Origin of the sequence: Pseudomonas sp. (assembly GCF_049300855.1) — a bacterium.
Lineage (GTDB): Bacteria > Pseudomonadota > Gammaproteobacteria > Pseudomonadales > Pseudomonadaceae > Aquipseudomonas.
The window spans coordinates 519,045-576,715 of sequence record NZ_JBAQKH010000029.1 but is presented as its reverse complement, the minus strand read 5'-3'; the positions used below and the strand labels follow the sequence as shown (position 1 = coordinate 576,715).

Genomic DNA, 57,671 nt, shown 5'->3' with positions numbered 1-57,671 from the left:
CACCAGCAACAGGTCCGGAAGGTTTTTGACGATGTCGCGCAGGGCGTGAATGTTGGTGTCGGTGGTGTTCGAGCAGAACTGCAAACTCAGGTCGCCGTGGCAGCAATCGGCTTCCAGCGCGTCGTTGGGGAAACCGACCATGCGGATCAACCGTTTGGGTTTGGCGTCCTCCAAACCGAAGCGCTCGTCGAACAGCGACTCGCCCACGGAAACGGTGATGGTCAGGTTATCCGGCGTGACGTTCGGGCCGAGGATCCCGGAATCCGGCGGCGGCAGTTTCGGATCGATCTGCGCGACCGGGCCGCCCTTCATCAGGAACGCAATGCGCTCGTTGAGGGTGCGGAACAGTCGCTCCAGGTCTTCGCGGTCGCTGGCCAAGACATCGAACGAAACCAGCATGCCCGAGGCTGGGCGCGGGGTGACGATACCGGTCTGGTGCACGCCGTGGAAATCGTGGCGGTCTTCAGTCTTGTCGCTGCTCGGCGCTTCGGTGACTTGCGCCGGTGCGGCGGCCATGGCCGGGCAGCTCAGGGCGGAACCCGCGAGGGCGACACCGGCGGCGCCCATGCCCATCAGGACACGGCGACGTTGCAGGTTGAGGTTTTCTGAATCTTTCATCGGGAATTCGTCTTCTGCTTACAGGCCGGAGAGGCCGAGGGCGGGATCGATGCCATCCAGTGCGTCGGCGAGAGCCTGGGCCTTGTCGGCGATCTGCTTGCGTTGTTCGCCGCTGACGGAGTCGTAGCTGGCGTAGCTGTCCTTGATCTTGTAACGGTTGAGTTCGGTGTCGAAATCGGCCAAGGCCTTGTCGATTTTCGGCAGCAGGTCGGCGGCAGACTTGCTCAGCATCGGTCGCAGCAGATCGACGACTTTGCGCGCGGTTTGCGCGTTGGCGGCGAAACCGTTGAGGTCGCTGTGGCTGTAGCGTTCTTCTTCCCCACTGGCAGCGCGAACGTCAGCCAAGGTGTTGAGGTTGCGCACGATAATGCTCACCAGTTGCTCCGGCGGCAGGGTCTGGGCGAGCAATTGCTGTTTGAGCGTGGTGACGTCGCCGAGCAGGCGCTGGGCAACCGGCGCCAGTTCATCGAGTTTGCGTTGCTGGAACAGGCCGTATTCGAGGCGATGGAAACCGACAAAGGCAGGATCCTGCTCACGCTTCTCAAAGTAATCGGCGCGGGCATTGACGTTGTTGTCCAGCTCGGCCAGACGCTGGGCGGCCGGGGCCAGATGCTGATAGGCCGCGCGGGCTGGCAGATACAGCGCTTGCGCCTGAGCCAGATCGCCGCTTTCAATCGCCTGGTTGAGGGCGGTTACCGCTTTGATCAAGGCACTGCTCTGGCTGGCCAGGTACACGCGAAATTCCGACAGCGGCCCGACGAAGGCGACCATCGACGGTTTGGCTTTGGCGGCAGCATCCGAGGCCGCCGTCGGCGTCACGTGCAGGGTGCCGCGCGGGTTGCTCAGCAGGCCGCAGGTGATCGCGTAATCGCCGGGTTGCAGGTTGGCGTTGATCACCTGGCTCAGACCGGGAGCGATGTTTTCGCGTTCTTCGACGACCAGCACGCCGTCGAGGATTTCCCATTCCACGGCGCGCTCGGAGCGGTTGACGATACGGAAACTGGCGCGACCGGCCGGTACGGTCAGTGCATTCGGCTCGCAACTGCCCGGATGAATGTTCACCACCACTTCATCGTGGTTGTGTTGACGCTTGGCCGCAGCCATTTTCGAGGCGTAATAAAACAGACCACCGGCGGCGAACATCACCACCACTGAACCGGCCACGGCCCAACGCAAGGCGCGGGGAGGGGAGGCCTGAGGAGTATTAGGCTTTGACATGAATGCCCTTATTGGCTGGAAACTGAAGACGATTTGGCGGCTTTGGGGGTCGCCGGCGCGGCGGGGTAGAAAAACATCACCAGCGCCACCACTAGATAAATCAGATACGCGCCGAGGGTGCTGACGGTCGGCGTGTCCTGATAACCGAACATGCCGGCCAGCACCGAGCCCAGCGGGCCGTCCATCGGCAGCGTGGCGCTGAAGTCGAAGAGCACGGTTTGCAGGTGATTCCACAACCCGGCTTCATGCAGGGCCTGCACCGAGTTGGCGAGAATCCCCGCCGCCACGACCAGAATGAACAACCCGGTCCATTTGAAAAACGCCGAAAGGTTCAGGCGCATGCTGCCGCTGTAGATCAGGAAACCGACGATGATTGCCAGTATCAGGCCGAGCAGGGCGCCGATCGGCGCGCCGGGGCCTTCGCTCTGCTGGAATACGGCGAGCAGGAAGAACACCGTTTCCAGACCTTCACGGGCGACCGCGAAAAAGACCATGGCGATCAGCGCAATGACCTGATGCTTCGAAGAGGTCAGCGCGTAATCCAGCGAGGCTTGCAGCGAATGCTTGATCGAACGGGCGACCTTGCGCATCCAGAACACCATCGAGCTGAGAATGCCCACGGCGACCAGCCCGACGATGCCTTCGAACAACTCCTGCTGCTTTTGCGGGAATTCGGCACTGACCAGTTCCAGGCCACCGCCGACCAGCAGGGCGAGCGCAGCGGCGAGAAACACGCCGATCCACACGGCAGGCATCCACTGGCCCCGGCCGGTCTGTTGCAGGTAGCTGGCGATGATGCCAACGATCAGCGCGGCTTCAATGCCTTCGCGCAGCATGATCAGAAAGGGAACGAGCATTCGGTGTCCAATAAGTCATTCGAAGAGGTTACAAGTTGTAACATAATGACAACCATTCTCACATGACAATGATTGACATGAACCTGAACAGAAGCTGAACAACCTGGATTTTTGCCCCGACACAGAACCCTGTGGGAGCGAGCTTGCTCGCGAAGGGGGCTGACCGGTCGACGTCTCTGTGACTGAACCAACGCTTTCGCGAGCAAGCTCGCTCCCACAAGGGATCGGAGTCGGGTTTGGGGTAAGATGCCGGTCACTCAAAAACAACAAGGTTTACCGCGTTCCATGTCGGAAAAAGACACCATCGCCGTTCAACTGGTGCGCGAAGCGCTGCTGCAAAGTTGTGCCCCCGGCATGGCCACGGAAGAGGTCTTGAGCAAGGTCGGGATTGATCCGGCGTTGCTGCAAACCGACAACGGCCGAGTGCCTGCCTCGCAATACGCCAAACTCTGGCGCCTGCTGGCCCGGCGCGGCGATGACGAGTTTTTCGGCATGGACCCGCGCAAGCTCAAGTCCGGCAGCCTGGAATTCCTCTGCCGTAGCGCGATGGCGCAACCGACACTGGCAGCGGGTCTGGGTTCGGGTTTGAGTTTTCTGTCACTGATGCTCGAGCGCATGCCGGCGCAACTGGTGCATCAGCAAAGTCTGGCGGAAATCGTTCTGCTGGAAGATGACCCCGAGCCACGCCGCGCCTTCACCTATTTCACCTATTGGATGATCGTCCACGGTGTGGCCTGCTGGCTGGCCGGGCGGCGGATTCCGATTCTGGCCATCGAACTGCGCTGCGCGGCGCCGGACTTCACCGATGACTATCGGGTGATGTTTTCCGAAAACCTGCGTTTCGAGCGGCCGCGTACGCGGATGATTTTCTCTGCCGATTGCCTCGATCTGCCGATCAAGCGTTCTACCGAAGAGTTGAAACGCTTTCTGGCCCACGCACCGGCCAACATTCTGGTCAAGTACCGCGACCCGGAGAGCCTCGCCAGTCGGATCAAGCAGGATCTGCGGCATCTGCCCGCCGAGCAATGGCCGGAGACCGAAGCGTTGGCGCAGCAGTTGTGCATGTCCGCTTCTACCTTGCGCCGGCGTCTGGCCGAGGAAGGGCAGACCTATCAGGGGCTCAAGGACAGTGTGCGCAAGGAGTTGGCGATTACCTGGCTGGCGGAGCCTTCGATCAGTTTTGTCGAGATTGCCGCGCGACTGGGGTTTGCTGACGCGAGTTCGTTCTACAAGGCGTTTCGCAAGTGGTCGGGGTCCAATCCCGGCCATTACCGCACGTTGATCCTGAACGAGGTTGTCTGAGCCGGCCTCTTCGCGAGCAAGCTCGCTCCCACCTTTGGAATGCATTCCCCCTGTGGGAGCGAGCTTGCTCGCGAAGAGGTCAGTCCAGGCAACACAAAACCTAAACCTTGGCCAAACCAGTCAGCCACATTGATGGCTTTGACCATTGCCGCCGCCGCCCCACAGCGCGACTATCCCTCTGTTGTTTACGCTTCCCAGCCTAATAAAAACACAGAGGGATTCTGGCAATGCGCGATTACTTGTCTGCCACCGAACAGTTCAACTATCAGCACACTGTGCAAGCCGCGCTCAGCGGTACGCTTGAGGCGCTCAACGCCTGCGTCGAATGCTGCGACCGCCATGCCTTGCCGGGGCGCATCGCGCTGTTCTGGGAGGGCCGCGACGGCGCGAGTGCGACGTACACCTTCAGCGAGCTACAAGACAACGCTGCGCGTTTCGCCAATTTCCTCCTCGCCCAAGGCGTGCAAAAGGGCGACAAGGTCGCCGGGCTGCTGCCGCGCAACATCGAATTGCTCATCACCGTGCTCGCCACCTGGCGCATCGGCGCGGTGTATCAGCCGCTGTTCACCGCATTCGGCCCCAAAGCCCTCGAACATCGCCTGAACAGCTCCGGCGCCAAAGTTGTAGTCACTGACGCGGTCAATCGGCCGAAACTTGCTGAAGTCGCCGACTGCCCGACACTCGTCACCGTTGGCGGCGCCAAAGGCCAGGGCATCGTCCGTGGCGATTACAGCTTCTGGGCCGAACTGGCCAATTATTCTAACGTTTGCGAACCGGTGCTGCTGACCGGCGAAGACCCGTTTCTGCTGATGTTCACCTCGGGCACCACCGGCCCGTCGAAAGCGCTGTCCGTACCACTCAAAGCCATCGTCGCGTTCCAGAGCTACACCCGCGACGCCGTCGATCTGCGCCCGGAAGATTCGTTCTGGAACGTCGCCGATCCGGGCTGGGCCTACGGCATTTATTTCGGCGTCACCGGCCCGTTGTCGATGGGCCACCCGATCACTTTCTACGATGGCCCGTTCACCCTTGAAAGCACCTGCCGGGTGATCAACAAATACGCCATCACCAACCTCACCGGTTCGCCGACGGCTTACCGTCTGCTGATTGCCGGCGGTGATCAGTTCGCCAAGTCGATCAAAGGCAAGTTGCGCATCGTCAGCAGCGCCGGCGAGCCGTTGAACCCGGAAGTGATCCGCTGGTTCGCCGACAACCTCGACGTGGTCATCCACGACCATTACGGCCAGACCGAACTGGGCATGGTGCTGTGCAACCACCACGGCCTCGAGCATCCGGTGCACGTCGGTGCCGCCGGCTTCACCTCGCCGGGCCACCGCATCGTTGTGCTCGACGAGCAATACAACGAACTCGGCGTCGGCCAACCGGGCATCCTCGCCATCGACCGCCCGCAATCGCCGATGTGCTGGTTCGGCGGTTACGAAGGCGCGCCGACCAAGGCGTTCGTCGGCGATTACTACCTGAGTGGCGACACCGTGGAATGGAACGTGGACGGCAGCATCAGCTTTGTCGGCCGCAGCGATGACGTGATCACCACATCGGGCTATCGCGTCGGCCCGTTCGACGTGGAAAGTGCGCTGATCGAACACCCGGCGGTGGTCGAAGCGGCCGTCGTCGGCAAGCCGGACCCGGAGCGCACCGAACTGGTCAAAGCCTTCGTGGTGCTGAGTGCGCAATACCGTGCGGCGCCGGAACTGGCCGAAGAACTGCGCCAACACGTGCGCAAGCGTCTGGCCGCGCACTCATACCCGCGTGAAATCGAATTTGTCAGCGAATTGCCCAAGACCCCGAGTGGCAAATTGCAGCGCTTTATCTTGCGCAACCAGGAAATCGCCAAGGCTCAAGAGGCCGCGGCGCATAACGTTTCAGCTTGAATCAGGACCTACAGTCATGCAGATCGAGAACAAGGTTTTTATCGTCACTGGCGGCGCCTCCGGCCTCGGTGCCGCCACCGCTGAATTGCTGGTAAATGCCGGCGCCAAAGTGATGCTGGTGGACATGAATGCCGAAGCGGTCGCCGCTCAGGCTCAGCGTCTCGGCGCACAGAGTGTCGTCGCCGACATCAGCAACGAAGCCGCCGCCGAAGCCGCTGTGCAGGCCACCGTCAAAGCCTTTGGCAGCGTCAACGGTCTGGTCAACTGCGCCGGTATCGTCCGTGGCGAGAAAATTCTCGGCAAGAACGGCCCGCATGCACTGAGCAGTTTTGCCCAAGTGATCAACGTCAACCTGATCGGCAGCTTCAACATGCTGCGCCTGGCCGCTGCGGCGATTGCCGAAGCCGAGGCCAACGCAGATGGCGAGCGTGGCGTGATCATCAACACCGCGTCGGTCGCAGCGTTCGACGGCCAGATCGGCCAGGCAGCGTATTCCGCCTCCAAGGGCGCGATCGCCAGCCTGACCCTGCCCGCCGCCCGTGAACTGGCGCGCTTCGGCATCCGCGTGATGACCATCGCCCCGGGCATTTTCGAAACGCCGATGATGGCCGGCATGACCCCGGAAGTCCGCGACTCGCTGGCGGCCGGCGTACCGTTCCCGCCGCGTCTGGGCAAGCCTGCCGAGTACGCTGCGCTGGTTCGGCATATCATCGAAAACAGCATGCTCAACGGCGAGGTGATCCGTCTCGACGGCGCCTTGCGCATGGCCGCCAAGTAAGGAGGATTTGTCATGACTATTTCCAGTGATCCGATTGTTATCGTCAGCGCGGTGCGCACGCCCATGGGCGGTTTTCAGGGCGAACTGAAAAGCCTCACCGCGCCACAACTCGGCGCTGCGGCGATCAAGGCAGCGGTTGAGCGTGCCGGTGTCGCCGGCGATGCGGTCGATGAAGTGCTGTTCGGTTGCGTGCTGCCTGCCGGCCTTGGTCAGGCACCGGCGCGTCAGGCCGCGCTCGGCGCCGGGCTGGATAAATCGACCCGTTGCACCACCGTCAACAAGATGTGCGGCTCGGGCATGGAAACCACCATTCTCGCCCACGACATGCTGATCGCCGGCAGCGCCGATGTGGTGATTGCCGGTGGTATGGAAAGCATGTCCAACTCGCCGTATCTGCTCGATCGTGCCCGCGCCGGTTACCGCATGGGCCACGGCCGCGTGCTCGACTCGATGTTCCTCGACGGTCTCGAAGACGCTTACGACAAGGGCCGCCTGATGGGCACCTTCGCCGAGGATTGCGCCGAGACCAACCACTTCAGCCGTGAGGCGCAGGACGCCTTTGCCATCGCCTCGACCACCCGCGCGCAGCAGGCGATCAAGGACGGCAGCTTCAAGGACGAAATCGTCCCGCTGACCGTGACCGTCGGCAAGGAGCAGGTGCTGATCAGCCACGACGAACAGCCACCGAAAGCCAAACTGGACAAGATTGCCTCGCTGAAACCAGCGTTCCGCGAAGGCGGCACGGTGACGGCGGCGAACTCCAGCTCGATCTCTGACGGCGCAGCCGCATTGGTCCTGATGCGTCAGTCGCAGGCGCAGAAACTCGGCCTGAAACCGTTGGCGGTGATCCATGGCCACGCGGCGTTCGCGGACACTCCGGGTCTGTTCCCGGTGGCGCCGATTGGGGCGATCAAGAAGCTGATCAACAAAACCGGTTGGTCGCTGGCTGATGTCGATCTGTTCGAAGTGAACGAAGCGTTTGCTGTGGTTGGCATGGCGGCGATGACGCACCTGGAAATTCCGCATGACAAATTGAATGTGCATGGCGGTGCCTGCGCCTTGGGCCACCCGATCGGCGCGTCGGGGGCGCGGATTCTGGTGACGTTGCTCTCGGCCCTGCGCCAGAGAAAGCAGAAACGCGGCATCGCGGCGATTTGCATCGGCGGCGGCGAAGCGACGGCCATGGCCGTGGAATGCGTGTATTGAAACAAACGCCAATCCCTGTGGGAGCGAGCTTGCTCGCGAAGGCATCGTGTCAGCCAACATCGAAGTTGAATGACATATCGCTTTCGCGAGCAAGCTCGCTCCCACAGGATTTGTGTCTGAACCTGAAGTAAGGATTCACCATGATTCCCAACGAAGACCAAACCCAGATCCGCGACATGGCCCGGCAATTCGCCGAGGAACGCTTGAAACCGTTCGCCGCCGAGTGGGATCGCGAGCACCGTTTCCCCAGGGAAGCCATCGGCCAGATGGCTGAACTGGGCTTCTTCGGCATGCTCGTGCCGGAGCAGTGGGGCGGTTGCGACACCGGTTACCTGGCGTACGCCATGGCCCTGGAAGAAATCGCCGCCGGCGACGGCGCCTGCTCGACGATCATGAGTGTGCACAACTCGGTCGGTTGCGTGCCGATCCTCAAGTTCGGCAACGACGATCAGCGCGAACGCTTCCTCAAGCCGTTGGCCAGCGGTGCCATGCTCGGCGCCTTTGCACTGACCGAACCACAGGCCGGTTCCGACGCCAGCAGCCTGAAAACCCGCGCGCGACTGGACGGCGATCACTACGTGCTGAACGGCTGCAAACAGTTCATCACTTCCGGGCAGAACGCCGGGGTTGTCATTGTGTTTGCGGTCACCGATCCGAGTGCCGGCAAACGCGGTATCAGCGCGTTTATCGTGCCGACCGACTCGCCGGGTTATAAAGTCGCTCGCGTCGAAGACAAGCTCGGCCAGCACGCTTCCGACACCTGCCAGATTCTCTTTGAAGACGTCAAAGTTCCGGTGGCCAACCGCTTGGGTGAAGAGGGCGAAGGCTACAAGATCGCGTTGGCCAACCTTGAAGGCGGCCGCGTCGGCATCGCCTCGCAATCGGTGGGCATGGCCCGTGCGGCATTTGAAGCGGCACGTGATTACGCCCGTGAACGTGACACCTTCGGCAAGCCGATCATCGAGCATCAGGCCGTGGCCTTTCGTCTGGCCGACATGGCCACGCAGATCGCCGTCGCCCGGCAGATGGTGCATTACGCCGCCGCCCTGCGTGACAGCGGCCAACCGGCGTTGGTCGAGGCCTCCATGGCTAAACTGTTCGCCTCGGAAATGGCCGAAAAGGTCTGCTCGATGGCGTTGCAAACCCTCGGCGGTTACGGTTACCTCAACGACTTCCCGCTGGAACGGATCTACCGCGACGTGCGCGTCTGCCAAATCTACGAAGGTACCAGCGATATTCAGCGCATGGTCATTTCGCGCAATCTTTGACAAGGAATTTTAATTCATGACTTACCAAACCATTCTGCTCGACATCCACGGCCGCGTTGGCCTGATCACCCTCAATCGCCCACAGGCGCTGAACGCCCTGAATGCGCAACTGGTCAGCGAAGTGAACCAGGCCCTCGATGCGCTGGAAGCCGACGCCAACATCGGTTGCATCGTCCTCACCGGTTCGAAAAAGGCCTTTGCCGCCGGTGCCGACATCAAGGAAATGGCCGAGCTGACCTACCCGCAGATCTACATGGACGACCTGTTCAGCGACAGCGATCGCGTGGCCAACCGCCGCAAGCCGATCATTGCGGCGGTCAACGGTTTCGCCCTTGGCGGAGGCTGTGAGCTGGCGCTGATGTGCGACTTCATTCTGGCCGGTGACAACGCCAAATTCGGCCAACCGGAAATCAACCTCGGCGTGCTGCCGGGCATGGGCGGCACCCAGCGCCTGACCCGCGCAGTCGGCAAAGCCAAGGCCATGGAAATGTGCCTGAGCGGACGCATGATCGATGCGGTGGAAGCCGAACGTAGCGGCATCGTCGCGCGGATCGTGCCGAGCGATGAACTGCTCGATGAAGCGCTGAAGGTGGCGGCGGTGATTGCCAGCAAATCGCTGCCGATTGCGATGATGGTCAAGGAAAGCGTAAACCGTGCCTTTGAAGTCAATCTGACGGAGGGCGTGCGATTTGAGCGCCGGGTGTTCCATGCCGCGTTTGCCACGCAGGATCAGAAGGAAGGGATGGCGGCGTTCGTCGCCAAGCGTGAGGCCGAGTTCAGAGGCAAGTAATCCAGCGTCTGCAAGGGCGTCTTCGCGAGCAAGCTCGCTCCCACATGGTCTGTTGGTGTGTCCAAGATTCATGCTCACCGAAAATCCCTGTGGGAGCGAGCTTGCTCGCGAAGCTTTTAAGGCTGGATGAGTAAGGCTAGTCTGTCCGCAATCATGCAAACCATTGCGGAGGTCGACATGCGTATCGGATTTATCGGGCTGGGTTCCATGGGCAAGGGCATGGCGGCCAATTTGCTCAAGGCCGGGCATCAGTTGTGGGTGTGGAACCGCAGCCAAGCGGCGGTTGAACAACTGGTGCAGCAAGGCGCCGTTGCCGCGAGCCATCCTCGCGACGCCTTCGATGTCGATGTGCTGATCAGCATGCTCTCCGACGATGCCGTGACCCGCAGCGTGCTGATCGACAGCGGTGCGCTGGCTGCCAGCAAAGCGGGCCTGATTCACCTGAGCATGGCCACGCTGTCCGTCGATTTCATCAGGGAAATGGCCGCGTTGCATGCCAGCGCCGAAGTCGAATTGATCGCCGCGCCGGTGTTCGGTCGCAATGACCTGGCTGAAGCGGGCAAGCTCAATATCGCCGTTGCCGGCCCTGCGGCAGCCCTCACCAAGGTTCAACCATTGCTTGATGTCATGGGCCAGAAAACCTGGCCGATGGGTGACGACCCGGTGAACGCCGCGATCCTCAAAATCGCCACCAATATGATGCTGATCAGCGCCATCGAAGCCACGGGCGAGGCGATGGCGTTGACCCAGGGTTATGGCGTGGCCAATGGCGACTTCGTCGATTTCATCACCAACACCTTGTTCGCGGCACCGGCCTACAAGGTGTACGGGCCGAAGATTGCCGCGCGCGAAACCGAGGGCGCCGGGTTTACGTTGCGCCTGGGCTTGAAGGACGTTGGCTTGGCGTTGAAGGCTGGCGAGCCGAAACATGTGCCGCTGCCGGTTGCCAGTGTGCTGCGCGATAACTTGCTGGATGCGGTGGCGCTGGGTGAGGGCGAGAGTGATCTGGCGGCGCTGGGGGTGAGGGCGATCAGGCGTTCCGGCCAGAACTGAGCAATAGAATCAAAAGCCCCTCACCCTAACCCTCTCCCGGAGGGAGAGGGGACTGATCGAGGGATATTGATGATTTACGCCGCCCTGAAAGAACTGTACTGAATCCCTGATCGACCTGGTTTATCCAATCCATAATCGCCCCGGTCTTTCAGGTCGATGCATAACGCCAGACACCTCGGTCGGCTCCCTCTCCCGCTGAGAGAGGGGGCTGATTGGGGGATGCTACGCCTGCTTTATTGAATCCATAATCGCCCCGGTCTTTCAGGTCGATGTATAGCGCCAGACACCTCGGTCGGCTCCCTCTCCCTCTGGGCGGTCCGACGTTTCGGGAGGGCTGGGGTGAGGGAAGGGGCCAACACCATTACAACTGATAGTGCTTCAGTTCCCGCGCAATCACCATCCGCTGAATCTCGCTCGAGCCTTCATAGATCTGGGTAATCCGCGCGTCGCGGTAATACTTCTCGACCGGATAATCCTCCAGATACCCATACCCGCCATGAATCTGAATCGCCGACGAGCAGACCTTCTCGGCCATTTCCGAGGCAAACAATTTGGCCTGCGAAGCCTCTGACAAGCACGGTTTCCCCGTCGTACGCAGCCGCGCCGCATGCAGGACCATCAACCGCGCCGCGTTGATTTGCATGTGCATGTCAGCCAGCAGGTTGGCGATGCTCTGGTGCTCGTTGATCGGTTTGCCAAACTGGATACGGTCGCGCGAATACACCAGCGCCGCTTCAAACGCCGCACGGGCGATGCCCAGTGCTTGCGCGGCGATGCCGATGCGTCCGCCTTCAAGGTTGGACAGAGCAATCGCCAGACCTTTGCCGCGCTCACCGAGCAGATTGGCCTCGGGAATGCTGCAGTTGTTCAGCGTCACCGCGCAGGTATCAGAGGCGCGGATGCCCATCTTGTGTTCGGTGCGATCGACGATGAAGCCGGCGGTATCGGTCGGCACCAGAAACGCCGAAATGCCTTTCTTGCCCAGATCCGGATCAGTCACGGCAAAGACGATGGCCAGCTTCGCGCGTTTGCCATTGCTGACAAATTGCTTGGCGCCGTTGATCACCCACTGGCCGTCACGCAGTTCGGCGCGGGTGCGCAGGTTGTGCGCTTCGGAGCCGGCCTGCGGTTCGGTCAGGCAGAAGCAACCGATGCTTTGCCCGCTGGCCAGATCCGCCAGCCACGTCTGTTTTTGCGCCTCGCTGCCGTAGTTGAGCACCGGGCCGCAGCCGACCGAGTTGTGGATGCTCATGAACGCGCCGGTCGCGCCGTCACCGGCGGAAATCTCTTCCACGGCCAAGGCGTAGGCAACGTAATCGACGTAGGTGCCACCCCATTCTTCGGGGACGACCATGCCGAGCAAACCCAATTCGCCCATTTTCGCGACGAGGCCGTCGTCGATCCAGCCAGCCTTTTCCCAAGCCTGCGCATGGGGCGCGATTTCGCCACGGGCAAAGTCCCGGGCCATGTCGCGGATCATTACTTGTTCTTCAGTCAGTTCGAGATCGTGCATGGCTCAGCTCCCGCTCTCATCAAAGCCTTCGAAGAAACTCGCAACAGGGCCTGCGTCCAGCGCAGCCAGGGTCGGCGGGTTCCAGCGCGGTGTCTTGTCTTTGTCGATCAGCAAGGCGCGCACGCCTTCGATCAGGTCGCCACGGGTGAACCACTGGCGGTCCAGGTGCAGCTCCAGCGCGAAACACTGTTCGAGGCTCAAGTGCCGGCCGCGACGGAGCATTTCCAGGGTCACCGCCATGGCCAGCGGTGAACGGGTTTCCAGCAGGTCGGCCGTGGTGGTCGCCCATTCGTGGCTGTCGGCGACCGTCACCGCGCGCAACTGTTCGACCATGCTCGGTACGTCCGGCAGCGCGAAGAAGTGATCGATGGCCGGGCGCAATGCTTGCAGCGGCGCATCGGGCAGGGTTTGCACAGCGTGCTTGGCGAGCAGGTTTTGCAGGGCCTTGAGCGGCGTGTCCTGCCATTCCATCTGATCGAGTCTTTCGTCGAGCAGCGCCAGTTTGCTGCTGTCCAGGTACCAGTCGGCGAGGCCGCAATACAGCGCATCGGCAGCACGGATCTGCACGCCGCTGACCCCCAGATAAATCCCCAGCTCACCGGGAATGCGCGGCAGGAAATAGCTGCCACCGACGTCCGGGAAATAGCCGATGGCCACTTCCGGCATGGCCAGTCGGCTCTTCTCGGTGACCACGCGCAGATCGGCGCCTTGCACCAGGCCCATGCCGCCGCCGAGGACAAAACCGTCCATCAGCGCCAGCACCGGTTTGCGGTAATGATGAATGGTCAGGTCGAGGGCGTATTCCTCGACGAAGAAATCTTCGTGCAGCGTGTCGCCGCTTTTGAAACTGTCGTACAGGGAACGAATGTCGCCACCGGCGCAAAAGGCTTTTTCACCGGCACCGCGCAAAACCACGGCATGAACATTGGCATCAGTCGCCCAAACGTCGAGCTGCCGTTGCAGCAGACGCACCATGTCGAGGGTAATGGCATTGAGGCCAGCGGGGCGGTTGAGGGTCAGGTGACCGATATGGTTGCGAACCTCGGCCAGCACTTCATTTTGCGTGGCGTCCATGGACTGAGTCCGCGGGGATGAAGCCTGAGCAGTCATCAGTAACTCCCTGCTTTTATTGTCTTTATTCGAGAAGCTCGCGCGCGAGCGTTACCGGATCGTAACAGTGCAAATTTGCCGTGTACAACCGGGATATGTGCAGGGGGAGTTTGCGTTTTTACCTTAGTCGAAATACCAAAGATTACTTGGCAAAAACCTCACCAATGCTCCGACGCTTGGCATGCAGCTCGCTGGCGTGGATCAATTGTTCGAGATCCTCGGGAGTGACATCGATGAATGCCTCCATGTCCGCCAATGCCAGTTTCAAGTCTTCGGCGGTGATCGCCTGCGTGTCGACCGGGGCAAGCAGCGGTGCCGGTTCCGCCGGGCGTTTCGGGTAACGGATTCGCGTCAGGTTGTTGTAGGCCAAGGCGCTGAGCAGCATGCACGCGGCGCCGAGCATCACCGGTGCCATGGCTTTCCAGTCCAGGGCGATGGTCGCGGGGTCGGCCAGCACCAACGTCAATGCCAACGCGCCTGCCGGTGGGTGCAGGCAACGCAGCCAGCACATCAGGATCAGCGCCACACCCGCCGCCAGACAGGCGCTGCCAAGGGTGCGGCCGAGCACGTGGGCGACCAGCAGGGCGACGACGCCGGCACACAAATAGCCACCGAGAATCGACCACGGCTGGGCGAGGGCGCCCGAGGACACGGCAAACAGCAGCACGGCCGAGGCGCCCAGCGGGCCGATCAGGTGATAGGCGACTTCATGGCCGAATACTTGCGCACACAACCACACGCTGAACAGCGTACCCAGCGCCATGCCGATGGCGGCGCGGCTCCATTCGGTGGGGCGGGTGTTGATGGCGGCGGGCAACCAGCGTGCGAGCATGTAAATCCAGTCCTTGCAGCAAATTCGAGGCAAAAAAAAGGACTTGTCCGGCATATCCGGAAAGCCCTCGAAGTGTTCCAACATTGGGGGAGGAACGTGCACAGTGTGCCGGGCAAACTCGATGCTGACAAATTCATATTAATGCAGATTTAGTGCATTAATTTTGCATTGAAGCCGCTCGACGGCCACTGACGAAGCACAAATAGCCGCCCACGGCTGCCAGTGCGCTCAAGGCATAGAACATGCTCGGCGCCGGCGTGTGCATCAGCAGAAACCCGCACATCACCGGACTGGCCGCACCGCCAAGCGCGGCCAGGTTCTGCGCGCCGTAATAGCTACCGCGCAATTCTTCCGGGGCGAGGGTGTCGACAAACAAAAAGTCGGCCGGGTAGATGATCATCTCGCCCAAGGTGAAGATGAACATCGCCACGCACCAGCCGACCAGGCTGTCGGCCAGACTGAAGCCGATCAGCCCGACGATGAACAACGCGGTGCCGCCGGCAATCCAGTAGCGCAGGTGTTCGCGGCTGAGCAAGCGGCCGATCTGGTACTGCAAGAGGATCACCGTGATTGCATTGCAGGCGAGCAGGGCGGCCATGGTATCCAGCGTCTGTTGCTGGGTGTGGGTGACCAGCAGGTACTGCGACAGGTACAGGGTGAAACGCCCGTGCACCAGTGTGCTGAGCAGGCAGCCCAGAGTGAACAGGATCATCGTGCGATCGTTTTTCAGGATGATCAGGGTGTTCAGAAAACTCGGCGGCGCAGTGACTGCTGCTATCGGGCTCACTTCCCGGGCGGCGCCGAGCAGCAAAAAAATACTGCCGATGGCAATCGCGCCCGCGACTATAAACGGCGCTGACGGCTGAACGCCGGCAATCACCACGCCGATCATCGGGCCGACGGCATAGCCGATGTTGGTCAATGTGTAGTTGAGGGAAAACGCCTTGACCCGTTGGCCGACTGGCAGGTTTTCACTGAGGATGGCTTTGGAGCAGATCAGGAACAGCGCCGACGCCGTTTCGCTGATGATCAGCACCAGGGTGACCAGATACAGATTCTGCGCGAAGGTCAGCAGGATCAGACCGATACCGCTGGAGAGCATGGTCAGGATCAGCAATTGGCGCTTGTCCAGCCGATCGATGATGTAACCGCCGTAGAGCGACAACAACGTGGCGCTGAACACCGCGATCCCCAGCAGCAGGCCGACGTCTTGCGGGTTGAGACCGAGCTTGTTGCTGAGGAACAGCGTCAGTAGCGGGCTGATCAGCGCGCGGCTGATGACGACGGTCAGCGAGCTGATCATCAACCGGCGGATGAGGCGCGAGTAGGTAGCCACGAAGGGTCAATGTCCTTATTTCAAATGCCTGGCGGGCGTACGTCATCCTCACCGGGCGGCCATCACCGGTCAAGCTGCCACAACACTATCCCACAGGGATTTGTGTTGTTTTCAGGAAAGGGGCAGGCGCATGGCGCAGCCCCGCTCAGGGGGAAATCCCAAGGCGATTTCGGCTTGAACATTCGTCAACTCGACAAACCCCGACCGCTGATAAAACGGCGCATTCCACGGCAGATCGCGGGCAGGGCAACCGCGTCAGCAAGGCTGGCGCGGCGTACGTCGAAGGTCATGTTGAGGCGAATCCTGTCGGTCAAAAGGTCGACAGATTAAGGTTTCAGCCACAGCAATACATAGTCGTTTTTGTCGAAACGCCCACTCAACACCGGTTGCGCGTTTTCCAGCGGCGTGCCCTTGAGGGATGGCAGATCACTGTGGTCCATCATCAGCCACGCCGGACCTTTGAGCGCTTCCAGTTGCTGGATCGAGTCGCTGAACTGCGGTTGCAGATCCTGCGGGAGATTGACCATGAACTTGATCGCCTTCGCGTCCTTGCCCATGCCGTGCAGCACCAGTGGCGCTGGGTTTTGTTGAACCTGGGCGAACACCGCGCGGCTGAACGTTTGCGTGTCGTAGAGACGCCGCTCCACCGGTTCGAACACCGCCGCATACACCGTCCACAGGGCCAACACCGCACACAGCGCGAGCACTTCCGCGCGCCAACGCCGGATCAACAAGCGTGACAGCCCGAGCAGTTGCAGCACGCCCAGCACGATCAAGACAACCGACACGTCACTCAACTGCTCGGGAAAGCGCCGCCGCGCGATCAGCAACACGACCATCAACAACCCCGGTGTGACCAGCCACAAGCCCAGCAGCAACCCGCGCAACCAACGAAACACCCAGCCATGCGCAACCTGAAACGGATACGCCGCAATGATCGCCGCCATCGGCAGCATCGGCAGCAGATACCGGGCCTTCTTCGCCTGCGGAATCGACAGCCCGACCATCACAATCAACCCCGCCGCCGCGCCATACTGCACCAGGCGCAACGCCGGGCCACGCTGCTGCGGTTTGCTCAGCCACGCCGCCGCCAACACCAGCAATGCCAACGGATACGCGAGCGCATAGTTACCGAACGAACTGCTGAAGTAATACAGCGAACCACTGACGCCTTCGCTGCCGTCCATGCGTCCCATGAACTGCATGCGGATCACGTCCTGCATGAATGCCGGACCGCCGCTGACCTGCGCCAGCCACAACAACAGCCCGACGCACGCGGCCAGCAACGCCGATGCCAGCCCACCGAATACCAGTAACCGCGACCACTCACGGTTGAGCAGGTAATAGCTGCACAGCATGCCGGTCGGCACCACCAGACCAATCGGCCCGCGAACACCGAAACCGAGCAACAGCAGACCGAAGATCAACGGCCAACGACGGCCGCCGCCAAAATGATCATGGGCATAGCCCAGATAGAACACTGCAAACGCCACCGCCGCTAGCATCAAGTCCTGCGACACCGCGCGCACTTCGGTGACAAAACCGCTGGTCAGCATCAGCAACGCAATACTGATCAACGCCCAGCGCCGCGAGTACGGTGCCAGCAATCGATACATCAGCGTCACGATCAGCGCGCCGGCAATCGCGCTCGGTGCCCACGCGGTCAACGCATTAACCGCGCCGAACGGCAACGCCAGCAGCCAGATGAATAGCGTCGACACGGCTGAATAGTCGGCGTAAGGCTGACCATAAGTGGTCGGAAACACCGTCGGCCCATGGCGCAGCATTTCCTGCGCGAACAGCACAAACCGCGAGTCGAAGCCGATAGGGGCCTGCCCGTAGACCCCGGCGATGAACAATAAAAACGCCAGCAGCCCTGCGATCAGGGACTGCCGGCGAATGTCAGGCGACAGCGTTATCAAGCGACGTCGGACGCGTGCGGCCACTGTTGCAGCGGAATCGGCAAGGTGCGCGATTCGCCACGGCCCATCGGGAAGTAATGGAAGCCGTTGCGCGCCAGGCGTTCGGCGTCATACAGGTTGCGACCGTCGAAGATCACCGGGGTGTTGAGACGCTGTTTGATCAGGTCGAAATCCGGTGCCTTGAACTGCTGCCACTCGGTGCAGATGATCAATGCGTCGGCGCCGGGCAGTACCGACTCCGGGGTGCCCATCAGCATCAGTTTCGATTCGTCCGGGTAAAGGTTCTGGGTTTCCTGCATGGCTTCCGGGTCGAAGGCGCGCACGCTGGCACCGGCCGCCCAGAGCTCTTCCAGCAAAACCCGGCTCGGCGCATCGCGCATGTCATCGGTGTTGGGTTTGAACGCCAGCCCCCACAGGGCGAAAGTCTTGCCGCGCAGATCACCTTTGTAGAACGCGTTGATGCGTTCGAACAACTTGTGTTTCTGCCGCTGGTTGATCGCCTCGACCGCTTGCAGCAAGTCGCTGGAGCAGTGCGCTTCTTCGGCACTGTGGATCAACGCGCGCATGTCTTTGGGGAAGCACGAACCGCCATAACCGCAGCCCGGGTAGATGAAGTGGTAACCGATGCGTGTGTCGGCACCGATGCCCTGACGCACCGATTCGATGTCGGCACCCAGGTGTTCGGCGAGTTCGGCGATCTGGTTGATGAAACTGATCTTGGTCGCCAGCATGCAGTTGGCGGCGTATTTGGTCAGCTCGGCGCTGCGCAGGTCCATGAACATGATGCGGTCGTGGTTGCGGTTGAACGGCGAGTACAAGTCACGCATCACGTCGCGCACTTCATCGCCTTCGCAGCCAATGACGATGCGATCCGGACGGCGGCAGTCGGCAACGGCCGAGCCTTCCTTGAGAAATTCCGGGTTGGAGACGATATCGAACTGCAGCAGGCGGCCGACCTTGATCAAGGCTTTTTCGATGTGCGTGCGCAGGGTGTCGCCAGTGCCCACCGGCACCGTGGATTTTTCCACCAGAATCAGTGGCTGCTCACGATGACGGGCAATCGCGTCGCCGACCGACAGCACGTAACGCAGATCCGCCGAACCGTCCTCACGCGACGGCGTACCCACGGCGATGAACGCGACCCGACCGTGCTGCACGGCGAGTTTTTCATCGGTGGTGAATTGCAGGCGTTTGGAGTCGAGACCTTCGCGCACGAGGCTGGCCAGCCCCGGTTCGAAAATGCTGACGTGACCCTGGCGCAACAGGTCGACCTTCTTTCGGTCAACGTCCATGCACACGACATCATGGCCGACCTCGGCCAACACAGCCGCTTGCACCAGACCGACGTAACCGCTGCCAAATACTGTGATTTTCATGGAGCACTCCTGAATTCGGGCGCACGAGCCGGACGAGTGTTGATGGTGATGACCCCGAGCATGACCAGTGCCACGCCGAGTGATTTAGTGAAACTGAAGGATTCGTTGAACAGCGGCAGACTGGCCGCCAGCAGGTACACCAGCGCATAGCTGATGCTTAGCAGCGAGTAAGCGCGGCCCAGCGGCAGATCGCGCAGGGCGGCGAGCCAGCAGAGCATCGACAGGGCGTAGGCAAAAATCGCCGCGATGACCACGGCCAGCGCGCGCCAATCGAGGCTGTCGATGTGCAGCCATTGTTCCGGCACGGGCAGGCGCGTCATGCTCCAGCGCATACCCAATTGCGCAGCGCTGACCAAAAAAACGCTGCCCAACGCGAAGCTGATTCCACGGCGCCGGTTCATGACTGTTGCCCCAGCAACACCACGCCGCCGATCACCAATGCCACGCCGAGCCAATGCTGGCGGTCGATGGGTTCACGGAAGACGAAGCGGGCGATCAGGGTGATCAGCACGAAATTGAGGCTGAGCATCGGGTAGGCGATGCCGACTTCCAGACGCTGCAACACCAGCAGCCAGACCAACAGGCCGCAGCCGAGGGCGAGCAGGGCCAGCCACAACCACGGCGAACGCAGTTTGTCGGCCCAGCCCGACTCGGCGCCGCGCCAGCTCTCCACAGCGTATTTCTGCGCGACCTGGCCCAGACAGGTCAGCAGGCACGCGGCCAACAGCAGCACCAGGCTCATGACGCCTCCTTGGGCAGAATCATGATCACCAGGTTGCCCTGTTCGTAACGGATGCCGTCCTTTGGCAGTCGGTCGATTTCGTCCAGTTCGTCCTGCCCCTTGACGCGCATCACCACGCCGACCGAACCGCTACGGCGCGCTTCGCGCATCCACTGTTGCACTTGATCGGGATCGACCCGCTGTTGAATGCCGTCAGGATAGGCAAGGCCATATTTCAATTCGCCTATCGTGTTGTACAACGCGACTTGCGGGCGCTTCAGGCGCCAGGCCAGTGCCGAAGCGGCACCGAGGTCGTTGCTCAACAAGTGTTCGGTTTGCGCCAGTTCGGTGACGTGGTGCCTGATGAACTGGTCCGGCGTCTTGTTGGCCACCACCGATTTGGGCAGTGCCGCCGGCAACACGGCGATCAGCACCAGGCTGCCGAGCGCCGGCGCCGCCCAGCATTGCAGCGGCAGGAAGGCTTGCAGCAGGTTGGCGATGATCCAGCCGATCAACGCGATGAACACCAGCACCATGCTGTGCAGTTCATGGTCGTAGACCGGTTTGGTCAGTTGCAGATACACCAGGGCGATCAGCGTAACCACGCCCAGCGTCAGATTGAGCAGGCCATTGATGCTCAGCGCGCGACCTTGCTCCAGGCGCAAACGGTCGGCCAGTGCACTGCCCAGCAACAACGCCAGCGGCAGCAGGCACGGCAGGATGTACGTCGGCAACTTGCCGTTGCTCAGGCTGAAGAACAGCAGCGGCATCAATAGCCACAGCAGTACAAACACGACTTTTGGCTGCGCGCGGGTTTGCCAGGCCTGTTGCAGCGATGTCGGCAGCAGGCCGGCCCACGGCAAGCTGAACGCCACCAGCAATGGCAGATAGAACCACCACGGCGCATCGTGTTGCGCATCATCACCGGCAAAACGGCGAATGTGCTCGTGCCAGAAGAAAAACCGCCAGTAGTCCGGCTCCTGCGCATGCACGGCCAGCGCCCACGGCAAGCTGATGATGATTGCCACGGCAATTGCCACCGGACCAAACATCAGCAGTTCACGCCAGCGTTTCTGCCAGAGCATCCACGGCAGGGCGATCAACACCGGCAGCAGCCAGGCGAGAAATCCCTTGGTCATGAAGCCCATGCCGCAGGCCAGCCCCATGACCGCCCAGGCTGCCATGCGCTTGCCGCCGGTTTGACTGTCGAGGGCGAACCACAGCGCCACCAGACTCAGATTGACCCAGAAGGTGAATTGCGGATCGAGGTTGGCGTAACCGGCCTGACCGGCAACCACGGTAAAACTCATGTAGAGCAGGGCGCAGACGAAGCTTTTGCGCGGCTCGTTCCACAAGCGTCGCGCGACCAGATAGCACAGCAACACGCTCAAGCCAGTGCTCAGCGCAGATGCAAAGCGCACACCGAACAGGTTCTGCCCGAACAACTCCTGCCCCAGTGCGATCATCCAGTAACCGGCAATCGGTTTCTCGAAATAGCGCAGGCTCATGAAGTGCGGCGACACCCAGTTGCCACTCAGCAGCATGTCCTGACTGATCTGCGCGTAACGTGTCTCGTCGGGAATCCACAAGCCGTGCGTGCCCAGCGGCAGCAGATAGGCCAGCAAGCAAATGACCAGCAACAGCAGTGGCAGCGTCCAGCGTTTAGTCATGCGCCTTGCACTCCCAGCCAGCCTTCACGGCCGTCGAGGGCGCCGCGTTGCACGCGACCCACGGGCAAAGTGTTGAAGAACTCGGGCAGCAAATCGCCTAGCGGTTTGAAATCGATACCTCGCTGGCGCGCACCGGCCAGCAATTGACGAAAATCCTCAGCCATCAGAATCCCTTCTACTTCGGCATGAATGGTGTAGACGTTGAGCTGTTGCGGGCGGAAGTGATCGAGAATGAAACCGTTGAAATCCCGCGCCGCGACGATCGGTCCGACGACTTCGTCGAAGGTCGGCAGGTCCACCGGAATCTGCGGTGTGCCCGGCGTGCCATCAGCCAGCAGCGGACGGAACAGGCGTTGCCCTCGGCAATCGCTGTTGTAGCGAAAGCCGAAGGCTTGCTTGGCCTCGATCACACGTTCGTCGGCACGCCAACCGGCGGCGGCCGAGCACTCGACTTTCGCGCCGAGAATGTCGCTCAAGGTGTCGACGCCCTGGCGGATTTGCTCGATCAGTTGCGCGTTGCTCCAGCGCCCGGCATTGGCTTGCCAGCCGTGGTGATCCCATGCGTGCAAACCGACTTCATGACCGGCATCGCGGGCCTGACGCATCAGGTGCCCGAGGTCACGGCCAATCGGTTTGCCCGGCCACGCGGTGCCGGCCAGCAGAATGTCCCAGCCGTACAGACCGGCGGCGTTGGAGCGGAGCATCTTCCAGAGGAACTGCGGGCGGATCAGGCGCCACAGATGCCGGCCCATGTTGTCGGGGCCGACACTGAAGAAAAACGTTGCCTTGATCTGCGCCTCGTCGAGCATTTCGAGCAGCCGCGGCACACCTTCACGGGTGCCGCGGTAGGTGTCGACGTCGATGCGTAGACCGGCCTGCATCAACGCTTGTCCGCGATTTCGAGCATGGCTTCACGCAGGAAGAAGTCGAGCGTGTTGCCAATGGTCTCGCGCATTTCCACGGTTGGCGTCCAGTCGAGCAGGCGCTTGGCGTTGGCAATGCTTGGTTTGCGGTGCTCGACGTCCTGATAACCGGCACCGTAGAACGCCTTGCTCTCGACGTCGCGGAAACCGGCGAACGGCGGGAAGTTGTCACGCAGCGGATGCGCTTCGAACTGACGCAGCAGCTCTTCACCCAACTGGCGGATGCTGGCCTCGTTGTCCGGGTTGCCGATGTTGATGATCTGGCCGTTGCAGACGTCGTTATCGTTATCGATGATCCGCGCCAGTGCCTCGACGCCGTCAGCGATGTCGGTGAAGCAGCGTTTCTGCTCGCCACCGTCGAACAGACGGATTGGCGTGCCTTCGACCAGATTGAGGATCAACTGGGTGATGGCGCGGGAGCTGCCGATGCGGGCCGAATCCAGTCGATCAAGACGCGGGCCCATCCAGTTGAACGGACGGAACAGGGTGAAATTCAAACCCTTGGCGCCGTACGCCCAGATCACCCGATCCAGCAGTTGCTTGGAGACGGAGTAGATCCAGCGCTGTTTGTTGATCGGGCCGACCACCAGGTTGGAGGTGTCCTCGTCGAAGTGCTTGTCCTGGCACATGCCATAGACTTCCGAGGTCGACGGGAAGATCACGCGCTTGTTGTACTTGACGCAGTAACGCACCAGTTTCAGGTTTTCTTCGAAGTCGAGTTCGAACACGCGCAGCGGGTTGCGGGTGTATTCGATCGGGGTGGCGATGGCCACCAGCGGCAGGACCACGTCGCACTTCTTGATGTGGTACTCGATCCACTCGGAGTGAATGCTGATGTCGCCTTCCACGTAGTGGAAATTCGGGTGACTGCGCAGACGGTCGATGGCGTCGGAACCGATGTCCAGGCCATAGACTTCGTAGCGGTCATCGCGCAGCAGGCGCTCGGACAAGTGGTTGCCGATGAAGCCGTTGACGCCAAGGATCAGCACGCGAGTGCGACGTGGCGCACGCCCGGATTCAGCGCCGCGCAGCAGCGAGCCGTCGACCAGGCCGAGTTCACTGGCCAGTTGCGGGCCGCTGAGGAACAGACCGTTGTCGTTGCGTTGACCGGAGAGGATCACCAGCGAGTCTTCGCCGCAGGCAATGCGCAATGGATCGACGCTGATCACCCGGCCCGGCGCCTGGCCGTCGTTGCCTTTGACGACTTCGGCGCTCCAGACGATCAGTTTGTGCTCACCGACAGCGCAGAAGGCGCCCGGATACGGCTGGGTCACGGCGCGAACCAAGTTGAACAACTGCTCGGCCGGTTTCGCCCAGACCAACTTACCGTCCGCTGCGGTACGACGACCAAACACCGTGGCTTTCGATTCGTCCTGCGCGGTTTCGCTGATTTTGCCTTGCAGCATCGCCGGCAGGGTGTCACGCAACAGATCAGCGGCGGCGGTGCGCAGCTTGCCGTGCAGGCTCAGCGCGGTATCGCTGCGCTCGATGGCCACGCGTTGCTGGGCGACGATGGCGCCGGCATCGGCACGCTTGACCATGCGGTGCAGGGTCACGCCGGTTTCGGTTTCGCCGTTGACCAGCACCCAGTTCGCCGGGGCGCGGCCACGGTAGCTTGGCAGCAACGAGCCGTGCAGGTTGAACGCGCCTTTTTTAGCCAGGGCCAGCAGTGGCTCGCTCAGCAGGTTGCGGTAGTAGAAGGAGAAAATATAGTCAGGATCGAGCTTGGCAATCCGCTCGATCCACAACGGGTGGTTGACGTCTTCCGGCGCATGCACCGGGATGCCTTTGGTGGCGCACAGTTGCGCAACCGAGCCGTAAAAAGCGTTTTCTTTCGGGTCATCCGCGTGAGTGAACACCGCTGCAATGTCATAGCCGCTGTCGAGCAGGCCTTGAATGCCGGCACAGCCAATATCGTGGTAAGCGAAGACAACAGTTTTTGCACTCATGAGTGAACCTGACCGGTAGTAGAAGTAGAGGAAGAAAGACCATCAACAGTGACCGCAGGCGCCGGTTCGGCGGCGTGGCTGCGCAAGACTTTTTCAATGAAAAAACGCGGGCGGGCTCGCACGTCGCTGTACATGCGCCCCAAGTATTCGCCGAGCAGGCCCATGCCGATGAACTGGCCACCGGTGAACACGAACAGCACGGCGAACAGCACGAACATGCCGTCACCGGCCCAGCCGGAACCGAACGCCAGGCGCATGACGATCAGCGCAAAAGCAAACAGCAACCCCAGACCGGCCATGGTGAAACCGACGATGCTCAGCAGGCGCAGCGGCGTGGTGGTCATGCAGGTGATCAAATCGAACATCAGGTTGATCAGGCGCATCGGGCTGTACTTCGAATCGCCGTGTTCGCGCTCGGCATGGGCGACGACGATTTCCGTGGTGTGGCGGGCGAAGCTGTTGGCCAGAATCGGGATGAAGGTGCTGCGTTCGCGGCAGGCCAGCATGGCGTCGATGATCGTGCGGCGGTAAGCGCGGAGCATGCAGCCGTAGTCGCTCATGGCGACGCCGGTGGAGCGCTGCACGGCGAGGTTGATCAGCTTCGACGGATAGCGGCGCAGGGCCGAATCCTGACGGTTGCCGCGCACCGTGCCGACGACGTCGTAACCTTTTTCGGCTTCGGCGACCAGGCGCGGGATTTCTTCCGGCGGGTTCTGCAGATCGGCGTCGAGGGTGATGACGACATCACCTTTGCATTGTTCGAAACCGGCCATGATTGCCGCGTGCTGGCCGTAGTTGCGGTTGAGAATGACCGCCACGAACGGGCTGTCTTCACGGCTCGCGGCTTCTTCCAGCATATTCGCGGATTCGTCACGGCTGCCGTCGTCGACGAGGACGATTTCATAGTCGTGACGCAGCATGCGGCAGGCCGCTTCGGTGCGGCGCAGCAGTTCCGGCAGGCTGTCCTGTTCGTTGTAGACCGGGATGACGATCGACACACAGCGGATCGGATAAGGTTTCACGGGCGTTTGTCCATAAGAGTGGCGATGGCGCCGACCACACGATCAAGGTCTTGATCGCTCATGTCGGGGAACAACGGAATCGAGCACAGCCGCGCCGAGTTCCATTCGGTGTTGGGCAGATACAGGTCGGGGTCACGCTGGCGATACCAGGTGTGCAGGTGGGTGGCGATGAAATGGATACCGGTGCCGATGCCCTGGTCCTGCAAGCCTTTCATGAAGGCTTCGCGGTCCATGCCGCAGCGCTCGCTGTCGATGCGCAGGATGAACAGGTGCCAGGCGTGGGTTTGTGCGTACGCGGGCACGGCCAGCGGTTGCACCGGCAGGCCTTCGAGTTTTTGCCGGTAGGCGGCGGCCAATTCGCTGCGGCGCGCGTTGATCGCGTCCAGACGCTCAAGCTGTACCAGGGCAATCGCGGCGTTGATGTCGGCGAGGTTGTATTTGAACCCTGGCTCCATCACTTGCGCCTGCGGTTTGCGGCCACCGGTGAGGCGATCGTAGGCGTCAACGCCGAGACCGTGGAATTTGAGCATGCGCACGCGGCTGGCCAGTGCTTCGTTGTCGGTGACGAACATCGCGCCTTCGGCACAGGTCATGTTCTTGATCGCGTGGAAGGAGAAAATCGCCGTGCCCTGTGAGCCGACGTGACGGCCCTTGTAGCGGGTGCCAGCGGCGTGGGCCGCGTCTTCGATCACAGCGATGCCGTGCTTGTCGGCCAGCGCGTACAGCGGATCGAGATCAAACGCGGCGCCGGCGTAATGCACCGGGATGATCGCTTTGGTGCGCGGAGTAATTGCCGCTTCGATGCGCGCGGCGTCAGTCATCAGGGTGTCGCGGTCGACGTCGACGAACACCGGTGTGGCGCCGAGCAGCGAGATCATGTTGGCGGTCGAGACCCAGGTCTGCGACGGGGTGATGACTTCGTCGCCCGGGCCAATGCCCAGGGCCAGCAAGGTGATGTGCATGCCGCCGGTGGCCGAGGAAAGTGCCACCGCATGTTGGCAGCCAACGTATTGCGCGAATTGCTCTTCGAGTGCCTGGTTTTTCGGCCCGGTGGTTATCCAGCCGGAACGCAAGACTTGTTCTACGGCTGCAATTTCTTCATCGCCGATACTCGGACGAGAAAAGGGGAGAAACGCCTGACTCATGAACACCTCATCACAAACAATCAGAAGAAAACCAACTCATCAAACAGGATCCAATCTCAGCGTAGACGCAAAAAACTCCTTTGCATCAATAAGTTGCTGAAACGACTTACCGTCGGGGTTCGGTTGACTTTTGTGGTTTCGCGCGGCAGTTTGGACGTCGCCGACACGGGATCTGTTGGAATTAAGGTTATGCCCGTTTTTGTGAAAGGAACATGAAAAACCGGTCGGCGAATCGTTTATCTGAAACCCATACAGCCACTGTTCAGACTTCTGCCGTTTATCGTCGTTTTTAGTAGAAAAGTCTTTCGAAAGTGTCCCCTTTATACTGGGAATGTTGCAGTTATTAGTTGCTGTGTTGAATTGTTTTTACTCAAGGCCTTTACGTTTGACTGACTTGTCCGTTGTACCGCTGCAAACCCGCCAAACCAATCCGATGACCCTGTATCTGGCGCGCCTGGCACCCTCCAGCCAGTTGACCATGCGCTACGTTTTGCAGGACGCGGCCGACCGTCTCGGCTTTGAAGACATGAATGTCGAGGATATTCCCTGGCACGCGTTACAACCTGAAGATGTTGTCGCCCTGGTCGCGGCTTTACGCGAAGACAACTACGCGCCGAACACTTCTTCGCTGTATGTAAATGCCGTGCGCGGGGTGATGAATGAAGCCTGGCGGATGAGTTTGATCAGCCAGGATCATCTATTGAAGATGCGTTCGGTCAAAGGCATTGCCGGCACGCGGTTGTCGCAGGGGCGCAACTTGAAGCGCACCTTGATTCACGAATTGATGGAAGTCTGCGCCGCCGATCCACGCCCGCAAGGCCTGCGCGACGCAGCGGTGATTGCGTTGTTGTACGGCACGGGCATGCGTAAATCGGAGTCGGTGGATCTGGACTTGAAGCAGGTCGACTTCACTGAGCGCAGCCTGACGGTTAACGGCAAGGGCAACAAACAACTGATCAAGTACGCACCCGCGTGGGCATTCGCCAAACTCGATGCGTGGCTGGAACTGCGTCGTTCGCAACTCAAGGAAGGCGAGAGCGATGATGCGTTTCTGTTCAACCGCATCCGTCGCGGCAGCCACATCACCCGCGAGCGCATCACCAAACATGCGATTTACTACATCGCCCGTCAGCGTGGCACGCAGGTCGGGGTGAAGATCATGCCCCACGATTTCCGCCGCTCGTTTATCACGCGGGTCATCGAAGAACATGATCTGTCGATCGCGCAGAAACTCGCGCATCACAGCAACATCCAGACCACCGCCAACTACGATGTGCGTGATGACAACGAGCGGCGGCGGGCGGTGGATCGCTTCGATCTGTGATCAGGAGGCGGCAAACAGGTGGGCCGCGCCGAGCACCGATAACTGCACGTCGCTGCCAGCGGGCGGCGCATGCATGCCGGAGCTGCGCACCAGCAGCGACCGCCCGGGATTCTGATTGAGCACTGAGCGCAACTCGACGGTGAGGGTGCAGGTATTGCCGGCGAAATCGCGTTCGGTGACCACGGCACGACAGCCTTGGGTGCCGAGCACGGCGCCGGATAACTGCAACTGTTCGGGCCTGAGCATGATCTGCGCATCGCCAATGAAACCGTTGCTGTTGACCGGCACCTGACCGAGATCGCAGTGGGCCAGACCCGATTCGATGCGCGCCGGCATTACCACGGCTTCGCCGAGAAAGTGCGCGGTTTGCTCGTCGTGCGGGTATCGGTAAAGATCCATCGGATGCCCCGATTGCACCAGCCGCCCGCCGCGCATCACCGCCAACTGATCGGCGAATGACAGCGCTTCGCCCTGATCGTGGGTCACCAGAATCGTCGTGACGCCAGCGTCCTCCAACAAGCGCGCGACCATTTTGCGCATGGCGCTGCGCAGGCCGGTGTCGAGGGCGGAAAACGGTTCATCCAGCAACATCAGGCGCGGCTGTTGCGCGAGTGCCCGCGCGAGGGAGACCCGTTGCTGCTGGCCGCCGGACAGTTCATGCGGCCAACGGTTGGCCATGTTGGCGTCGAGCGAGACGCTGTCCATCAGTTGCTCAATGCGCTCGGTGCGCGCTGCACCGGTCAACGCCAGGCCAAAACCGATGTTGGCCGCGACCGTCATGTGCGGGAACAGCGCGCCATCCTGCGGCACGTAGCCGATCTGCCGTTGGTACGCGGGCACGGCGTGACTGCTGTCGACCAGCACCTGACCGTTGAGGGTCAGGCTGCCGGCATCGGGGAATTCAAAACCGGCGATCATCCGCAACAGCGTGGTTTTACCCGAGCCGGACGGTCCGACAATCACCGTGCGGCTGCCGGTCGGCACCGACAGGCAGATGTCATCCAGCGCTTTCTGCGCGCCAAAGGATTTATTCAGGGAAATCAGTTCGAGTGCATTCATCGGCCAGCGGTGCGCCTGGATTGGTGATAGAGGATGGCCGTCAGTGGCAGCGAAAGCAGCACCATCAGCAGGGCGTAAGGCGCGGCGGCGGCGTAATCGATTTCGCTGGTCATGGCCCAGAAACCGGTGGCCAACGTACGTGTGCCGTTGGGGGCGAGCAGCAAGGTCGCGGTCAATTCATTGGTGATCGCCAGAAACACCAATGCCGCACCGGCAGCAGCGCCCGGCGCGGCAAGGCGCAGGGTGATCAGCCACAAGGCGCGTAACGGCGAGCGGCCGAGACTTTGCGCGATGTTTTCCAGCTCGACCGGCGCCTGAGCGAAACCGGCACGCAGGCTGACCAAGGCACGCGGCAGGAACATCAGCAAGTAGGCGAGCAACACGGTGATGGTGGTCTGATAAATCGGCCGGGCGAAATGGATGGTCACGGTGACCAGGGCCAGCGCCACGACAATCCCCGGCAGCGAACTGGTGATGTAATTGCAGCCTTCGAGCAAGCGCTGCAATTTGCCCGGCGCGCGGATCGACAGCCAGGCAATCGGAATCGCCGCCAGACTGGTCAGCAGTGCACCGGCGACGCCGAACGACAGGGTTTGCAACAGAGCCGGCAGCAGTTCATCACCGCCCCACACGTCCCAGCCACCGGCAATCAACCAGCGCCCCAACGTCAACAACGGTACGCCGAGCGCGAGCAGACAGGTCAGCACTTGCAGGCTCAAGCCAAGGAACACGCTGGCGCGATTCAAGCGCACCGTGCGTTGTTCGCGCGCGCTGCCGGAACCGACGCGGGCATAGCGCGCCTTGCCCCGGGCGGCGGATTCGACGGTGAGCATCGCCAGACAACACAACGCCAGAACGCCCGCCAGCATGTTCGCCGCCGGGCCGTTAAAGGTTGATTTGAACTGGTCGAAAATCGCCGTGGTGAAAGTGTCAAAGCGAATCATCGCGTAGAGGCCGTATTCGGCCAGCAGGTGCAAGCCGACCAGCAGCGCACCGCCGCAAATGGCCAGACGCAGTTGCGGCAGCACCACCCGCAAGAACACCGCCCAAGGTTTCAAGCCAAGGGATTCGGCAACGTCTTCAATGGCCGGATCGAGTCGACGCAACGTCGCCGCCACCGGCAGGTACAGAAACGGAAAATAAGCGATCACCGATACCAGCACGCCGGCCGGCAATCCGTGAATCGAAGGAATCAGACTGACCCACGCATAGCTGTGAACGAACGCGGGCACTGCCAGCGGCGCCACGGCCAGCAATGACCACAGGCGTCGACCGGGCAGGTTGCTGCGCTCGGTCAGCCAGGCCAGTGCGGTGCCAAGCACAATGCACAGCGGCAAGGTGATCAACACCAGCAGCACGGTGTTGATCAGCAGTTCCGCGACCCGTGGGCGGAACACCAGCGCTTCGATAGTTGCCCAACCGGTGGCCCACGACACGCCAAGGACAAATGCGATCGGTAGCAACGACAACAATGAAACGCCGATCGCCAATGCGACCACCCACGAGCCCCCGCGACCGTTGAGGGCGCGGGGTTTGAGCCTGAGGCTGGCGGAGGAGGCCGCAGCGACCTGCGCTGGAAGGGTTTCGGGGAGCACTTAGAGGATTCCGGCCTGAGTCATCAGCTCAACGGCTTTTTTGCTGTCGAGTTTCGACGCATCGACTTTTGGCGCATCGAGATCCTTCAGCGGCGTCAGTGTCGGGTTGGACGGCGCGTCTTTGCCGACCGCGTACTCAAACGAAGTGCCGCTGTGCAGAATCTCCTGGCCTTCTTTGCCGGTGATGTATTTGACGAACTTCTGCGCCTCTTCCTGATGTTTGCTGGAGGCCAGCACGCCGGCGCCGGAGGTACTGACAAACGCGCCCGGGTCCTGATGCTTGAAGTAGTAGAGCTTGGTGTTCTTGCTGTTTTCGCCGGTCTTGGACTGATCGACGAAGCTGTAATAGTGGTAGATCACGCCGCTGTCGATCTGCCCGGCATTGACCGCTTTGAGCACCGCGCTGTTGCCGCGATACACGGTGGCGTTGGTTTTCATGCCTTTGAGCCAGTCGAGGGTGGCCGCTTCGCCTTTCTGCTCCAACACGGCAGCGACGATGGCCTGGAAGTCCGCGCCGGCCGGCGAGGCAGCCCAACGGCCTTTCCACTCTGGTTTGGCCAGGTCCAGCAAGGACTTCGGCAGGTCTTTTTCAGCCAGTTTCGCCGGGTTGTAGACGAACACCGTTGAGCGCGCGGCGATGCCGATCCACTGGCCGTGAGCCGGGCGGTACGCCGCATCGACTTGTTCCAGCGTGGCTGGCGCGATCGGGGCGAACAGCTTGGCGTTGTCGACCAGCACCATCGCCGGGGAGTTTTCGGTGAGGAACACGTCTGCCGGCGAGGCCGCGCCTTCCTGCACGATCTGGTTGCCCATTTCGGTGTCATCGCCATTGCGAATGGTCACCGGAATCCCGGTTTCTTCGGTGAAACCGGCCACCCAGGCTTTGGTCAGGCTTTCATGCTGGGCGTTGTAGACCAGCAGGCCAACGCTGTCAGCAGCAAACGCCTGACCGGCACTGAACAGGGCGGTGGCCAGCAATGCGCGTTTCAAAAAGGACGGGACCTTTGGATTCATAACGGTAACGCTCCTGATTTTTTAGACGTTATGAGCAGGCATTCGCGGGCAGACTTCAATGCGAATGATTTGCAGATATTCAGCCGCAGGCAATGTAGAGAGGCAAATGAGAAAAAAACGTCAAATACACCGTTAATACATGTCATTGCCATTCAGATTAGCAGCGACTCGCTGACGCACGGTTGCCGTGCGTCATTTCCGCTTAAGAGTCTTCAGGAGGGATTGGGGATGTAGGCGACGCTCTGGTCGGTGCGGCCATGGAACAGCTGTTCGCCCCGCGTCGGCGTGGTGGTGATGACCCGGTGATCGGCGCGCAGGTAACCGAGTGGCAACGGATCGCCACTGCGGTATTGGGCCACGATGATCGTGCGCAGCGGATCGAAGTGCTGGCCGCTGCTGCGCTTGAGCCAGGCCAATAACGCGGCGCTGTCGCCGGTGCGCGGGAAGTCCGCAGTTTCCGGCACGTAATAGAAGGGCGCACCGCCGGTTTGCAGGTACATCGGCACTTTGTTGTCGACTTCGACCATGACCATTCGCCACTGATTCAGCGGTGCCTGTTGGCTCGCTTGTTCACGCACGTTCTCGCCGAAACGGATCACGCCGCCAGCGCTGTTGGTCCACGGATAGAGGATGCCGAGCACAGCGACCATGACCACGGTGGCGATGGCAAAACCGATGTTCAAGCCAAGCCCTGTAAGGTTGCGCGCCGCCATCCGCCGAGTGATCCACCACGCCCCGAGCAATTGCGCGAACGGCACCAGTGGCAACACGTAATAGCTGCGACGGCTGCCGCTGGCGGTGAAAAACAGCAGCAACAGGCCTAGCCCCTGAATCAACCAGCGGGTGTCTGGCTCGATGTTTCGCCAGTTCCGCAGCGCCACCCACAACGCAATGAGCCAGCACGGCGCCCATGGCAGGGTGTAGATCGGCAGGTACAACAAGTAGGTATAAATCGGCCCGATGTTGTCGAACGGCTGGAAAAACCGCACGACGTTTTCCCGCAGCACCAGGTCCAGGCCACTCTGGCTGAAGTTCGACGCGCCATAGACATGCGACAACAGAAACGGCGCCATGTAGAACGCCCCGGCGATCAGCAGCGCGGCGCACAAGCGCAGGTTGAGATGGCGTTTCCAGCGCCGGTCATGCAGTAGATGCGGCAACAGCAGCAGCCCCGGCAGGATAAAACCGATCAGCCCCTTGAACAGCGACGTCAACGACAGTAATCCGAAGAACACCGCATAGCGCCAGAGCCGGGTGTCGTCCGGCCCGCGCCAGTACCACCAAACCGCCGCGAGGACTCCGCAGACGGTAAGGATGTCGGCCGTGGCGACCCGCGCCCAGAACACGAAGTAGAACGTCGTCGCCAACATCCATCCAGCAATCAAGCCGGTGCCTTTGCGAAACAGTTGCTCGCCCAGCAAATACACCAGCCATACGCTGAACCACGCCGAAATCACCGAGGAAAAACGCAGTGACCACGGCCCCAGCCCACCCGTCAGCCAGGATGACGCGGTGATCAGCCAATACGACAGCAGCGGTTTGTCGTAATACGGATCGCCCTTGAGGTACGGATCGAAGTAGTCACCGCTTTGCAGCATCTGCAACGCGATGTTGGCCCAACGGGTTTCCGCGCCCCACAGTTCGCGACTGCCCAAGCCGAGCAGCAGCATCAGGGCGGTCGCCGCCAGCAGAATCCATAACGCCCTGCGTTCTTTGGCAGTGGCGGTCATGGCTGGCGCTTGGCGAAAATGTAGATCTGCAAATTGCCGCGCTGGTAATGCTTGCCATCTGCCGGCAATAACTCGATTTCCTGGGCTTCCTGCGTGCTGTTGACGCGCATCACCACAGCCACCGAGCCTTTTTTGCGCGCGTCAGTCATCCACTGACCGACATCGTTCAGACCGACCTTGCGGGCAGCCATGGCCGGATCGTCGAGGCCGTATTTCAGCTCACCGACCGTATTGAACAGATCCACTTGCGGGCGCTTCAGGCGCCACGCCAAGGCCGACGCGGCGCCAAGATCATTGCTCAATAGCGAGGATGCTTCGCTCAAGGCCTGTTGATGCTCGGCAATAAACTGGTCGGGCATCTTGCTGTCGACGATCTGTGCTGGCATGGCGGCTGGCAACAGAGCAATCAACAGGCCAATGCCGAGGGCCGGCATGGCCCACAGCGTCAGCGGCCGCATGATTTGCAGGGCATTGGCGATGATCCAGCCGATCAGCACGATAAACACCAGTGACAGGCTGAACATCTCGGTGTTTTCGTAGACTTCTTTAGTGGCCTGCAGATAGATCAGGGCGATCAGGGCGACGCTGGCCAGCAGCGTGTTGATCACACCGTTGAGGCGCAACACCCGCGTATTGCGCTGCTCCAGCCACGTCACCACGGTGTAGCCCATCAGCAAGGCCAGCGGAAACAGGCACGGCATGATGTAGGTCGGCAGTTTGCCGCTACTGAGGCTGAAGAAGGCCAGCGGCAAGACAAACCACAGCGCCAGAAACGCAGTTTTTGCCTCGCGCTTTTCGCGCCATGTGCGGATCAACGTCGACGGCAACAGCACGGCCCACGGCAACGTCGCGGCAAACAGCAACGGCAGATAGAACCACCACGGCCGCGCATGCTGGGCATCATCGCCAGCGGCAAAACGGCGGATGTGTTCGTGCCAGAAAAAGAATCGCCAGAAGTCCGGCTCGCGCAGGTGCACGGCCAGCGCCCACGGCACACTGACCAGCGCGGCGACCAGCACAGCCACGGGGCCATAACGCAGCAGTTCGCCGAAACGCCGCTGCCAGATCATATAGGGCAGGGCGATCAGCACCGGTAACAGCAGGGCGAGAAAACCCTTGGTCATCAGCCCCATGCCACAGGCTGCACCCAATAAGGCCCAACTGCCCAGACGCGCCTTGGTTGTGGAACTGTCGATGGCAAACCACACCGCCACCAGACTGAGGTTGGCCCACAAGGTGAACTGCGGATCGAGGTTGGCGTAACCGGCCTGTCCGGCGATCAGGCCAAAACTCATATAGAGCAAGGCACAGGCAGCGCTGATGCGCGGGTTGTTCCAGAGTCTGCGGGCTAACAGATAGGCGAGCCAGACGCTGACGCCAGTGCTGACGGCCGAAGCAATGCGCACACCAAACAGGTTGTCGCCGAAAATCGCCTGGCCAATGGCAATCATCCAGTAGCCAGCGATTGGTTTCTCGAAGTAGCGAATGCCCATGAAGTGCGGCGCAACCCAATTGCCGCTCAGGAGCATTTCCTGGCTGATCTGGCCATAGCGGGTTTCATCGGGGATCCACAGACCGTGAGTCACCAGCGGCAACAGATAAAACAGGATAAAGGCCAGAACGAGACCGGGGATTGCCCAGCGTTCGAGCTTCGATGGCGGTTGAAGCAAGTGACGGGCAGCGTGGCGCAACGGTGGATTATCGGACGTCATGACTGGACCTTGATGCAAATTAAAAGTGTCGGGCTAAAGCGCTGAAGTCAGTGGCTGTTGTTTAAATGTTCCGCTGTAATGTTTAAAGTTTTCCAGAACGCGGTATTGATAATGCCCAGCACGGTAAGTTGTTTCTGATGATCAATTCGTACAAGTAAGGTGCTGCCGTATTGCGCGGCAATGGCGTGAGGGAAACCGGTCTGTTTTTCAAAGTCACTGATGCAGCCGCTGTGGGTGACCAGCACCAGATTTTGCTGCGCCACTTTGCGCGCGATGATTTCATCGCGAAGGGTCGGGCCACACGTGGCCAGCCAGTCTTCACTGCTGGCATCGTGGCCAAACATGTAATGCGCGGTTTGCGCCGTGCGGGTCAGCGGGCTGCTCAACACAGTGGCCTGCAGCATGCCCAGTTTCATGAAGCCTTGACCAACCAACTGCGCCGCGGTGCTGCCCACTTCGGTGATGCCGTCCGCCGGGCCCAGGCAGGTATTGCTCGATCGGTCACACCGTTCAGTGTGGCGCACCAAAGCCACCACTTCACCTGCCTGCCAGGCATTGAGCCACTCGGCCGTGGTGTTGCGGCCGGCATGATCGAGGTCGGTCGGCGAGCGTGGCCACCAGACAAAACCGCTGACCAGAATGGCCACCGCGACGACGCCCGCCAGGGTAATAAACAGCCGAAAGCGAGGCGTGCGGCGGTGCCAGGATAAATGTTTTAACTGAAATAATTGCGCCACAATGTTGCCTCTTTAAACGCCGGATAGTTCATTCAGTGCAACGTAAGGGCTTGGGCAGCGAGCAACTTTACGACTGTTTACTTGAATGCAGGCTGAACACTACGTTCAGCGGCGTCGGGGCGCAGTGAAGAACATGTGAAAAAATTGCCAGAAGTTGAGAGCGATAACTAAAACGGCTATTTGATAAATAAACTCAAATGCTGTTTTTGTTGATCAGGGGGGCTTACCAGGTCTGCACCGTTGCGGTGAAGTTCAGTCCTGTCGAACAACCGTGCAGCGTTGGGCTATGGTTGCCTGACACGGACCACCCCACAGGAGCCAGCCGAACGCATGGATTTCAAGCAAAGCCTGACGAAACGGATCGTGATCGTATTTGCGCTGATGAGCGCCTTCGTTGCCGGTGTGTTTGCCTTGGGCATCGTCGCGACCGTGCATGTGGTGGAGCGCAAGCTGACCAACACCACGCTGAGCGGTGGCCTGCACCGGCTACTGGCGATGGACGACATCAGCCAGTGGAGCCACAAGCCGGAAAAAAGCGAGTTGTTCTTTTTCGAGGGCGGGCAAGGGCCACTGGCACTGACCCGGCAATTGGCAGAGCTGCCGATCGGTTTTCAGGAAATCCGATTCCATGGCGATGACTTCTACGCCATGGTCGAAGCCGTCGGCGGACGCAAATACGTGTTGCTGCGCGACCAGGAAAGCCTCGAACAACGTGAGCATCTGCTGTTTATCGTGGTGATTGTCGGGTTCATCCTGAGCCTGCTGCTGGCGGTTGTTCTCGGTCGCTTACTCGCGCGACGGGTCATGGCCCCGGTGATTCGTCTGGCCCGCCAAGTGCGCCATCGCGATCAGCTCATCGAGGTGGCGCCGCCACTGCATCCCGATTACGCCGCCGATGAAGTCGGCGAACTGGCGCTGTCGTTCGATCAGACTTTGGGGCGGCTGCGGTCCACCTTGAGCCGGGAGAAACTGTTCACCAGCGATGTCAGCCATGAACTGCGCACGCCATTGATGGTGCTGTCGACGTCCTGCGAGCTGCTGCTGGCCAACCCGTCACTCGATCCGCGTTCAACGGCGCAGGTCAGCCGAATAGCTCGGGCCAGCAACGAAATGCGCCAATTGGTCGAAACCTTTCTGATGCTGGCGCGCAAACCAGAAGAAGTCAGTGTGCAATCCACCTGCACGTTGAAGGAAGTCGCCGATGCGCAGATCGAAATCTGGGGCCGCTTGATCCGCGAAAAGGGCCTGGAGTTTGTCTATGACCCGCAACAGGTCGGTACGCAGCGCTTTAACCTGACCTTCCTGCAATCAGTGATGGGCAACCTGTTGCGCAACGCCTGGCATTACACAGACCACGGTTACGTACGCCTGACCCTCAACGAAAACAGTTTTGTGGTCGAAGACAGCGGCATTGGCATCCCGGAAGAACGACGCCATGCCATGTTCCAACCCTTCGTGCGCGGTGATGAACAGCGCGGAGAAGGGCTCGGCCTGGGGCTCTCATTGGTGCAGCGGATCTGCACCCAGCAAGACTGGCAGGTGCAGCTCACCAGCCGAGAACCCAACGGCTGTCGTTTTACCGTGACATTGACTCAGGAGGAGGGCGGACAGCCGCGCGGATTGCCGGCGGCCTGACTGATCAGCGCAGCCAGGCGTTTGACGTTGTTCTGCTGGGCGTTGACCAGTTCATCGATGCTCGGCCCCGAGGGTGTCTGCAGCGTCGAGCGACAGGTCACCAGGCCACTGTCGGTATCGCCGAGCGGGCGCAGGCGCCACTTGGCATCAATCAAGGCGTACTGCCCCGGAATCGAGTCGAAGCGTTGTACGTCGATGCGCACGGAAACATTGCCACGACCGCTGGTATTGCTCAGTTGATCCGTCAGCGCACTGCGCAATTCATCGGCAAGGCTGGCGCCCCACCACTGCGTTTCCAGAATCGCCAGGCCGCTGTTGCCTTGGCGAATGACGATTTGTGGGCGATCGACTTGCGGCGGCACGCTGATGCCCTCAATCGGGATCTGCGCGCCGGCGCGGCTGCTGCCCGGTTGCACCGGGGTCAGCGTGTGAAAGCTGATCGGGTCGCTGCGGCAGGCGCCCAGCAACATAAAGGCAGCGAGCACGGTGATCTTCAGCGGTAAAGCCATGGGTTAGCTCCTGTGCTCAATTGCGTGGCGGTCCTTTCAGATCCAGTGGCGCGGCATTGTCCGGGCGCCCGCGAATCAGCGATTCCGGATGACGGCCCAAGTAGTCCGAGAGTTCACGCAGGGAGCGCGACATACGCCCGAGTTCGTCGAGGGTCTCGGTGAGTTTCTCGCGCTGCGGCGAGTCTTCGGCCAGGGTCGAGCTGGCGGACTGCAAGGTCTTGCTGACGTCGGCGAGGGTGCTCTGCACGCCCGGCAGGGTCTTGGCGTTGAACTGGGTCAGGCCTTTGCGCAGTTCGACCAGATTGCTGTCGAGGTTGCCGGCGATGCGTTCAATTGGCAGTGCGTTGATCTTGTTGACCATCGCTTCGAGTTTTTCCTGCAACTGTTCGAGGCTGCCCGGGATGGTCGGGATGCTGATTGGTCGGGCGGTGGCGTCAAACGCGACTTTCGGCGCTTTCGGGTAGAAATCCAGCGCGATGTACAACTGGCCGGTGAGCAGGTTGCCGTTGCGTGCCTGGGCGCGCAATCCGTTTTCGATGAAGGTGCCGAGGAGGCGCGCGCCGGTGGCTTCATCGTTTTCGTCGCCATTGAATGCCTTGAGCATCTTGGTGTGCGCCCGGCCCAGGCGCTGCGGATAAATGACGATGCCGACGTTGACCGGGAAAGTACGTTTGACTTCGTCGAAGTCCAGATTGACCGCGACCACGCGACCGATCTCGACACCGAGGAACTCGACCGGCGCATCGACTTTGAGCCCGCGCAGCGCCTGGTCGAAACGCAGGCTCAAGTACTGCGCCTTGCCGTTGGGCGGGGCGAGGGCGGCGGTCTGGTCGGCGAAGAGCTCGAAGTCTTTGTTTTCCGCAGCGACGCTATCGTTGGGGCTGTAATCCGGGGCACGGAAGGCAATGCCGCCAACCAGCAGGGTCGACAGTGATTCGGTTTTCACCGCAAAACCGTTGGCGCCGACGCTGACATCCACGCCACTGGCGTTCCAGAAACGGGTGTTTTCGGTGACGTAGGCGTCGTTGGGCGAGTGGATGAACACTTCGATGTTCACGCCTTTGCCATCGGGATTCAGCGCGTAGGAGACGACTTGGCCCACGGGGATCTTGCGGAAGTAGACCGGCGAACCGATGTCCAGCGAGCCCAGGTCGGCGGTGTGCAACGAGAATGTCTTGCCGGGTTCGCCATAGGTGATCGGTGGCGGGTTTTCCAGACCCTTGAAGTTCTTCGCGCGGTTATTGGCCTCGCCAATGTCGGCGCCGATGTAGTCGCCGGAAAGCAGGGTGTCGATACCCGATACGCCGCCAGCGCCGATCCGTGGGCGCACGACCCAGAACTGCGAGTCTTCGCGGGTAAACTCTTCGGCCTGCTTGGCCAGTTTGATCGTGGCGTTGACGCTTTTGTGATCGCTGGCCAGTTCTACATCCGAGACATGGCCGATCACCACATTGCGGTATTTGACTTCGGTCTTGTTGGCAGTCAGACCATCCCCGGTCTTGAAGGTGACGGTGATGGTCGGCCCTTCCTGCAGGATGTTGTGCACCACCAGCGAGATGCCCACCAGCACGGCAACGATCGGTACGATCCAGACGAGCGAGATGCCGAAACGGCGGGTTTTCACGGGAGCTTGGCCTGGTGCTCGCGGCTCGTCGGTGGCTGACGACTTCATCCATGTCCTCCTCGATTGATTGGGCACTGAGCGTCAGGAACGCAAAAGCACCTCATCAATATAGAAGTGCTTGGCGATAGAGCAAATGTGTATAGCGCGCTCGGACGATCTCGGGACGCAGAGCGTCCCCGGCTGCATTCCCACGCAGAGCGCAGGAACGATCAATTAGCGGATTAGCCGAGCATTTCCCGCAGGCGATACCAGAACATGCCCAGTGCCAGCAGCGGTGAACGCAGCGCCGGGCCGCCGGGGAAGGTCATGTGCGGCACGCCGCTGAACACGTCCATGCCCTGACTGTGACCGGCGTGAATCGCCTCGCCGAGGAGTTTTGCGCACCAGTGCGTGACGTTCAGCCCGTGGCCGGAATAGCCCTGCGCGTAGAACACGTTCGGGTGTTGCTGGAGCCGGCCGACCTGCGGGAAACGGTTGGCGGTGATGCCGATCTTGCCGCCCCACTGGTAATCGATGCGCACGTCGGCCAGTTGCGGGAAGACCTTGAGCATCTTCGGTCGCATATAGGCGGCGATGTCCGCCGGATCGCGTCCGGAATAGTGGCAGGCACCGCCGAACAGCAAACGCCGGTCGGCCGAGAGCCGGTAGTAATCGAGGCCGACTTTCTGGTCGCACACCGCCAGATTGTGCGGCATCAGTTGCGCCGCGCGCGCCTCGGACAACGGTTCGGTGGCGATGATGTAACTGCCGGCGGGCAGCACCTTGCCACTGAGTTGTTGTTCGAGTTCATCCAGGTGCGCATTGCAACCGAGCACCAGGCTGCCGGCGCGCACCGTGCCGGTTGCGCAACGCACTTGCACGGTCGCGCCGTGGATGATTTCCAGCACTTCACTGTGCTCGAAAATCCGTACACCCAGCGATGCGGCAAGCCGCGCTTCGCCCTGCACCAGATCCAGCGGGTGCAGGTGACCGGAACCCATGTCCACCAGGCCACCGGCATAGAGGTCGGAGTTCACCACTTGCTGACGGATCTGCTCCGGGCCGATCAACCGGGTTTCGTGGGCGTAACCGAGTTCGGCGAGATCGACCAACTCATCCTTGAACGCAGCGAACTGCGCGGCGGTGTTGGCGAGGTCGCAGAAGCCCCTGCGCAGATCGCACTCGATGCCGTTGTCGGCGATGCGCTGGCGCACCAGCTCCACCGAATCGATGCCGGCGCGCTGCAAATAGCGCACGCCTTCCTGACCGACGTACTTGGCGAACCCTTCGACCTCATGGCCGATGCCGCGGATCAACTGGCCGCCATTGCGCCCGCTGGCGCCCCAGCCGATGCGCCGGGCCTCGATCAACACCACCGAGAGTCCGCGCTGGGCCAGTTCGATGGCGGTATTGACCCCGGTGAACCCGCCGCCGATCACGCAGACATCGGCCGTCAAGTCACCGTCCAACAGCGGATAAGGTGTGCTCGCTCGGGCCGAAGCGGCGTAGTAGGAGCGGGCGTGTTCCTGGGTGTACTGATTCATTTGTTCGACTTCACTTTGCTCCAGGACCGGGTCATCAGACGCATGATCGCTTGAGGCGGGGTGGTAGAGATGTAGAGCTTGTCGAGGACTTCTTGAGGCGGATACACCTCGGGATTGTTGACCAGCGCCTGATCCATGTACTGCTTGGCGGCCGGGTTCGGGTTGGCGTAACCGACCGACGCACTGACCTTGGCGATCACTTGCGGATCGAGCAGGTAATTAATGAAGGCGTGGGCTTCTTTGGTGTTGCTGGCGTCGGCAGGAATGGCCAATAGGTCGAACCAGAGGTTGGCGCCTTCTTTCGGAATGGCGTAAGCGATGTTCACGCCGTTCTTGGCTTCCTTGGCGCGGTTGGCGGCCTGGAACACGTCGCCGGAGTAACCGAACGCCACGCAGATATCGCCGTTGGCCAGATCCGAGACGTATTTCGAGGAATGGAAGTAGGTGATGTACGGGCGGATGCTCAGCAGTTTCGCTTCAGCCTTTTTATAGTCTTCCGGGTTTTCGCTGCGCGGGTCCATGCCCATGTAATTAAGCACGGCCGGGAACACTTCGTCGGCGGAGTCCATCATCGACACGCCGCACTGGGTGAGTTTTTTCAGGTTTTCAGGCTCGAACAGCACGGCCCAGGAATCGATGTGATCGATGCCCAGCACTTGTTTGACCTTGTCGACGTTGTAGCCGATGCCGTTGGTGCCCCACAGGTACGGCACCGAGTGTTCGTTACCCGGGTCATTCTTTTCCAGCAGTTCGAGCAGCTTCGGGTCGAGGTTCTTGAAATTCGGCAGCTGCGAGCGATCGAGTTTGAGGAACGCGCCGGCCTTTACCTGACGGGCGAGGAAGTGGTTGGACGGCACCACCACGTCATAGCCGGTGCGGCCGGCGAGGAGTTTGCCTTCAAGGGTTTCGTTGGAGTCGAAAACGTCGTAGATCACCTTGATCCCGGTTTTGGCCTGGAAGTCGGCGAGGGTGGTTTCGCCGATGTAATCGGTCCAGTTGTAGACGCTGACCTGGGGTTGGGCTTGGGCTACGGCGCTGAACAGCACGCTCAGGGCGACCGGGAGTACGGATTTCAACAGACGCATTTCGACACCTCTTCTTAGAATGATCGTTCCCACGCTCTGCGTGGGAATGCCTCAACGGACGCTCCGCGTTCGGCTTTGGATGGGACGCGGAGCGTCCCGGGCTGCATTCCCACGCAGAGCGTGGGAACGATCGACATAGGGGATCTTTTAGGTTCGGCTAAACGCTGAGCATCAGGAACTCACGCTCCCACGAGCTGATCACGCGTTTGAAGTTTTCATGCTCGGCACGTTTCACCGCCACGTAACCCCGGACGAACTTGTCGCCAAGGTATTGCGCAACGGTTTCGCACTCTTCCATTTGCGTCAGCGCTTCTTCGATGGTGATCGGCAGGCGCAGGTTGCGGCGCTCGTACGCGCGGCCCTGCACCCCGGCACTCGGCTCGATGCCTTCGACCATGCCGATGTAACCGCAGAGCAGGCTCGCAGCAATCGCCAGGTACGGGTTGGCATCAGCACCCGGCAAGCGGTTTTCCACGCGCATGGCTTCTGGGCTGGAAGTCGGCACGCGCAGGCCGACGGTGCGGTTCTCTTCGCCCCATTCGACGTTGACCGGCGCCGAGGTGTCCGGCAGGAAGCGGCGGAACGAGTTGACGTTGGGCGCGAACATCGGCAGCACTTTCGGGATGTATTTCTGCAAACCGCCGATGTAATGCAGGAACAGTTCGCTCATCTGCCCGTCAGCGTTGGCGAAGATCGGTTTGCCGGTGGCGATCTCGACCACGCTCTGGTGAATGTGCATGGCGCTGCCCGGCTCATCGCCGATCGGCTTGGCCATGAAGGTCGCGGCGACGTTGTGCTTGAGAGCGGCCTCACGCATGGTGCGTTTGAACACGGTGATCTGGTCGGCCAGATCCAGTGCGTCGCCATGACGGAAGTTGATCTCCATCTGCGCCGGGCCGTCTTCGTGGATCAGCGTGTCGAGGTCCAGGCCTTGCAGTTCGCACCAGTCGTAGACGTCTTCGAACAGCGGATCGAATTCGTTGGCGGCATCAATGGAGAACGACTGCCGGCCACTTTCCGCCCGGCCCGAACGGCCCAGTGGTGCTTTAAGCGGCAAGTCCGGGTCTTCGCAGCGCTGGGTCAGGTAGAACTCCATTTCCGGCGCCACGATCGGCTTCCAGCCTTTGTCGGTGTAAAGCTGCAAGACTTTCTTCAGTACGTTGCGCGGCGACAGTTCGATCGGGTTGCCGAACTTGTCGAAGGTGTCGTGGATGACGATGGCGGTCGGTTCGATCGCCCATGGAATCACGTAGACCGCGTCAGCCACTGGCTTGCAGACCATGTCGATGTCGGCAGGATCGAGCAGGTCGTAGTAGATGTCGTCGTCGACAAAATCCCCGGTTACCGTTTGCAGCAGCACACTTTCCGGCAGGCGCATGCCGCGCTCATGCAGGAACTTGTTGGTCGGTGCGATCTTGCCGCGGGCGATGCCGGTCAAGTCGCTGACCACACATTCGACTTCGGTAATCTTGTGATCTTTCAGCCACGTGAACAGCTGATCGAAAGGGGCATTCATAAAGACCTCGTTATTGGTTTTATAGACGCCGGGGAGGGCGGGTTTCATCTTCCGCCCCTTCCCCTGTGGCGCGTTGACGACTATCTTGGGCGAGCCTTGCAGTTCCATCTATCCACTTTAAGCAGCACCAAAGCGCACCAAAAGAGTGCGCAAGGTCACCCCATGACAACGTGCAATCCGCTACACGTCCAAGCGTTCAACACCGCCGATGTTGCCGAACAAGTCCGTGTTACACCGGGCTGGGTTCAGCATTACCAGCAGATGTCGCCGGGGCATTTCGCCGGGCAGATCCGCTATCTGGATCTGCAAGGCGTCGAGGTCTACGAAGAGCAGATGAACACCCGGGTCGAGCAAAATTTCAGCGCGCCGTCGGGTGCTTTGGCGTTCTGTTTTGATCGCAGCGACAACGCGCTTTATTTGCTCAACGAAGAGAGCCGCAACATCTGGATCACCCCGGAGAACTACCAGGAAATCGCCGTGGTGTTCGGCCCGCAATTCGTCCGTCAGCACGGTCTGAATGTGGCGAAGCTTGAAGGGTTGTTCATGACTCAGCTCAACTGCGGACAGAATGCCCTGTTCAGTAAATGGTTAAGCTCAACTCTCACGAAGTTGTCGCAAGCTATTGATCCGTTTGATAAAGATGCGCTGACTCAGCAATTGCTGGAAGACTGCCTGTTCATTCTCGACAACGCTCATACCAGCCTTGATCGCGGCGGATTACAGCGGCGTAGCGAAGAACGGATGATCATGAAACGGGTAGGCGAGTGGGCGGCGGATTCGCCGGAAGACACCGTCAATCTACTCGAGTTGGCACACGTCGCGGGGGTGCCGTTGCGGCAATTGCAGCAGGCGTTCAAGGCCTACACCGGGATGACCCCGAGCCATTGGCTGCGCCTGCGTCGCTTGAACAGTGCACACCGCGAATTGCTCAAGCGCCGGCCGACGGAAACTACGGTGGCCGAGGTGGCGATGCACTGGTCGTTCTGGCATTTGGGAAGGTTTTCAAGCAGTTATCGGGCGTTGTTCAAGGAGTTTCCGAGTGAGACGCTGAAACGCTCATAAAACGCCTAGCAGATAAAAAGGCTTTGTGTCGGCGAGCGAGTTAAATAGAATCAGTCTCATTTGAATTCTTACTTCGCGCCGGGACTCTTGAGATGACTGAAGCAGCGACGCCCTCGCCGCAGCACCTGCACGACCTGTATCGCGATCATCGCGGCTGGCTGGAAACCTGGCTGCGCCGGCGGATGGGCAACGCGTGGGATGCGGCTGACCTCAGTCAGGACACCTTCTTGCGTGTGCTGTGCAGCGCGCAGCCGATTGCCGACATGCGCGAGCCGCGTGCGTATCTGCTGACCGTGGGCAAACGCCTGCTGAGCAACTTCTACACCCGCCGCAGTCTGGAAAAAGCCTACCTTGAAGCCCTCGCTCAGTTGCCCGAACAATGCGTGCCGTCGCCCGAGCAACGTTGGGTGTTGCTGGAAACCCTGCAAGCGCTGGATGAACTGCTCGATGGTTTGCCGCGCGCGGTGCGTCGGGCATTTCTCTTGAGTCAGCTCGAAGGCCTCGGTTACCGTGAAATCGCCGTACGTTTGCAGGTCTCTGAGCGCACCATAAAACGTTATATGGCGCAGGCTTACGAGCATTGCTTAATGCTGGATCTATGATGCGTGTCGGGCCCGGCACCGAAGCGCGTGACGTCGCCCGTGCCGCCGCACAGTGGTTGGCATTGCTGGAATCCGGCAAGGCCAGTGAAGCCGATCACGTGCGACTGAAGCACTGGCGCGACAGCGATAGCCGCCATGAAAACGCTTGGCAGAAGATTCAATTGCTGCGCTCGCGCTTTGCCAGTCTGCCAGCAGAATTGGCCATGGCCACCCTTGATCGTCCGGATCTGGCACGGCGTGCGGCATTGAAAAGGGCGCTGGGGCTGGCGGCTTTGGTGCCTGCGGCGTGGTTGATCAGTCGCCAGTTGCCGCTCGACCTGTGGCGCGCGGATTTGCAGACTTCCACCGGCGAGCACACGCGAACACGGTTGGCTGACGGCAGCACCTTGCAACTGAACACCGCCAGTGCGGTGAACGTCGATCTGAGCAGCCATCAGTTGACGTTGGTGCGCGGCGAAATGGCGCTCAACGTTCCGGGGAGCACGGCGTTGACGGTCAACGCGCCGTACGGGCGGATCATCGTCAGTCGCAGCGAAGTGTGCGTGCGCCTCAATGCGCGTGACTGCACTGTTTCGGTAGTCAGCGGTACGGTGCAGTTGCAGCCGTTACACGGGCCAGCGCTGGTGTTGAGTCAAGGGCAGCAGGTCAGCCTGCAAGCGTTTGGCGCAGGATCGGTTAGCGCTTTCGATACGTTGATGCCGGGTTGGCGTGACGGTGTGCTGATGGCGCAGAACCAGCCGTTGGGGGATTTCCTGCGCGAGTTGAGCCGTTATCGCTCGGGGCTCCTGCGCTGGGAGCCGACACTTGAAAGTCTGCGTGTCACCGGCAGTTTCCGCCTCGACGACACCGATAAAGTGCTGGCCCTTCTGGCGGCGAGCCTGCCGTTGGAGGTGCATTCGCGCACGCGTTTCTGGGTAACGCTGACGCCGCGAAAAAATATCGTCTGAAGCCTGTCCCTTTTTTTCGCCTCGCTGGTCATTCCAGGCAAGTGAACAAAATCGAGAGCTTCTTCCAATGCCCGCAGTATTCCCAAGTCGTTTGCGTCCGTTGTTGCAGTTGAGCCTTGTGCTAAGCCTGAGTGCCAGCCCGGTGTTGATTCAGTCGAGCTGGGCCGAAGACGCCCGGCGCAGTTATCAGGTGCCGGGCGGTAGTCTGAGTGTGGCGTTGACGCGGTTTGCCGGGTTGGCCGGGGTCAATCTGTCGGTCGACCCGGCGTTGGTCAGCGGGCGCAGCAGTAATGGTTTGTCCGGCGAGTTTGGCGTGGAGGAGGGGTTTACCCGGTTGTTGCTGGGCTCTGGCTTGCAACTGCAACCGGTGGGCGATCACGCTTTCACTCTGATTCCTGCGCCGGAGGGCAGCAGCCTGCAACTGGCGCCGACTTCGATCCTCGGCGCGAGCGATTCGACTGGCGCCGATGTATTTGCCGGTGGCCAAGTCGCGCGGCGTGGCTCGCAGGGTTTGCTGGGGTCGAAAGACTTCATGGAAACCCCGTTCAGCATGACCACCTACACCAGTGAAACGGTGAAAAACCAACAGGCGCGCACCTTGGGCGATCTGATCGCCAGCGACCCGTCGGTACGCGCGACCAACCCGGCCGGTGGTCGTTACGAGCAGTTCACCATCCGTGGGTTCAGTCTGTTTAACAGCGATGTGGCCTATAACGGCCTCTATGGGGTTCTGCCGACTTACACGATCGACATGGAAATGGCCGATTGCGTCGACATCCTCAAAGGCCCGAGCCAACTCATTAACGGGATTTCGCCGCGGGGCAGTGTGGGCGGGGGCATCAACGTCGTGCCCAAGCACGCCAGCGACCGGCCGATCACCTCGCTGACCGCCAATTACGCGTCCAACAATCAGTTGGGTGGCGCTGTCGATGTCGGCCGCAGATTCGGTGAGGACAACCAGTTCGGTCTGCGCTTCAACGGCGTTAAACAATCGGGTGACACCGAGTGGGATCACCAGAGTGTCGATCGCGACATGGCCGTGCTGGGCCTGGATTTTCGCGGTGAGCGCCTACGGCTTTCGACCGATGTCGGTCACACCGAACGCGATACCGACGCCCCGCAAGAACGCGTGCAGGTGGCGGCGAATGCCAAGGTGCCGAACGCCAACGATGTGCGCGACAACTATGCGCAACCGTGGAGTCAGGCGCGGACCAAAGACACGTTTGGCACGGTCAACGCTGAGTTTGATGTCAGCGATTCGGTCATGTTGTATGGCGGCGTTGGCGTGCGCAAAAGTAATCACGACTTCCTGCGGCACGCCGTTTCGGTGACTAACGATGCCGGCGATTTCAGTGTGCAACCGCGCGACTTCACCCGCGACGAGAACGTGCGGACCGCTACAGCTGGCGTGCGTAACTGGTTCCATACCGGTCCGGTCAGCCATGAAGTCAATCTGGCTGCCAGCTATTTCTATATGGACTTCGAGAATGGCGGTGCGCGTTATGCCACAGGGCGCAGCAATCTGTACGAGCCGGTGGAGACCGCAAAGCCAGGCACACCCACGCGCAATGACGCCAAGGTCTACACCGAAAACCGCTTCAGCGGTTTGGCGCTGTCCGACACCCTGGGCTTTTTCGATGATCGACTGTTGCTGACCCTCGGTGCGCGCTGGCAGCGGGTGAAAGTTGATGATTGGAGCGATGACATCAAAGGTGACACGGCCTATGACGAAGAAAAGGTTTCGCCATCGGGCGGCATTCTGTTCAAGGCGACCGACAAACTGTCGCTGTACGCCAACTACATGGAAGGCTTGAGCCAAGGCAAAATCGCGCCGTCGACTTCCATCAACGAGGACGAAATCTTCCCGCCGTTCATCAGCCGACAAGTTGAAGTCGGCGCCAAATACGACGCCGTCGCCTACGCGTTGACCGCTGCAGTGTTCCGCATCAAGCAGCCAGCCTATGAAACCAACGCCACCACGCGGGTCTTTGGCCCTAATGGCAAGCGCGAGAACAACGGCGTGGAGCTGAGCGTGTTCGGTGAACCGCTCAAAGGCTTGCGCCTGCTCGGCGGCGTGATGTACATCGACAGCGAACTGACCCAGACCACCAATGGCACGTTTGACGGCAATCGTGCGCCGGCGACGCCGAAATACAACGTCAATCTGGGCGCCGAGTGGGACGTGCCGACTGTGCAGGGCTTGACGCTGACAACGCGGGGTATCTACTCGAGTTCGCAGTATCTGGATCAGTCCAACGAGAAGGAAATCGACTCGTGGGAGCGCTTCGATGTGGGCACGCGTTATGCCTTCAAGGTTGATGACAAGACCATCACCTTGCGCGGCAATATCGAGAACGTGCTGGATAAGCGTTATTGGAGTTCGGCAGGGGCCTCGGATGACAGTGAGCCGGGATTGACGTTGTCGACGCCGCGGACTTATCTGCTGTCGGCCACGGTGGATTTCTGACTCCATGCACTGCTCACCGAGCGTGGGCAGTCACACTCTCGCCGGGCTGGACCAGCTTCGAGAGAAAGGCGCAGCGCTCTAGTGCCTCGAGACGCCAGGCACGTCCATATTGATCTTGCGCCAGAACGCTTCAGAAAAACTGTAAACCGAGAACGCAATCAGCCCCGCGGCCATCATCATCAACAACAGCCATCCCGCTGGCAGATTCTGCAGGGCGTCGAGGGCTTCCTTCATACCCGGTGGGTCCATGGCTTTATACGCGGAACCGCTGACGGCCAGCAGCACGGCAATTTCGATAAACACGACGCCACGGGCGATCAGACCGAACCGCGACACCGGGCGGACGTACTGCATGACGTCTTCATCAGCCTCAAAATATTGCTCGAATGAGGCTTTCCAGCCTTTGATGATGTGAGCGATTCCAACACCCAGCGGAATGAGCGCGATCAGGTACACCCATAAATTCGAGTAATCCCAGGACAAAAAATGTGCGAGCCAGTCTTTGGTTTGCCCGCCGGAATTGCCCGAGCTTTTAATGCCGCTGACCAGCAGGCCCAATGCAAAAAATGCCAGAGCACCGTTGACCAGGCCGCCGGCAAACAGACCGGCGCGAATCACCAAACCTTTGAGGCTTTTGCCGTGATGGTCGACATCGCGGGTCGCTTGCAGGAAACGCCAGGCGGCAAACGCGAGCAGACCCGCCACCACCAGCCCCACTAAAAAATAGCCAAATGGCTGAGCCAACAACGCCTCAAGGCTTCGGTGGCTGTCCTTGGGTTTGGTCGAATCAAGGGCTGCCAGCAATGCAAAGAGACCGATGATCAGATAAAGCACACCACGAGCGGCGTAACCTCCCCGAGCGAGTATGACAAGGCTGCGTTGCGCGGACATTGGATCGATTCCCCAGAGTGATGCAAGAGCAGACCCCGCTCACTGGGAGGGGTTCTATTCGCAAAGGGAAAACCGCCGGAGCCAGCACCTGCGACTCATCATCTTTGAACTAATTATCCGGCGCGCGCCCCTAATGTCGTGCTGATAGCCACTCGGGTAGGGCTGTCGGCGTTTCCCACTCATACACGCAGGGTTGATGAATCATGAAGAGCGAACAAGTAGAAGGTGTAGCAGAAAAGCTGGCCGGCAAGGCGCAGAGCGCAGTCGGCAGACTCCTGGGTGACTCGGCAATGGAAGCTGAAGGTGCGGGTCGTCAGGCGGCTGGCCAACTGACCAAAACCTACGGCGATACCCTCGACAGCGTCTCGACGTTCGTCAAAGAAAAGCCCGTCGCCGCAATCGCCATTGGCGCGGCCGTCCTGCTGTTGGTCGATCGGCTGCTGCGCCGCTGAGCCAGGGTTCAGTGAGTTCCCAACCTGAGTCACCCCGCGCTGGTACCTGGTATCGTTGTTGACGATACCTGCCAGCGATACATGCGATTGGTACATCGGTAAGCCGCTGGTTAAGGTCATTGGGTGTGGACCATGCCCGCCATTCCGGGCAAACACCTGACCCACGCCCATCAGCGGAACCGACATGCGATATAGGCGCCTCGACCTGAATCTATTGGTTGCACTCGACGCTTTGCTGGGCGAATGCAGCGTCAGCAGAGCGGCCGAGCGTCTGTGCCTGGGACAGTCAGCTGCCAGTTCGGCACTGGGCCGCTTGCGTGAACATTTCAACGATCCGTTACTGGTGCAGGTGGGACGACGCTTGGAACCCACCGCGTTGGGGCAGGCGTTGCTGCCCAAAGTGCGCGCAGCGTTGGCACTGACCCGGGAGATTGTCGACGCTCCACGGAGTTTTGACCCGGCACACTGCAATCGACACATCACCCTGGTCGCCTCCGATTACGTCGCCGACGTGCTGCTGGCTTCGGTGAGTCGTGCATTGGCGCGGATGGCGCCGGGTATTCGCTTGAGCCTGCGTGACATGCCCGTGCCGCGCGACGGTGATGTCGTCAGTGAAGCACTCGATTATCGGCGCAGTGATTGTGTGATCGTGCCGCAACGACGGTTGAATCCGGCCTATCCGCATGTGCCGCTCATGACTGACCAGCTCTGTTGCATCGTCTGCGCCCGGCAGCCACAGTTTGCCGAGCAACTGAGCCTGGCCGACTATTGCGCCGCCGCGCATGTGGTGCGCGAGTTTGCCGACGGGCACAACCTGGCGATGGATGCCGTGCACTTGCACGAACTCGGCATTGAGCGGCAAGCGGCGCTGAGCGTTGAAAGCTTTGTGCTGATGCCGCAGTTCATTGTCGGCACCGCGCGCATTGCCACGGTGTTTCAACGCCAGGCGCAGCGCTTCGCCCAGCGTTATCCGTTGCGCATTCACCCGGCACCGATTGCTTTTCCCGAGGCCGTGCAAGTCTTGCAATGGCATCCCTATCAAGAACATGACCCGGCCATGCAATGGTTTCGCGGCCTGCTCATGGAACAGGCCGCATTACTCGATCAGCCCTCAGGTTGATCGCCGCTGTCGGCGATTAATCCGGCGTTGGCGATGGCCAACAATGCGCAGCGCTCGTCGTTGTCCGAGGTATCGCCACTGATGCCGATGGCCCCGAGAATCATGCCCTCGGCATTTCGAATCAGCACGCCGCCCGCCACCGGAATCACCTCGCCGCCGGTCAAGCTGTTGAGCGCATCGAAAAACGCCGGCATGGCCTGCGCGCGTCGCGCCAGTTCACGTCCACCAAAACCCATGCCCAGGCAACCGCGTGCCTTGCCGATGGCGATTTGCGGGCGCAAAAAGGTGGCGTCTTCGTCGCGCAAAACCGCCAAGGGATGGGCGGCGGCATCCAGTACGGCGACACCCAGCGGTTTTATCCCGGTTTCCCGAGCGATGCGAATGGCATCGCTGGCCATGTTTGTGGCGGTCAGCAAGTCGAGTCGTTGCATGATCGCAGTCCTCATACGGCCCACTTGCCCAGTTGGGCCACACGGTCGCGGGTGTAAAGATCCGTCCATTTCAGCGAATTGAAATCGGAGACTTGCTTGGGGTTGTAGGGGCTGCGATCCATCCGTACCGGTTGGCCGGCCTTGTACACCGCTTTGAGGCGCGAACGATCCTGGAGGATGCGGATGTCATCCAGCGGTGAACCGTCGAGCACGAGGAAGTCTGCCTGTTTGCCCACCTGCAGCGAGCCGAGTGCTTCACCGCGCGGCATGCAGCGCGCGCCGACAGCGGTCGCGGCGTATAAAGCTTCGGCTGGTGTAAAGCCGAGGCGGGTCACCAGCAACTCGAGTTCTCGGGCGTGCCATTCGCCGTAGGGCGTTACCGCAAACCCGCTGTCACTGCCGCAGGCAAAGGGTACGCCGGCCGCTTTGGCGCGTTTGAGTACCGCCGAACCGACCTCCAGTGTGCGTGCGCAATAACCGGCATACCCGGTGCTGATGGCCGGATCATGGGGCTGACAGAAATCCACGGTGTTCTGCGGGAAGGTCATGGTCGGGGCCAGGATGCTGCCGGCCTCAAGCAGTGCTTCGATGCACGCGTCATCCATGTAAAAGGCATGGAAAACCAGATCAACGCCGGCGCGCGCCGCGTACATCACGGCTTCGCGCCCGTAGGCATGCGTGGCGACCTTGCAGCCCAGACGATGCGCTTCCTCAACCATTTCGAAGGTTTCGTCAGCGGTAAAGGCCGCAATGATTTCGCCATTGGGACGACGGTGCGTGCCGTCCATGGCGATCTTGATCAGGTCGACGCCGTCCTTGGCCTGCTTGCGAATTTCTGCGAGCGCATCGCTGCGGCTGGTGACCAACTGCGCTGTGAAGTATTCCGGAGCGCCGACTCGACTCGGGAACCAGTCGTTCAGACTCTGGCGATTGGTGATGACGCGGCTGCTGGCTGCGATCCTCGGACCTTCAAATAAACCAGCGGTGACGGCATTGCGTACGGCGATGCTGAGCTGGCCGCTGTCGCCGGGGCAGACCATGCTGGTGACGCCAGCAGCCAGCACGTGTTGCGCGAAGAACATCCCGCGCAACGCGCGAAATTCGTCACTGGTCCATAAATCTATGTCTTCTTCGCTTTGCGCGTTGCCGAAGGCCAGATGCGTGTGTACATCCACCAGCCCCGGCATGACGAAATTATCCCCTGCATCCACCTGCGTATCGCCTGGCTGGGGAGTGGGTGCCAACGCGGTGGGCCCGACGTAACTGAGCAAGCCGTTTTCGACGACCAATGTCTGTTTTTGGCGAGTTTGCAGTCCGGTGCCGTCGAACAGGGTCTGGCATTTCAGGTGCAGGGCAGTCATGGCGTCTTCACTGTGTGATTGTTCTGCACATGAGGCTAAAGAGCCGGCGAGGGGGCCACCAGCAGATTGCATCGATGGCTGCGCATTGATCGCATCAATAGCTGCGTGCGGCTGAATCCACCAACGAAAACGCCGGACAATCGTGAGATTGTCCGGCGTTTTTTTTGTGCGCGCTTTTCAGTGATCAGGCAGTGCGACCACCCAAGGTTTCAGCAATCCAGTCGGCAATGTAATGCCCGGCATTGATGCTGTTGTCGAAGCTCGAATGCTGCACGCCGCCTTCACGTTCGGTGAAGATTTTCAGTTCGCATTTTGGACTGTTCACCAGTTGTTCGTAGGTGCGATGCGCCCACTTCAACGGAATCTGCGAATCCTGCTCGCCATGGGTCACGAGGAAGGGCACCTTGATCCGGTCGAGCACGCCATCGAGGTGGACGTTTTCGGCGATGGTCATGAACGCTTCGACGTCCTTGGCGCCCCACACCCAGCAGACGTGAGCCCAGTAGTGCGGCACCGGGAAGCTGCCTTCCTTTTCCAGTCGACGCTTTTGCACATCACGCCAGTCGTGGTTGGCACCCCATACCACGCCGCAGGCGAAGCGTGGTTCGAAGGCAACCGCACGCGGGCAGTAATAACCGCCCAACGAGACGCCTTCCAGACCGATACGTTTGGCATCAACGTCGCTTCGGGTTTCCAGCCAGTCAACCACGCGACTGGCCCAGTGTTCACTGTCGAATCGTGCGGTCAGGCCGTGCAGGCGCAGTGCTTCGCCCGTTCCAGGCTGGTCGATGATCAGCGAAGAGATGCCGCGTTTCGCCAGCCAGGCTGGCAGACCCACGCGGTATTTCATTTCTTTGGTCGAGTCCAGACCGTTGACCTGCACCAGTATCGGCGCCGGACCCTCGACGCCTTCGGCGCGCACCAGCAAGCCGGAAAGATGTTTGCCCTCGTAGGGGATTTCCACCCGTTCACAGTTTTCACGCGACAGTTCGATGCCGCGCTTGAAGGTTTGCAGGAAGCGTTGATAAAGCTCGGTACGACCCGGCGCGCCATGGGCTTGCAGGCGCTCGCAGGTCAGATAATAGGTGGCGGCGCGGTTGTATTTTTCGCCAGCCGAGAGCATCCGGCCATTGCCTTCGTCTTCTTCGGCCAGACCGCAGAGCTTGTCAGCCATTTTCGCCCAGGTTTCGCGAAAGGCGCGGGTGCCGGCCGCGTCTGGCTGCTTCGCGGCCTCTTGCAGCGGGGCACACATTGCTTCGATTTCACCCATGCGGGCGCCCATTTCAATGGCCAGGTCGACAGAGAGATTCCACACGTAGTTGGTCGGGAAATAGCGGAACATGATTATTGTTGTCCTTATGGTTGCCTTGGCATTCCCAAGGCACGTTAAGGATCACCCGACTAATTGGCCAATCGTGACGGCGGATACGAGGTATCGCGAGATACGATGGGCACGTGTTGCAGATGCTGGATGGATTCGCTGATGCGTTCGCGCAGCCAGCGATGCATCGGGTCGCCATCAACGCTGCGGTGCCACAACATGTACTCGCGCATGAGCGGAATTTTCACCGGCGGCGGCAGGATGCGCAGCGGCAGATAGTGCGCATAGAGGTTCGCCAGGCGCTGGTGCATCGTGGCGATGCGCTGCGTGCCGACAATCAGTTGCGGCAAGGTATTGAAGTCGCTGGTGATCACTTCAATACGCCGATTGAAGCCGTACTGATTCATGAACCATTCTTCGATACTCATGTGTCGGGTACGGCCGAAACCCACCGAGACATGGCCCATCTCCATGTACTGCTCAAGGGTCAGGGTGTCGCCGACTTGCGTATTGCCTTGCCAGACCACGCACACATGTTCTTCTTCGAACAGCAGGCGCGAAGGGTGGCCGTCAATGATGTAGCGCTCGGGCACGATCATCAGATCGACCTCGCCACGCACCAGCAGTTCGCCGGAATTGTCGCTGGGGCCAAGCATTTCGAAAGTGATGTTGGGCGCTTGCTGATGAATGTTCTGGATCACCTGGGCGAACAGCACGCTGATCAGATAGTCCGAGGTCACCAAGCGAAAATGGCGCTTGCTGGTGGCCGGGTCGAACACCGGTTTGGCGGTGATTGAGGACTGGATCGTCAGCAAGACTTCACGCACCGGTCTGGCCAGTTCCGTGGCATAGGGTGTGGGCTGCATCTTGCGTCCCACCTGGACCAGCAACTCATCCTCAAAGTAGGCGCGCAACCGCGCGAGCACGCCGCTGGTGGCGGATTGGGTCATGTGCAGGCGTTCAGCCGCGCGTGTGATGTTCTGCTCTTCGAGCAATACATCGAGTGCGACCAGCAGATTCAGATCCAGATGGTTGAAACGCATGGGCAGGTCCGTTCTTGTATTTATTTTCGCAATACATTCGAACGAATCCATCGACACGTCAACCTTCGTCGCAGGTATCGCGTTTGCCGATAGGTCGCATCCCGACTCGCGATTAGTCAGCGCTCAGTCCGTACGCCAATCTTCGCCGCAGTCGGCCCTGCAGCCGACACCACCACCGGTTTCCAGTCAGGCCCGGCGCGCTGCAAGGCGTCCAGGGCGACCGTCACCGGATCATAATTTCAATGGAGTGGTAAGCCATGAACATCATTGGCCTTGATGCCCTGATTTTTGGCGTCGATGACATACAAGCCTGCACCGCTTGCCTAAGCGACTACGGCCTTGCGCCGGTCGGCGTAGACCGCGAAGGCGGGCGTTTCGAAGCGCTGGACGGCACCGCGGTGATTATCCGTCGAGCCGACGATCCTGATTTGCCGGCAGCGATCGGCCCGGCGCCGTCGATTCGCGAGACGGTCTACGGGGTCGCTGCGATCAGCGATCTGGACGCCATCGAAGATGAGTTGGCCCGTGATCGCATTGTCCGGCGTGATCAACACGGCGTGCTGCACAGCGTTGACGACATGGGTTTCGCCATCGCTTTTCAGGTCACTATACGCAAGCCTTATAGCGCACCGGATGACCTGACCAACGCCGCCGGCCATGCGCCACAGCGGCCACTCAACCAGCCGGGCATTACCCTCGACATGGGCGCTGTCCCGCGCACTCTGTCGCACGTGGTGTATTTCGTCCCTGATGCGGCAAAAGCAGAAGCTTTCTACGCCGAGCGCCTGGGTTTTCGCACCACCGACACCTTCATTGGCGCCGGGCCGTTCATGCGCCCGGCCGGCTCTGACGATCACCATTGCCTGTTCATGATCCAGACCCCGCCACACATGAAGGGCTGCGAACACTTCACCTTTCACATGGGCAGTGGCACCGAAGTGCTGCTGGCCGGCACGCGTTTCGAGCAAAAGGGCTGGACCAGTTTCTGGGGGCCGGGCCGTCACCTGTTTGGCTCCAACTGGTTCTGGTATTTCAACAGTCCGCTGGGCTGCCACATCGAATATGACGCTGACATGGACAAGCACGATGACGCCTGGGAGGCCCGTCGCGCGCCGCTGTCGGCGGATAACTCGCAGTTGTTCCTGTTCAGTGCCAAAGAAAAATGGGCCCCCGGTGGCCCGCCGCCAAAACTAGGTTGAGGGCGGCGCTGATCATGAGCGCTATTGCGCAGCCACTGTGTCGGCTGGACGAACTGGAGGAGGGCCGGGCGCGCGGATTCGATCCGTTGGCGCAGGGCCGCGACAGCGTGTTTGCCCTGCGTCACGGCGATCAGGTGCGGGTCTATCGCAACCGTTGTCCGCATCTGGACGTGCGCCTGGAGTATCGCAAAGACAAGTTCCTGTCCGCCGATGGCCAGTTGATCGTCTGTTACGCCCACGGTGCGCAATTTCTGCCGGCGACCGGCGAGTGCATTTACGGGCCGTGCCTGGGCCAGACACTGGAGGCGCTGCCGAGTTGCGAGAAGGATGGCTGGCTGCTGGTGCAAATGCCTGAAGAGTTGCCGCAGCCGGGATAAATCGAGGTATCGCGTACGGCGATACATCGCATCCTTACTCGCGATTAGTCAAATCCCTGCTTTGCCGGGAAGCTTCATCCAACGATGCCGTGCCCGACGCAGCATCGATCACAAGAATAAAAAGAGAGAACACCATGAGTGCAGTGAACAACGTTCTGATCGTGGGCGGTGGTATCGGCGGCTTGTGTGCGGCCATCGCCTTGCGGCGTAAAGGTATCGAGGTCGACCTGATCGAGCTCAAGTCCGAATGGACAGTCTATGGCGTCGGGATTATTCAGCAGAGCAACGTCGTCCGTGAAATGGCCAAGCTGGGCGTTCTCGACGGTTATCTCGATGCCGCTTATGCCTTCGAAGACGTCGCCATCTACGGCCCGGGTGGGCAACAACTGGCGCGCATTCCGGGACAGCGACTGGCCGGCCCGCAGTATCCCGCCAACGTCGGCATTTCCCGCCTGGCGCTGCATAAAGTCCTCAGCGAAACCGCCTTGCAACTCGGTGCCAATGTGCGTTTGGGCCTGAGTGTGGAAGCGCTGGACGACAACGGCACAGAGGTCGACGTGTTGTTTACCGACGGCAATCGCGGCCACTACGACCTGGTGGTCGGTGCCGACGGACTGTTCTCGACAGTGCGCAGCCTGGTCTTCGGCGATGCCTACATCCCGCGTTTCACTGGTCAGTCGGTGTGGCGCTACAACTTTCCTCGCGCGCCACAGATCGATCATCTGGCCAACTATCAGAGCGCTGACGGCAACGCCGGGCTGGTGCCGCTGGCTGGCGACTTGATGTACCTGTTTCTGACGTCCCACGAACCGTCCAATCCGTGGATGGATCCTG

At 60.5% G+C, this 57,671-nt stretch carries 50 protein-coding genes (2 of these 50 cut by a window edge); 18 read left to right on the top strand and 32 right to left on the bottom strand.

All coding sequences use genetic code 11. The features are described from left to right. The 3 genes in view from efeB to efeU are tightly spaced (at most 18 nt apart) and all read right to left on the bottom strand, a layout consistent with a single transcriptional unit that may run on beyond the window. A protein-coding gene (gene efeB, locus WA225_RS17565; protein ID WP_422608911.1) for an iron uptake transporter deferrochelatase/peroxidase subunit crosses the window boundary here: on the bottom strand, positions 1–618 show its start. It extends 681 nt beyond the left edge of the window; 618 of the gene's 1,299 nt are visible here — the first part of the coding sequence; its start codon is at positions 616–618; its stop codon lies beyond the left edge, outside the window. A gap of 18 nt (positions 619–636) precedes the next feature. Further along, positions 637–1,836: an iron uptake system protein EfeO gene (gene efeO / locus WA225_RS17560; RefSeq protein WP_422608910.1), complete on the bottom strand. Its 1,200-nt coding sequence runs from the start codon at positions 1,834–1,836 to the stop codon at positions 637–639. Between the two features lie 8 nt (positions 1,837–1,844). Next, the gene (gene efeU / locus WA225_RS17555) at positions 1,845–2,693 is read right to left on the bottom strand and encodes an iron uptake transporter permease EfeU (RefSeq protein WP_422608909.1); all 849 of its coding nucleotides are present in this window, start codon (positions 2,691–2,693) and stop codon (positions 1,845–1,847) included. Positions 2,694–2,978: 285 nt separating this feature from the next. Between efeU and WA225_RS17550 the strand changes: the two genes are divergently transcribed. From WA225_RS17550 to WA225_RS17520, 7 genes are all read left to right on the top strand, one after another. Next, positions 2,979–3,995, top strand: a complete 1,017-nt coding sequence (locus WA225_RS17550) for an AraC family transcriptional regulator (protein ID WP_422608908.1) — start codon at positions 2,979–2,981, stop codon at positions 3,993–3,995. A 227-nt stretch (positions 3,996–4,222) separates the two neighbouring features. Next, positions 4,223–5,887 (top strand): AMP-binding protein, encoded by a 1,665-nt coding sequence (locus tag WA225_RS17545; protein ID WP_422608907.1) that lies wholly within the window; start codon positions 4,223–4,225, stop codon positions 5,885–5,887. A 16-nt stretch (positions 5,888–5,903) separates the two neighbouring features. Next, positions 5,904–6,665, top strand: a complete 762-nt coding sequence (locus tag WA225_RS17540) for an SDR family NAD(P)-dependent oxidoreductase (protein ID WP_422608906.1) — start codon at positions 5,904–5,906, stop codon at positions 6,663–6,665. Positions 6,666–6,677: 12 nt separating this feature from the next. Beyond that, the gene (locus WA225_RS17535; protein ID WP_422608905.1) at positions 6,678–7,871 is read left to right on the top strand and encodes an acetyl-CoA C-acyltransferase; all 1,194 of its coding nucleotides are present in this window, start codon (positions 6,678–6,680) and stop codon (positions 7,869–7,871) included. Positions 7,872–8,011: 140 nt separating this feature from the next. Next, on the top strand, positions 8,012–9,139 hold the full coding sequence (locus WA225_RS17530) for an acyl-CoA dehydrogenase (RefSeq protein ID WP_422608904.1): 1,128 nt from the start codon (positions 8,012–8,014) through the stop codon (positions 9,137–9,139). A gap of 16 nt (positions 9,140–9,155) precedes the next feature. Then, complete coding sequence (locus WA225_RS17525; RefSeq protein WP_422608903.1) at positions 9,156–9,929, top strand: enoyl-CoA hydratase; 774 nt, start codon at positions 9,156–9,158, stop codon at positions 9,927–9,929. 177 nt (positions 9,930–10,106) lie between these two features. Beyond that, positions 10,107–10,982, top strand: coding sequence for an NAD(P)-dependent oxidoreductase (locus WA225_RS17520; RefSeq protein WP_422608902.1), 876 nt, complete (start codon positions 10,107–10,109; stop codon positions 10,980–10,982). 361 nt (positions 10,983–11,343) lie between these two features. Here WA225_RS17520 and WA225_RS17515 read toward each other — a convergent pair whose 3' ends face one another. The 13 genes from WA225_RS17515 to arnB form a co-directional block, all read right to left on the bottom strand. Further along, on the bottom strand, positions 11,344–12,495 hold the full coding sequence (locus WA225_RS17515) for an acyl-CoA dehydrogenase family protein (protein WP_422608901.1): 1,152 nt from the start codon (positions 12,493–12,495) through the stop codon (positions 11,344–11,346). 3 nt (positions 12,496–12,498) lie between these two features. Next, positions 12,499–13,605 carry an enoyl-CoA hydratase/isomerase family protein gene (locus WA225_RS17510; protein WP_422608900.1) on the bottom strand — a complete coding sequence of 369 codons (1,107 nt, stop codon included), beginning with the start codon at positions 13,603–13,605 and terminating at the stop codon, positions 12,499–12,501. Between the two features lie 142 nt (positions 13,606–13,747). Then, complete coding sequence (locus tag WA225_RS17505) at positions 13,748–14,437, bottom strand: HPP family protein (protein WP_422608899.1); 690 nt, start codon at positions 14,435–14,437, stop codon at positions 13,748–13,750. A 157-nt stretch (positions 14,438–14,594) separates the two neighbouring features. Continuing rightward, positions 14,595–15,773: an MFS transporter gene (locus tag WA225_RS17500; protein WP_422608898.1), complete on the bottom strand. Its 1,179-nt coding sequence runs from the start codon at positions 15,771–15,773 to the stop codon at positions 14,595–14,597. Positions 15,774–16,099: 326 nt separating this feature from the next. Next, entirely contained in the window at positions 16,100–17,695 is a 1,596-nt protein-coding gene (locus tag WA225_RS17495; RefSeq protein WP_422608897.1) for an ArnT family glycosyltransferase, read from the bottom strand. Beyond that, the gene (locus tag WA225_RS17490; RefSeq protein WP_422608896.1) at positions 17,692–19,071 is read right to left on the bottom strand and encodes a UDP-glucose dehydrogenase family protein; all 1,380 of its coding nucleotides are present in this window, start codon (positions 19,069–19,071) and stop codon (positions 17,692–17,694) included. Before WA225_RS17490 ends, WA225_RS17495 begins: the two co-directional genes overlap by 4 nt. Further along, positions 19,068–19,472, bottom strand: a complete 405-nt coding sequence (gene arnF / locus WA225_RS17485; RefSeq protein ID WP_422608895.1) for a 4-amino-4-deoxy-L-arabinose-phosphoundecaprenol flippase subunit ArnF — start codon at positions 19,470–19,472, stop codon at positions 19,068–19,070. The genes WA225_RS17490 and arnF overlap by 4 nt, the downstream gene beginning before the upstream one ends. Further along, the gene (arnE, locus tag WA225_RS17480; protein WP_422608894.1) at positions 19,469–19,813 is read right to left on the bottom strand and encodes a 4-amino-4-deoxy-L-arabinose-phosphoundecaprenol flippase subunit ArnE; all 345 of its coding nucleotides are present in this window, start codon (positions 19,811–19,813) and stop codon (positions 19,469–19,471) included. Before arnE ends, arnF begins: the two co-directional genes overlap by 4 nt. Continuing rightward, positions 19,810–21,462, bottom strand: a complete 1,653-nt coding sequence (gene arnT / locus WA225_RS17475) for a lipid IV(A) 4-amino-4-deoxy-L-arabinosyltransferase (protein ID WP_422608893.1) — start codon at positions 21,460–21,462, stop codon at positions 19,810–19,812. The genes arnE and arnT (WA225_RS17475) overlap by 4 nt, the downstream gene beginning before the upstream one ends. Then, positions 21,459–22,343, bottom strand: a complete 885-nt coding sequence (gene arnD, locus WA225_RS17470) for a 4-deoxy-4-formamido-L-arabinose-phosphoundecaprenol deformylase (RefSeq protein WP_422608892.1) — start codon at positions 22,341–22,343, stop codon at positions 21,459–21,461. Before arnD ends, arnT (WA225_RS17475) begins: the two co-directional genes overlap by 4 nt. Continuing rightward, entirely contained in the window at positions 22,343–24,334 is a 1,992-nt protein-coding gene (arnA, locus tag WA225_RS17465) for a bifunctional UDP-4-amino-4-deoxy-L-arabinose formyltransferase/UDP-glucuronic acid oxidase ArnA (protein WP_422608891.1), read from the bottom strand. The genes arnD and arnA overlap by 1 nt, the downstream gene beginning before the upstream one ends. Further along, complete coding sequence (gene arnC, locus WA225_RS17460) at positions 24,331–25,356, bottom strand: undecaprenyl-phosphate 4-deoxy-4-formamido-L-arabinose transferase (RefSeq protein ID WP_422608890.1); 1,026 nt, start codon at positions 25,354–25,356, stop codon at positions 24,331–24,333. Before arnC ends, arnA begins: the two co-directional genes overlap by 4 nt. Continuing rightward, positions 25,353–26,501, bottom strand: a complete 1,149-nt coding sequence (arnB, locus tag WA225_RS17455; protein WP_422608889.1) for a UDP-4-amino-4-deoxy-L-arabinose aminotransferase — start codon at positions 26,499–26,501, stop codon at positions 25,353–25,355. Before arnB ends, arnC begins: the two co-directional genes overlap by 4 nt. Positions 26,502–26,934: 433 nt before the next feature. Between arnB and WA225_RS17450 the strand changes: the two genes are divergently transcribed. Next, positions 26,935–27,825 carry a site-specific integrase gene (locus tag WA225_RS17450; RefSeq protein WP_422608939.1) on the top strand — a complete coding sequence of 297 codons (891 nt, stop codon included), beginning with the start codon at positions 26,935–26,937 and terminating at the stop codon, positions 27,823–27,825. Here the strand turns inward: WA225_RS17450 and WA225_RS17445 are convergent, their stop codons facing one another. The 6 genes from WA225_RS17445 to WA225_RS17420 form a co-directional block, all read right to left on the bottom strand. Next, the gene (locus tag WA225_RS17445) at positions 27,826–28,884 is read right to left on the bottom strand and encodes an ABC transporter ATP-binding protein (protein WP_422608888.1); all 1,059 of its coding nucleotides are present in this window, start codon (positions 28,882–28,884) and stop codon (positions 27,826–27,828) included. Continuing rightward, positions 28,881–30,479 (bottom strand): ABC transporter permease, encoded by a 1,599-nt coding sequence (locus WA225_RS17440; protein WP_422608887.1) that lies wholly within the window; start codon positions 30,477–30,479, stop codon positions 28,881–28,883. The genes WA225_RS17445 and WA225_RS17440 overlap by 4 nt, the downstream gene beginning before the upstream one ends. Then, positions 30,480–31,493 carry an iron ABC transporter substrate-binding protein gene (locus WA225_RS17435; RefSeq protein ID WP_422608886.1) on the bottom strand — a complete coding sequence of 338 codons (1,014 nt, stop codon included), beginning with the start codon at positions 31,491–31,493 and terminating at the stop codon, positions 30,480–30,482. It abuts the gene before it with no gap. A gap of 212 nt (positions 31,494–31,705) precedes the next feature. Then, a complete protein-coding gene (locus tag WA225_RS17430) occupies positions 31,706–33,223 on the bottom strand; it encodes an ArnT family glycosyltransferase (RefSeq protein ID WP_422608885.1) in 1,518 nt (505 codons plus the stop codon). Beyond that, positions 33,220–34,935 carry a lipid IV(A) 4-amino-4-deoxy-L-arabinosyltransferase gene (gene arnT / locus WA225_RS17425; RefSeq protein ID WP_422608884.1) on the bottom strand — a complete coding sequence of 572 codons (1,716 nt, stop codon included), beginning with the start codon at positions 34,933–34,935 and terminating at the stop codon, positions 33,220–33,222. The genes WA225_RS17430 and arnT (WA225_RS17425) overlap by 4 nt, the downstream gene beginning before the upstream one ends. 47 nt (positions 34,936–34,982) lie before the next feature. Continuing rightward, positions 34,983–35,672, bottom strand: a complete 690-nt coding sequence (locus WA225_RS17420) for a histidine phosphatase family protein (RefSeq protein ID WP_422608883.1) — start codon at positions 35,670–35,672, stop codon at positions 34,983–34,985. A 330-nt stretch (positions 35,673–36,002) separates the two neighbouring features. On the opposite strand from WA225_RS17420, the gene WA225_RS17415 reads away from it, so the two are divergent. Beyond that, positions 36,003–37,307, top strand: a complete 1,305-nt coding sequence (locus tag WA225_RS17415) for a sensor histidine kinase (protein ID WP_422608882.1) — start codon at positions 36,003–36,005, stop codon at positions 37,305–37,307. Here the strand turns inward: WA225_RS17415 and WA225_RS17410 are convergent. From WA225_RS17410 to WA225_RS17390, 5 genes are all read right to left on the bottom strand, one after another. Continuing rightward, entirely contained in the window at positions 37,265–37,816 is a 552-nt protein-coding gene (locus tag WA225_RS17410; protein ID WP_422608881.1) for a PqiC family protein, read from the bottom strand. The two genes, WA225_RS17415 and WA225_RS17410, sit on opposite strands and share 43 nt — an antisense overlap. 16 nt (positions 37,817–37,832) lie before the next feature. Next, the gene (locus WA225_RS17405; protein ID WP_422608880.1) at positions 37,833–39,488 is read right to left on the bottom strand and encodes an intermembrane transport protein PqiB; all 1,656 of its coding nucleotides are present in this window, start codon (positions 39,486–39,488) and stop codon (positions 37,833–37,835) included. A 173-nt stretch (positions 39,489–39,661) separates the two neighbouring features. Beyond that, the gene (locus WA225_RS17400; protein ID WP_422608879.1) at positions 39,662–40,963 is read right to left on the bottom strand and encodes an NAD(P)/FAD-dependent oxidoreductase; all 1,302 of its coding nucleotides are present in this window, start codon (positions 40,961–40,963) and stop codon (positions 39,662–39,664) included. Continuing rightward, complete coding sequence (locus WA225_RS17395) at positions 40,960–42,048, bottom strand: polyamine ABC transporter substrate-binding protein (RefSeq protein WP_422608878.1); 1,089 nt, start codon at positions 42,046–42,048, stop codon at positions 40,960–40,962. The genes WA225_RS17400 and WA225_RS17395 overlap by 4 nt, the downstream gene beginning before the upstream one ends. Before the next feature lie 157 nt (positions 42,049–42,205). Beyond that, on the bottom strand, positions 42,206–43,564 hold the full coding sequence (locus WA225_RS17390) for a glutamine synthetase family protein (RefSeq protein WP_331691068.1): 1,359 nt from the start codon (positions 43,562–43,564) through the stop codon (positions 42,206–42,208). A gap of 162 nt (positions 43,565–43,726) precedes the next feature. Here WA225_RS17390 and WA225_RS17385 point away from each other — a divergent pair, with 162 nt between their 5' ends. The 4 genes from WA225_RS17385 (at position 43,727) to WA225_RS17370 (ending at position 48,642) form a co-directional block, all read left to right on the top strand. After that, a complete protein-coding gene (locus WA225_RS17385; protein ID WP_422608877.1) occupies positions 43,727–44,626 on the top strand; it encodes a helix-turn-helix domain-containing protein in 900 nt (299 codons plus the stop codon). 92 nt (positions 44,627–44,718) lie between these two features. Continuing rightward, positions 44,719–45,228, top strand: a complete 510-nt coding sequence (locus WA225_RS17380; RefSeq protein WP_422608876.1) for a sigma-70 family RNA polymerase sigma factor — start codon at positions 44,719–44,721, stop codon at positions 45,226–45,228. Next, positions 45,228–46,175: a FecR domain-containing protein gene (locus WA225_RS17375; protein WP_422608875.1), complete on the top strand. Its 948-nt coding sequence runs from the start codon at positions 45,228–45,230 to the stop codon at positions 46,173–46,175. The genes WA225_RS17380 and WA225_RS17375 overlap by 1 nt, the downstream gene beginning before the upstream one ends. Before the next feature lie 67 nt (positions 46,176–46,242). Beyond that, positions 46,243–48,642: a TonB-dependent receptor gene (locus tag WA225_RS17370; RefSeq protein WP_422608874.1), complete on the top strand. Its 2,400-nt coding sequence runs from the start codon at positions 46,243–46,245 to the stop codon at positions 48,640–48,642. A gap of 78 nt (positions 48,643–48,720) precedes the next feature. Here WA225_RS17370 and WA225_RS17365 read toward each other — a convergent pair whose 3' ends face one another. Then, positions 48,721–49,533, bottom strand: coding sequence for a DUF1206 domain-containing protein (locus tag WA225_RS17365; protein ID WP_422608873.1), 813 nt, complete (start codon positions 49,531–49,533; stop codon positions 48,721–48,723). Between the two features lie 203 nt (positions 49,534–49,736). Between WA225_RS17365 and WA225_RS17360 the strand changes: the two genes are divergently transcribed. Together WA225_RS17360 and WA225_RS17355 are read left to right on the top strand one after the other, a co-directional pair. Continuing rightward, entirely contained in the window at positions 49,737–49,985 is a 249-nt protein-coding gene (locus WA225_RS17360; protein ID WP_422608872.1) for a CsbD family protein, read from the top strand. A gap of 184 nt (positions 49,986–50,169) precedes the next feature. Further along, positions 50,170–51,105 carry a LysR family transcriptional regulator gene (locus tag WA225_RS17355; RefSeq protein WP_422608871.1) on the top strand — a complete coding sequence of 312 codons (936 nt, stop codon included), beginning with the start codon at positions 50,170–50,172 and terminating at the stop codon, positions 51,103–51,105. On the opposite strand, the gene WA225_RS17350 is transcribed toward WA225_RS17355, so the two are convergent. From WA225_RS17350 to WA225_RS17335, 4 genes are all read right to left on the bottom strand, one after another. Further along, a complete protein-coding gene (locus WA225_RS17350) occupies positions 51,090–51,536 on the bottom strand; it encodes a GlcG/HbpS family heme-binding protein (protein ID WP_422608870.1) in 447 nt (148 codons plus the stop codon). The two genes, WA225_RS17355 and WA225_RS17350, sit on opposite strands and share 16 nt — an antisense overlap. A gap of 11 nt (positions 51,537–51,547) precedes the next feature. After that, the gene (locus WA225_RS17345; protein WP_422608869.1) at positions 51,548–52,897 is read right to left on the bottom strand and encodes an amidohydrolase family protein; all 1,350 of its coding nucleotides are present in this window, start codon (positions 52,895–52,897) and stop codon (positions 51,548–51,550) included. 184 nt (positions 52,898–53,081) lie between these two features. Beyond that, positions 53,082–54,239 carry an alpha/beta hydrolase family protein gene (locus tag WA225_RS17340; RefSeq protein WP_422608868.1) on the bottom strand — a complete coding sequence of 386 codons (1,158 nt, stop codon included), beginning with the start codon at positions 54,237–54,239 and terminating at the stop codon, positions 53,082–53,084. Between the two features lie 59 nt (positions 54,240–54,298). Beyond that, positions 54,299–55,261, bottom strand: coding sequence for a LysR family transcriptional regulator (locus tag WA225_RS17335; protein ID WP_422608867.1), 963 nt, complete (start codon positions 55,259–55,261; stop codon positions 54,299–54,301). Between the two features lie 257 nt (positions 55,262–55,518). Here WA225_RS17335 and WA225_RS17330 point away from each other — a divergent pair, with 257 nt between their 5' ends. The 3 genes from WA225_RS17330 to WA225_RS17320 all read left to right on the top strand — a co-directional run. Further along, positions 55,519–56,460 (top strand): VOC family protein, encoded by a 942-nt coding sequence (locus WA225_RS17330; RefSeq protein ID WP_422608866.1) that lies wholly within the window; start codon positions 55,519–55,521, stop codon positions 56,458–56,460. 14 nt (positions 56,461–56,474) lie between these two features. After that, a complete protein-coding gene (locus WA225_RS17325) occupies positions 56,475–56,837 on the top strand; it encodes a Rieske (2Fe-2S) protein (protein ID WP_422608865.1) in 363 nt (120 codons plus the stop codon). 134 nt (positions 56,838–56,971) lie between these two features. Next, positions 56,972–57,671, top strand: the 5' portion of a protein-coding gene (locus WA225_RS17320) for an FAD-dependent oxidoreductase (protein ID WP_422608864.1). The gene runs 437 nt beyond the window's last position; the window shows 700 of its 1,137 coding nt (coding positions 1–700); its start codon is at positions 56,972–56,974; its stop codon lies off the right edge, out of view.

Coding starts and splice junctions, on each gene's coding strand:
- efeO (WP_422608910.1), bottom strand. CDS start 1,836: ATGTCAAAGCCTAATACTCCTCAGGCCTCCCCTCCCCGCGCCTTGCGT.
- efeU (WP_422608909.1), bottom strand. CDS start 2,693: ATGCTCGTTCCCTTTCTGATCATGCTGCGCGAAGGCATTGAAGCCGCG.
- WA225_RS17550 (WP_422608908.1), top strand. CDS start 2,979: ATGTCGGAAAAAGACACCATCGCCGTTCAACTGGTGCGCGAAGCGCTG.
- WA225_RS17545 (WP_422608907.1), top strand. CDS start 4,223: ATGCGCGATTACTTGTCTGCCACCGAACAGTTCAACTATCAGCACACT.
- WA225_RS17540 (WP_422608906.1), top strand. CDS start 5,904: ATGCAGATCGAGAACAAGGTTTTTATCGTCACTGGCGGCGCCTCCGGC.
- WA225_RS17535 (WP_422608905.1), top strand. CDS start 6,678: ATGACTATTTCCAGTGATCCGATTGTTATCGTCAGCGCGGTGCGCACG.
- WA225_RS17530 (WP_422608904.1), top strand. CDS start 8,012: ATGATTCCCAACGAAGACCAAACCCAGATCCGCGACATGGCCCGGCAA.
- WA225_RS17525 (WP_422608903.1), top strand. CDS start 9,156: ATGACTTACCAAACCATTCTGCTCGACATCCACGGCCGCGTTGGCCTG.
- WA225_RS17520 (WP_422608902.1), top strand. CDS start 10,107: ATGCGTATCGGATTTATCGGGCTGGGTTCCATGGGCAAGGGCATGGCG.
- WA225_RS17515 (WP_422608901.1), bottom strand. CDS start 12,495: ATGCACGATCTCGAACTGACTGAAGAACAAGTAATGATCCGCGACATG.
- WA225_RS17510 (WP_422608900.1), bottom strand. CDS start 13,605: ATGACTGCTCAGGCTTCATCCCCGCGGACTCAGTCCATGGACGCCACG.
- WA225_RS17505 (WP_422608899.1), bottom strand. CDS start 14,437: ATGCTCGCACGCTGGTTGCCCGCCGCCATCAACACCCGCCCCACCGAA.
- WA225_RS17490 (WP_422608896.1), bottom strand. CDS start 19,071: ATGAAAATCACAGTATTTGGCAGCGGTTACGTCGGTCTGGTGCAAGCG.
- arnF (WP_422608895.1), bottom strand. CDS start 19,472: ATGAACCGGCGCCGTGGAATCAGCTTCGCGTTGGGCAGCGTTTTTTTG.
- arnE (WP_422608894.1), bottom strand. CDS start 19,813: ATGAGCCTGGTGCTGCTGTTGGCCGCGTGCCTGCTGACCTGTCTGGGC.
- arnT (WP_422608893.1), bottom strand. CDS start 21,462: ATGACTAAACGCTGGACGCTGCCACTGCTGTTGCTGGTCATTTGCTTG.
- arnD (WP_422608892.1), bottom strand. CDS start 22,343: ATGCAGGCCGGTCTACGCATCGACGTCGACACCTACCGCGGCACCCGT.
- arnA (WP_422608891.1), bottom strand. CDS start 24,334: ATGAGTGCAAAAACTGTTGTCTTCGCTTACCACGATATTGGCTGTGCC.
- arnB (WP_422608889.1), bottom strand. CDS start 26,501: ATGAGTCAGGCGTTTCTCCCCTTTTCTCGTCCGAGTATCGGCGATGAA.
- WA225_RS17450 (WP_422608939.1), top strand. CDS start 26,935: ATGACCCTGTATCTGGCGCGCCTGGCACCCTCCAGCCAGTTGACCATG.
- WA225_RS17445 (WP_422608888.1), bottom strand. CDS start 28,884: ATGAATGCACTCGAACTGATTTCCCTGAATAAATCCTTTGGCGCGCAG.
- WA225_RS17435 (WP_422608886.1), bottom strand. CDS start 31,493: ATGAATCCAAAGGTCCCGTCCTTTTTGAAACGCGCATTGCTGGCCACC.
- WA225_RS17430 (WP_422608885.1), bottom strand. CDS start 33,223: ATGACCGCCACTGCCAAAGAACGCAGGGCGTTATGGATTCTGCTGGCG.
- arnT (WP_422608884.1), bottom strand. CDS start 34,935: ATGACGTCCGATAATCCACCGTTGCGCCACGCTGCCCGTCACTTGCTT.
- WA225_RS17415 (WP_422608882.1), top strand. CDS start 36,003: ATGGATTTCAAGCAAAGCCTGACGAAACGGATCGTGATCGTATTTGCG.
- WA225_RS17410 (WP_422608881.1), bottom strand. CDS start 37,816: ATGGCTTTACCGCTGAAGATCACCGTGCTCGCTGCCTTTATGTTGCTG.
- WA225_RS17405 (WP_422608880.1), bottom strand. CDS start 39,488: ATGAAGTCGTCAGCCACCGACGAGCCGCGAGCACCAGGCCAAGCTCCC.
- WA225_RS17400 (WP_422608879.1), bottom strand. CDS start 40,963: ATGAATCAGTACACCCAGGAACACGCCCGCTCCTACTACGCCGCTTCG.
- WA225_RS17395 (WP_422608878.1), bottom strand. CDS start 42,048: ATGCGTCTGTTGAAATCCGTACTCCCGGTCGCCCTGAGCGTGCTGTTC.
- WA225_RS17390 (WP_331691068.1), bottom strand. CDS start 43,564: ATGAATGCCCCTTTCGATCAGCTGTTCACGTGGCTGAAAGATCACAAG.
- WA225_RS17385 (WP_422608877.1), top strand. CDS start 43,727: ATGACAACGTGCAATCCGCTACACGTCCAAGCGTTCAACACCGCCGAT.
- WA225_RS17380 (WP_422608876.1), top strand. CDS start 44,719: ATGACTGAAGCAGCGACGCCCTCGCCGCAGCACCTGCACGACCTGTAT.
- WA225_RS17375 (WP_422608875.1), top strand. CDS start 45,228: ATGCGTGTCGGGCCCGGCACCGAAGCGCGTGACGTCGCCCGTGCCGCC.
- WA225_RS17370 (WP_422608874.1), top strand. CDS start 46,243: ATGCCCGCAGTATTCCCAAGTCGTTTGCGTCCGTTGTTGCAGTTGAGC.
- WA225_RS17365 (WP_422608873.1), bottom strand. CDS start 49,533: ATGTCCGCGCAACGCAGCCTTGTCATACTCGCTCGGGGAGGTTACGCC.
- WA225_RS17360 (WP_422608872.1), top strand. CDS start 49,737: ATGAAGAGCGAACAAGTAGAAGGTGTAGCAGAAAAGCTGGCCGGCAAG.
- WA225_RS17355 (WP_422608871.1), top strand. CDS start 50,170: ATGCGATATAGGCGCCTCGACCTGAATCTATTGGTTGCACTCGACGCT.
- WA225_RS17350 (WP_422608870.1), bottom strand. CDS start 51,536: ATGCAACGACTCGACTTGCTGACCGCCACAAACATGGCCAGCGATGCC.
- WA225_RS17345 (WP_422608869.1), bottom strand. CDS start 52,897: ATGACTGCCCTGCACCTGAAATGCCAGACCCTGTTCGACGGCACCGGA.
- WA225_RS17340 (WP_422608868.1), bottom strand. CDS start 54,239: ATGTTCCGCTATTTCCCGACCAACTACGTGTGGAATCTCTCTGTCGAC.
- WA225_RS17335 (WP_422608867.1), bottom strand. CDS start 55,261: ATGCGTTTCAACCATCTGGATCTGAATCTGCTGGTCGCACTCGATGTA.
- WA225_RS17330 (WP_422608866.1), top strand. CDS start 55,519: ATGAACATCATTGGCCTTGATGCCCTGATTTTTGGCGTCGATGACATA.
- WA225_RS17325 (WP_422608865.1), top strand. CDS start 56,475: ATGAGCGCTATTGCGCAGCCACTGTGTCGGCTGGACGAACTGGAGGAG.